Origin of the sequence: Rhizobium sp. CF122 (assembly GCF_000282035.1) — a bacterium.
Taxonomy (GTDB): domain Bacteria; phylum Pseudomonadota; class Alphaproteobacteria; order Rhizobiales; family Rhizobiaceae; genus Rhizobium.
On the sequence record NZ_AKKA01000078.1, the window covers coordinates 1 to 57,671 of the forward strand.

Consider the following 57,671-nt stretch of genomic DNA (forward strand, 5'->3'; position numbering starts at 1 on the left):
GTACATTGGCGGCGCCCGCCATTGCACAAGAGAACCCTAAGATTTCCTGGCGCATGACGTCGTCTTTCCCAAAGAGCCTCGATACGATCTATGGCGCGGCGGACGATATCTCCAAGCACCTTGCTGCAGCGACTGATGGTAACTTCACCATCCAGCCCTTTGCCGCAGGCGAAATCGTTCCGGGCCTGCAGGCGGCTGATGCCGTCAGCGCCGGCACGGTCGAGGCAGCGCATACCTGCTCCTACTATTTCGTCGGCAAGGATCCGACCTACGCGATCGGCACGGCAATCCCATTCGGTCTCAACGGACGCCTGACCAATGCCTGGTTCTACGAAGGCAACGGCAACAAGCTGATGAACGAGTTCTACGCCACGCAGGGCATTTACGGCCTGCCGGCGGGCAATACGGGCGCTCAGATGGGCGGCTGGTTCCGCAAGGAAATCAATACGCTTGACGATCTGAAGGGCGTCAAGATGCGTATCGCCGGTCTTGCCGGTCAGGTCATCAGCAAGGTTGGCGTCATTCCGCAGCAGATCGCCGGCGGCGACATCTATCCGGCCCTCGAAAAGGGCACGATCGACGCTTCCGAATTCGTCGGCCCCTACGACGATCTGAAGCTCGGTCTGCACAAGGTTGCGAAGTACTACTACTATCCCGGCTGGTGGGAAGGCGGTCCGACCGTTCACGCCTTCTTCAATCTGGAAAAGTGGAACAGCCTGCCGAAGCACTATCAGGCGGCGCTGACCGATGCCTGTGCCTTTGCCAACACCAACATGATGGCGAAATACGATGTGAAAAACCCGCCGGCGCTGAAGCAGCTGGTATCGGAAGGCGCGACGCTGCGGCCCTTCAGCCAGGACATCTTGGAAGCTTGCTTCCAGGCGGCCCTCGGCATCTATGCCGAGATTTCGGCATCCAACCCGTATTTCAAGAAGATCTACGAGGATCAGACCGCGTTCAAGCGCGATGCCTACCTCTGGGCGCAGCTGTCGGAATACACGTTCGACACGTTCATGATGATCCAGCAGCGGGCCGGCAAGATCTAAGCGCTGGCTCACGCCGAGACAAGAAAAAGCCCCGGATTTCGGTCCGGGGCTTTTTTGTTGTCAGTTGATCTTGGGTGGTTGGCTGAGATCGGTGGCCGGTGGCGCGGGAGTTGCCGGCGCGGGCGCCGGTGGCTGGCCGGGCAGGCCATTCAGCGGCGGCAAGGTCAGGCCGGGCATCTGTGGTGAAGCGCCGCCCGGTGTTCCCAGCGGTGGCAGCGACAAGCCGTTGCCGCCGAAGCCGGGCACCTCGATCTTGATCGAGTTCGGATCGATCTTCGGCCCTTTATCGAGCCAATAGGTTACCGATTGTGGCCAGAAAATCACGATCGCAACCAGGATCAGTTGCATGCAGACCCAGGGCAGGGCACCCATGTAGATATCCGAGGTCTTGACGCTGCGATCGGCGATGGAGCGCAAGTAGAAGAGCGCGAAGCCGAAGGGCGGATGCATGAAGCTCGTCTGCATGTTGACGCAAATCAGCACGCCGAACCAGATCAGGTCGATGCCGAGCGCCGAAGCAACCGGTGCCAGCATCGGGATGACGATGAAGGCGATCTCGAAGAAATCGAGGAAGAAGGCCAGCACGAAGATGAAGATGTTGACGAAGATCAGGAAGCCGACGGGACCGCCGGGGATACCCGACAGCATGTGCTCGATCCAGCGCGAGCCATCCATGCCCTGGAAGACGAGGCTGAAGCAGGTCGAGCCGATCAGGATCATCACCACCATCGAGGTGATGTGCATGGTGGAGCGCATCGCTTCCTGCATCAGCGGCCAGGTGAGACGGCGATGGATGGCGGCAAGCACCATGGCGCCGACGACGCCAAGCGCACCGGCTTCGGTGGGCGTCGCCAGTCCCATGAAGATCGTGCCGAGGACGAGGAAGATCAGCACGATCGACGGCACCATTCCCGACAGCACCTTCAGGAGCAGCCCCCAGGTGAAGTCGCCGCGCACTTCCTTCGGCAGCGGCGGCACGGTGGCGGGCTTCAAGATCGACAAGATCAGGATATAGCCCATGAAGATCGCGACCTGCAGGATCGACGGGCCGATAGCGCCGAGATACATGTCGCCGACCGATTTGCCGAGCTGGTCGGCAAGCACGACGAGCACGAGGGACGGCGGAATGACCTGGGTGATGGTGCCGGAGGCGGCGATAACGCCGGTGGCGAGCCGTGGGCTGTAGCCATAACGCAGCATGATCGGCAGCGAAATGACGCCCATGGTAATGACCGAGGCAGCAACGGTGCCGGTGATGGCACCGAGCACGGCGCCGACAAGGATCACCGCGTAGGCAAGGCCGCCCGGAATGCGGCCGAACAGCTTGCCGGTTCCCTCGAGCAGGTCCTCGGCAAGGCCGCAGCGCTCCAGGATGGCGCCCATGAAGGTGAAGAAGGGGATGGCGAGCAGCAGGTCGTTGGAGACGATGCCGAAGAAGCGCAGCGGCAGCGCTTGCAGGAAGGCTTCGCTGAAATGTCCGGTGGCGATGCCGATAATCCCGAAGAACAGGCCGACGGCAGCCAGCGAAAAGGCGACCGGAAAGCCGTAGAGCATGAAGAGGACCATGCCCACGAACATGGCCGGCGGAATGATGCCGAAATCAAACAATGGTGTTCCTCCCGGTCCGGCTTACTGCAGCGGCTTTTCGTATTTTGTATCGATCAGGATGTAGCCGGTGAGGGCAGCAATCCTCTTGATCAACTCCGAGATGCCCTGAAGGGATAGCAACCCGAAGCCGAGGAGGAGGATGAGCTTGACCGGCCAGCGGATCAGGCCGCCGGCATTGGCGGAGATCTCATGCTGCTGGTAGGAGGACAGGAAGAACGGCCAGCAGAGCCAGGTCAGGAAGATGCAGGCCGGGATCAGGAACACGATCAGGCCGATGATGTCGATCCAGATCTTCGTCTTGTCGGAGACTGCGCCATAGATCAGGTCCACACGCACGTGCTCGTTCATGCGCAGCGTATGAGCAGCGCCCAGCACGACGATGAAGGCGAAGAGATACCATTGGATCTCGAGCCAGCCGTTGGAGCTGTAGTTGAGAGAATAGCGGATCAGCGCGTTGGCGGCGCTGATCAGACAGCAGAACAGCACCATGTATTCGGATAGTTTGCCCATGAATTGGCTGACCGCATCGATCAACCGGCTGACGGTCAACAAAGCCGGCATGCCTTCCCCCCCTGTTATGTCGCGCGTTTTTATGCGCCTTTTATCTTTTCACCGGTTTAGACCACGGCTTTTCAAATTGAAAGATTAAAGGGGGCGTGTTGGAATATAGTCGTACAGACCCTCCCAGACGCGCGTGGCGTTAATAGTGAAGCGGCAAGACAACCTGTGGCTAGCCGCTAAGCCCGAAAACTTCTCTGAATGGCTGCATAAGTCCTTGCAAACGCTAAAATTCATCCCAGGGTTTTGAAAAATTCGACAAAATGTATCGATTACCCGAAATCAATTTTTAAAGGGTTGCGGGTAAGGTTTCGCCGCACAGGGAAAGTATGGATGAAGCCACATAACCCGAACAGGGTCCCTACCGACGTTTATCTGTCGTTTGTCAGCTCCCTCTTCGGGAATCGCATGACACTCGTCGCGGGCGTCGTCGTGCATGTGGTTGCCTTCCTCGCCGTTGCCCTGAAAACCAGTTCTCCATTCTATGTCGTCCTGTCGGTCGGTTTCCTTGCGGTTTTCGCTGGCCGGATGGTCACCTTCCGCATGTTCGACAAGGTCGACAAGCGGACGCTCTCGCGCGAGCAGATCGAACATTGGGAAACCGTCTACGTCATCGGTGCCGCGTCAACCGCGACGATCCTCGGCATCGGCAGCGGTTACGCGATCTTCATCCTGCAGGATCCGTTCGCCGAGCTCGCCTGCATCGCGGTCACCATGGCGTCGATGGTCTCCGTCGTCGGCCGAAACTATGGATCGCAAAAGGCGATCGACCTGCAGACGCTGGCCTGCTGTCTGCCGATGATCATCTGCAGCCTGATGGCGCTCGACTTCTATCGCGCGATCCTGTCGGCTTTCCTCATTCCGTTCGGCCTGACGACGCGGGCAATGGCCAACGGCGTGCGCGAGTTCCTCTATGAGAACGTCATTGCGCGTCGCGAGATCTCGATGATCGCCGACCGCTTCGACACGGCACTCAACAACATGCCGCATGGCCTGGTGATGGTCGATCCGGAAAACCGTATCCAGGTTATCAACCGCAAGGCCTGCGACCTTCTGAAGATCGGCGACCCTGAGCGGCTGAAGGAACGCGACCTCGGCGCGGTGCTGCGCTACGGCGCCCGCTACAGCTTTATGGATTCCACGCAGCCGGAGTTGATCCTGCGGCAGATGACGCATGTCGCCGAGGGCAAGCTTTCGCGCACGCTGATTCACTTTCCAGAGGATCTGTCGCTGGAGTTTTCGGCGAGCCGCCGCGCCGATGGCGGTGCCGTCTTGATTTTCGAAGACGTGTCGAGCCGCGTGAAGGCGGAGCAGAAGATCCTGCACATGGTTCGCTTCGATGCGCTGACCGGTCTGCCGAACCGCGAATACTTCAGCCATCTCGTGCAGGACTACCTGACCAAGCACCAGAAGAAGCGCGGCCCCGTCGCCTTCATGGTTCTCGATATCGACGAGTTCAAGCATGTTAACGATATGCGCGGGCACATCACCGGCGACCGGTTGCTGTGCGCCATCGCAAGCCGTATCGCCAAGCAGGCGGGCAAGGCCATCGTCGGCCGCTTGATGGGTGACCAGTTCATTCTCTTCTTCCCGCATGCGAAGGACATGGCCACGCTCGACGCGGAGATTCACCGCTTCCACGAGAGCATCCAGGGCAATTACGAGGCGGATGACGTCACCTTCCTCGTTTCGCTGAGTGCCGGCTTTGCGATCCTGGAAAGCGATGCCTTCGCGATGGAGGAGTGGAGCATCAAGGCTGATCTCGCCCTCTTCGAGAGCAAGTCGAAGCAGCGCGGTGGCATTGCCGGCTTCGAACGCGAGATGGACGGTCGCTATATCGAGCAGCAGAAGCTCAAGGCGGATCTGCGCGAAGCGATCGGAAACCAGGGTCTGAGCGTTGCCTACCAGCCGATGTTCAAAGCGGACGGAACGCGCATCGAATGTGCCGAGGCGCTGGCGCGCTGGGTGCATCCCGAGAAGGGCGCGATCCCACCGGATGTCTTCATTCGCCTTGCCGAAGAGATGGGCATCATCTCCGAGATCACCCGCTCTATCCTGATGAAGGCGTGCAAGGACTGCATGAACTGGCCGGATCATATCGCGGTTTCGGTCAACCTGTCGGCGCGCGATCTGCGTGACGCCGACATTCTTGCCGTGGTCGCGGAAGCGCTCGAGGCCTCGGGCCTCGAGCCAGCGCGACTGCATCTGGAGATCACCGAAAGCTGCCTGATCGACGAGCCGGCTGCGGTGCGCGCGATCCTCGCCGAACTGAGGGCACGCGGGATCACGATTGCGATCGACGACTTCGGCACCGGCTTCTCCAGCCTCAGCTATCTCGACACGCTGCCGCTCGACATCGTCAAGATCGACCGCTCGTTCCTGCGCAACATCGTCGAGGACGGGCGTCGGCTCAAGCTGCTGCGCGGCACCGTCAACCTGGCGCGCGAACTCGGTCTGAAGATCGTCACCGAAGGTGTCGAGACCACCGAGCAACTGGCCTTGCTCAACAAGTATCGCGCCACCGATCTCGTGCAGGGCTACGTTTTCTCGCCGGCAGTTCCGGCGCAGAACATCGCCATCCTCTCCCAAAGCCTCAGCCGCCGCACGGCGCCGCGTCGTCGCTCGAAAGTTGCATAAGCCCGCTCGCTTTTGCAGCCGAGGATGCATCGCGCAAACGCAGCGCCGTTAACCTTAACAATTCAAATATAATGCAAATTCTCGCACCGTTGTTGCTCTTCCGCTGGTTCCATATGATTAATGCTTCGTTAACAGGCGAACCGAGCAACTATGGCAGACAACCCTTTAAAGACGAGTGATTTCAGCAGCAAACTCCTCGAAATAATGAACCACGTCGAATACCGCCGCGTCGAAAGCGGCGAGGATATGGAAGAGGTGGAGCGCCTGCGCTACAAGGCCTACAAGGCCCGTGAAGTGCTTCCAGTCGCCGCCAAAAGCATGATCGACGAGGCCGACTTCGACAGTCAGGCCTATGTTTTCGGACTGTACTATTATGAACAGCTCGTCAGCACGATCCGCATCCATCACGTGACGCCGGACCATCGTGTCTCACAATCGGGCGGCATCTTTCCGGTGGAAATGGATGGGTTTCTGGATGCCGGACTGAGCCTGATCGATCCGGCGCGCTTCGCTGCGGATCCGGAACTCAGCACGGAAATGCCGTGGATTCCCTATCTTACGCTGCGTCCGAACATCGTCGCTGCCGCGCATTTTCGCGCGGACCGTGTGATGCAGCACGTGCGCCCGGCGCATGCGGCCTTCTACAAGCGTGTCTTCTATGCCGATACCGTCGTCGCGAGCCGCATGACCGAGACCTACGGTTTCGATCTGACGCTGATGGCGACCAATGTCATCGAGGTCGGCCGAAAGCTCCTGACGCGCTATCCCTTCTTCATCTCCAGCGCCAGCGAACAGCGCATGATGTTCTCGCGCACTCCCAATGACACGCTGCCGCCGCTCACCATCATCCCGACGGCACGTTTCATGGCTGAAGGCGATCTCGGAACCGATCTTCCGCTGTGATCCCATCCGCTTGAATTTGGCTGAGAATGCACGCCTGCCTGCGGCATTCTCATGCATTGCGCTTTATCAAAGCTTTGTGTAATCCCTCTGCAGGGAAATTCCCTCGCGGGATCGAGGGAATCACGGCAGTCGACCGGCCGCATTGCTTTATCGGCCGGGAAGTTTGAGGGAGACGATATTCATGGCTGAGCATCACACCGGACCTGCCGAAGTTGGCGCGCCGATGGATTACAAGGAACATGAGCAGACTTACAGCATGTTCCTTGCCGCAGCGAAGTACGGCACGCTGTTTCTTGTCGCGCTCCTGCTCGGCATGACCGCTGGCTTCTTCACCGGTGCTGGCTTCCTTGGCGGCCTCGTCGTCCTGCTGATCGTCTTTATCGCTGGCCTCGTTCTGCTGCGCTAAGCGCGGCGTGGGAGGGGCGCTTTTCCAGAGCTTTGACTGAATGTTCGGACTGAGCAGGGAGGACCTGCGGCAGGCTGGCTGACCCGGAGGAGGGGGCGGTTGGGCAATATTGTTTTTGTCGCCAAAGAAACCACGGGAGATGAGACGCGCGTCGCCGCGTCCGTCGAAACCGTAAAGAAGATGGTAGGGCTTGGGCTCGACGTCGTCGTCGAGGCCGGAGCGGGGACCAAGTCGAAAATTCCGGATGCGGAGTTCGAAGCGATCGGTGCACGGATCGGCTCCGTCGGTGCTGCGGCCACGGCCGATGTAGTGCTGAAAGTGCGCCGTCCCACGGACGAAGAGATCGGTGGCTACAAGAGCGGCGCGATCGTGATTGCGGTCATGGATCCCTACGGCAACGACGAAGCGATCGCCGCCATGGCCAAGGCCGGGCTCTCCAGCTTCGCCATGGAACTGATGCCGCGCATCACGCGCGCGCAGTCAATGGACGTTCTTTCCTCGCAGGCAAACTTGGCAGGCTACCAGGCAGTCATCGAAGCGGCGGCGGTGTATGATCGGGCCATGCCGATGATGATGACGGCCGCCGGCACCGTTCCGGCGGCCAAGGTCTTCGTCATGGGCGCCGGCGTTGCCGGGCTGCAGGCGATCGCCACGGCTCGTCGTCTCGGTGCTGCGGTCTCGGCGACCGACGTTCGCCCGGCGGCGAAGGAACAGGTTGCTTCCCTGGGTGCGAAATTCATCGCCGTCGAGGACGAAGAATTCAAGGCGGCCGAGACCGCTGGCGGCTACGCCAAGGAAATGTCCAAGGAATACCAGGCGAAGCAGGCGGTTCTTGTGGCCGATCACATCGCCAAGCAGGACATCGTCATCACCACGGCGCTGATCCCCGGACGCCCGGCACCGAAGCTGGTGTCGCGCGAGATGCTGAGGTCGATGAAGCCGGGTGCGGTTGCCGTCGACCTCGCCGTCGAGCGCGGCGGCAATATCGAAGGCGTCAAGCCGGGCAAGGTCGCAGACGTCGACGGCGTGCGCGTTATCGGCTTTGCAAACATGGCCGGCAGGATTGCCGCCAGTGCCTCTCAGCTTTACGCCAAGAACCTCGTCACCTTCCTCGAGACCATGGTCAACAAGGAAACGAAGACGATCGCCCTCAATCTCGAGGACGAACTGATCAAGGCGACGATGCTGACGCATGCGGGCAATGTCGCGCACCCGGCGTTCGGCGGCGCGAAGAAGGGGATAACTGATGGCCAGTGAAGCAATGGACAAGGCGCTGGAGCAGCTGAACCAGGCTGTGAACGCGGTGACGGCTGCTGCCGCTCATGCCCCCGAAGCGGCAAGTGCCGCAACCGGCGGCGCGATCGATCCCTTCGTGTTCCAGTTCGCGATCTTCGTGCTGGCGATCTTCGTCGGCTATTACGTCGTCTGGTCGGTGACGCCGGCGCTGCACACGCCGCTGATGGCTGTCACCAACGCGATCTCCTCGGTTATCGTCGTCGGTGCGCTTCTGGCGGTCGGCATTTCGACGAGTGGGCTTGCGACCGGCTTCGGCTTCATCGCGCTGGTCCTCGTCTCCGTGAACATCTTCGGCGGCTTCCTTGTCACCCAGCGCATGCTGGCGATGTACAAGAAGAAGGACAAGTGAGGACCGCATGACCAGTATCGCAGCCTTCCTCTATCTTGTTTCCGGGGTTCTCTTCATCCTGGCATTGCGCGGACTTTCTCATCCGGCCACCAGCCGCAAGGGCAATCTCTACGGCATGGTCGGCATGGGGATCGCCATCCTCACAACGCTGACGCTGGCAACGCCGTCCTTCGGCGGTTTCGTGCTGATCGTTCTCGGCCTTGCCATCGGCGGCGGTGCGGGCGCCTATATCGCCCGCGTCATTCCGATGACTTCGATGCCGCAGCTGGTCGCCGGCTTCCACTCGCTGGTCGGCCTTGCCGCCGTGCTGGTGGCGGCTTCCGCGCTCTACACGCCGTCATCCTTCGGCATCGGCAACATCGGTGAGATCCATACCGAGGCGCGGATCGAAATGGCGCTCGGTGTCGCGATTGGTGCGTTGACTTTCACCGGCTCGATCATCGCCTTCCTGAAGCTTGACGGGCGCATGTCCGGCAAGCCGATCCTCCTGCCTTTCCGGCATCTGATCAACGCCGCTCTCCTGGCGCTGATTGTGCTCTTCATCATCGGCCTGGCCGCGACGGAAAGCCATGTTGACTTCTGGGCGCTCGTCGCGCTGTCGCTGGCGCTCGGCGTGCTTTTGATCGTGCCGATCGGCGGCGCCGATATGCCTGTCGTCGTGTCGATGCTGAATTCCTATTCGGGATGGGCGGCGGCCGGTATCGGCTTCACGCTCGGCAACCTGGCGCTGATCATCACCGGTGCGCTCGTCGGCTCTTCCGGTGCGATTCTGTCCTACATCATGTGCAAGGGCATGAACCGCTCGTTCATTTCGGTCATCCTCGGAGGCTTTGGCGGCGAAACGGCTGCAGGCGGCGCGGACAATTCCGACAAAACGGTCAAGCTCGGCTCGGCGGAAGATGCCGCTTATCTAATGGCGAACGCCTCGAAGGTCATCATCGTTCCAGGTTATGGCATGGCGGTGGCGCAGGCGCAGCATGCACTTCGTGAAATGGCCGACAATCTGAAGAAGAACGGTGTCGAGGTGAAATACGCGATCCATCCGGTCGCCGGCCGCATGCCGGGCCACATGAACGTACTGCTGGCCGAAGCGAACGTGCCTTACGACGAGGTCTTCGAACTCGAGGATATCAATTCGGAATTCGCGCAGGCGGATGTCGCCTATGTCATCGGCGCTAACGACGTTACCAATCCGGCGGCGCGCGACGACAAGACCTCGCCGATCTACGGCATGCCGATCCTCGACGTCGACAAGGCCAAGACCTGCCTCTTCGTCAAGCGCTCGCTCGGCTCCGGCTATGCCGGCATCGACAATACGCTGTTCTATAAGGACGGCACGATGATGCTGCTCGGCGATGCCAAGAAGGTGACCGAGGAAATCAACAAGGCGATCGGCCACTGAGGCCTCGTCAGGTTGCTGATCACAGCGAGAGCCCGGCTTTCGATCCACGCCGTTGTTTTGCCCCGTAACCGGCAGAATGGTTGGTTCAATCGGACGGACGTTGTGGTCTTAGGCGACGCATCGCTCCACGGGAATAGAAAGGAGAGAGGCAGGGGCCTCTCTCCTCCCCGGTGCGACCTGCGATCAGGTGGCAGCCGGCGCCAGCGTCAGTTTCTCCACGCCGAGCGCGAGGTTCAGGCCTTCCTGGGCCTGCACGTTCAGTGGCTGGAGCATGAAGGATTGGTTTGTACCACCGGCAATCACCTTGGCACCCGCACCCGCGCCGAAGCTCGCATCTGCTCCGACGCCGTAATACTCACCGGCCAGCGCGTAGTCGGGAATATCGGTTCCGGTCTTGGCCAGAACCTGCCATATCATGACTGTCTTGCCGGTCTGGCCGACATCCAGGCCGAATTTCTGAATCGTTCCGGCATAGACGACCTTGGGTCCGCCTTCCGCCGGCGTGTAGGTGCAGAGCAGGTTCTTCTGCGAGGTGAAGATCAATCCCTGACCGCCCTCCGATCCGCAGACGAGCTGACCGAGCGCGATGTAATTTGCGGCACTTGACGGGTTTGCGATGGCGGCTACTGCGGCAGCCGCCGCGGCAATCATCGTTTCCCTGAACATGGTCTTCTCCTTTCGAGTAGCCTTTCCGAAACGAACGTTCGGCGGGATTGTTCCGTGGCCTATGCACGCTCCAAAGTGCGGCGAGGGGCCGTCAATGCCCAGTAAAAGCCTTCCGGCCGGAAGTCGATTTCGACGGTGCCACCAAAAGCGGCAGCGGCGTGGTTCTTGATGATCGTCGTACCAAAGCCTGAGTTCTCTGGCGCGCGCGCGGGCGGACCGTCACGCTCCTCCCATGCGAAACGAAGCATGGGTTCGCTACGCTCTTCGTCTCGCACGTTCCGCCAGCTCAGCAAAACACGGCCATGCGGCACGGAAAGGGCACCGTATTTCACCGAATTCGTTGCCAGCTCATGCAGAACGAGGCCGAGGTTTTGCACCACCTCGGGCCTCAGCGTGAAATCCTTGCCCGATATCTCGACCTGCTCGGCAGCCTGCGGAAAACTCTTGAAGTGGATGTCGATCACCCGCCGCAGCGATGCGCCTGCCCATTGCTCGCTGGTGAGCAGATCGATCGAGCGTGAAAGGCCTTCGAGGCGATCGACTACCGCTGCCTGGTATGCCTCGACACTGTCGGCGCGCTTGGCGACCTGGCGCATCATCGCCTGCACCAGGGTCAGCAGGTTCTTGGTGCGGTGCACGAGTTCGTTCATCACGAAGTGCAGGCGGTCCTCGGTCTGGCTCCGGTCGAAAGAGGCATTGGAGAGCGCGACCGCGACCTGGTTGGCCTCGATAACGCTGGTCTCGATCGGCGCCACGATGTGGCCTTCGCCCATGCGATTGGCCATGTCGGCGATCGCGCGGATCGTCGTGCGGACCTGGCGCGCTACCACATAGGCGGCCAGAATCGCGACAAGCATCAGCGCCAGGCCGCCGATGACCAGAAAGCGCCATGTCGTCAGTATCGACGCCTGCGCCGTGGCGACGGGTCCCCAGATCACGGCCTTCCAGGACCAGCCCGGAATCTGTGCATAGCCCAACATTGCCCTCGGCAGGACCTGCCTATCTTCGTAAACGCCGCTGGAATTGACCAGCGACGGCAGGATGCTCGGATTGAAAGGTTGGCCGAAGCCGATATTCGTGGCGCCGGCGGAGGCCACAACATGGCCGCCCTGATCGATGACCGCGGCGGACCAATCGTTCGGCAGGCCTTCCGTGGTGACGAGTCTCGCAAGGTCCCTGGCGTTCTGCGTGATGATCAACGCCCTGACCTTGCCGGTCTGCATCGGCATGGTGACGTTGTAGACGAATTCGCCGCTCGTTCGCCCCATGAACACATCGGAGGCTTCGATCCTGCCGGATTTGATAGCCGCTTCGACAGACGGGAGATTGCCAGCCTTGCCAAGAGGCTCGCCATAGTCCCGGCGGGTGTTCAGGAGCTGCTGCCCGTTTTCGTCGATGGCGATGACATACAGATTATCTGCCCGCAGGGATGTTTCGGTTCGCGCGTGGAAGGCAGCGAAGTCGTTGCTCTCCAGTTCCGGCGAATTCGACAGCAACCTTAAAGTTGTAGCCATGTCCTGAAGCTGGCGATCGATGGACCGGGCGAGAGCGGTGGCATCCTGCGCTGTTTCACGCTTCAAAATCGAGCGCTGGTTGTCTTCCAGCTGCGCCAACAGAAGTGCCACGAGGGCGAAAATCGGCAGAGCCGTCGCAAGCGCCATCGCGATCAGGTAAGTCCCGATCGACGCCTTCGGAAAGAAGCGGATGCGGCCTTTCATGAGCCTATACTGCGCTGGTTTACGCAGCCGAAAACGCCGGCGCGCCCGCCGCTTACGGGCATGAAAGCAAAAAACTGGATCACCGCAATTGCCCTCAACGCGCCCCCGGCTCTCCTGATAGCCTGCTATCGAAACGACTGCATGTTAGGGACAGGTGTTGCTCCTTGCAACACACTAAAACATGTCGCCTGGCAATTCGCAAATTTTTGTTCGATTTGTGGTTTCAGCCAAATCTTCCGAGGCGGAAGGAAGCGAGAGATGGATCCGCATCACCCGAAAGAATCTCGTTAGACGCGAGTAGACCGACGAGCGGCGCGAGCGTCACCCCGGAGTGCAGCACGGTAATATAAAGGCCGCTCTGGCCGCAATTGCCGATGATCGGGAAGCCGTCCTTGGGCGTCGGACGGTAGCCAACGGTGAAGAATTCCATGCTCAGCCGGTCGCTCTCCGTCAGGCTGTCCTTCATCTTCGCAAAGAGTGCCGAGGCCGTCGCGTCCTGGTCGGCGCCCGGATCGGTACCGCCGAAATCGGAGCCGGCGATGATGCGGCCGTCGGCCGTCTGGCGCATATGGAGGTCGGTCGCCATCACGAGGCCGTTCAGCCGCTTCTCGAATGGACGGGAGTGGATGATCAAGCCGGGCGGCGCCCCCAGGGGAAGTGTGACGCCGACGGAAGCAGCGAGAGGCGCACTGCCGGCGCCGGCCGCCAGGACAACATGGTCGGCGCCGATAATACCGGCCGATGATACGACCCCGGAAATCCGTTCGCCACTGCGAATAAATCCATCGACGGCAGCGTTAACGAACTTGGCCCCTTTGGCTTCCGCATCGGCGAGCAGCAGCCGCGCTGCCGCCACCGGCTCAACCGCGCCTTCCTCCGCGACCAAGAGAGCAGAATCGGGCAGCTGTTTCAGGTAAGGCTCGCGGGCCGCAATTGCTGCGCGGTCCAGCTGTTCGATGCCATAGCCCCACGACGCATGCTCGACGGCAAACGCCTCGAGCCGATCGGGCGGCAGGTCCCAGCAGATGCCGCCGCACCAGGACAGTGGCAATCCGGGGAGCTCGCGGGCCAAACGCTTCCATTCGGCCATGGAGCGGCGGCGAAAGTGAAAATAGAGTTCCGGGTTGCCCCAGCTCGCATTGATCCAGGCAAAGGAACTGGTGGTGGCTACACCGCCGATGTCCTCGGCAACGACAGTGACGGCGGCGCCCTCACGCGTCAGGTGCCAAGCGATGGAGGCACCGACAATGCCGGAACCGACGACGACCACATGCTGTTTGGCTGTCATCTTCGGTCTCCTGCTTATGCCTTAGCCGGTCGTCGCTGCGCCTACGCGGGCCAGGCCGTCCTTCGCCGGCTGGTACTTCGGATCGAGACCGATCGCATGACGGTAGGAGCGGGCCGCCTTGTCCTTTTCGCCGCGACGCTCATAAACCAGCGCCTGATTGGCCCAGGATTCGGCGACATTCCCATTGAGCTCGATCGCGTGATTGAAGTCGGCAAATGCGTTGTCGTCGTCATTCAGCGCGATGTAGGAGATGCCGCGACCGTTGTAGGGTTCCGGCGCGTTCGGCGAGAGCGAGATCGCCTTCGAAAAGTCGTCGATCGCCTTATCCTGCTGATTGCGCTTCTGATAGATCAGGCCGCGATTGTGATAGGCGCGGCCATCGGTCGTGCCGTTCTGGATCGCCTTGTTGAAATCGTTGAAGGCAGCATCGTCCTGGCCGGCGGTGCGGTAGACGTTGCCGCGGCCGATCAGCGCCACGTCGTAGTTCGGGTTGATCTGCAGCGCGGTGCTGTAGTCCTGAATCGCCTGCTGCTGCTGGCCCATGTTGCGGTAGACCAGCGCGCGGTTGGCGTAGGCCTGGTAGAAACGCGGGTTGAGCTGTAGCGCCGTATTGAAGTCGTTCAACGCTTGGCGGAAATCGCCGCCGCGGCCATAGGCTGAGCCGCGAACGTTGTAGCCTTCCGGATCCTTCGGATTGGCATTGATCACAGAGGTCAGCGAGGCGATGTTTTCCTGCGAGCCCTGCGCCTTATCGATGCGGATGATGGCATCGGACGTGTTGCTTGTCGTGCAGCCAGCAAGGCCTAGCGCGGTGACGATTGCGAAAACCGGTAGAACAGCGATTTTCGGCGAACGCAGAGAGCGGGTCTTGGTGATGTCAGCCATACGGGCTCGTTTTCCCCCAGTGCAGCCGGTCCGTTTCAAGGACGGGCTTCAGCAGCAATTAAAAAAGGCGGCGGCGAATAGATCGCCCCCGCCAACATGCATCTGAAAACGTCGAAATAACGACAGCTACGCTTAGCGTGCGACGAGACCTTCGCGCTGTGCCCGCTTGCGAGCCAGCTTGCGAACACGACGAACGGCTTCGGCCTTCTCGCGAGCGCGCTTCTGCGACGGCTTTTCGTAGTAGTCGCGCATCTTCATTTCGCGGAAAATACCTTCGCGCTGCATCTTCTTCTTAAGAGCGCGGAGAGCCTGATCGACATTGTTATCGCGGACAAGTACCTGCACGAGAATCACGTTCCTTTGGTTTGGTTGGTGCCGGCGTCGGCAAGGCGCCAGAGGCAAAAAACATACGGTTCGCGCGGCCGGAGCCTTGCGATTGAGGATGCGGATAGCAGAATGGCGGGTGGAAGTCCATATGCTCTCGCGGTTCTTGCCGCAAAAAACCGCCGCTTGTCCCCAGTGCCGCCCTTATTTGAGACCACACAAGGCGGCTATCCAGCATAGCTGGGTGTCCCTGACGCGTCGCGGATTGGCGTTGGCCGACCTGCCTGAACCTAAATAGCCCGCTTCCTTGCCTTGTTTATTCCGCAGTTTGCGTTATATGTAGGTCATCGACTGTTGGTTGTGACCTTTGTCAAAGAGCGCGAAGCTCCGTCAGATTTCCTCTCAAAATCGATCTTAGCCTTGTGAATAGACGCATGGCAGTAACGACCATTGAAAGGAGATCGTTATGAATTCAGGTACCGTTAAGTGGTTCAACAGCACCAAGGGCTTCGGCTTCATTCAGCCGGATGACGGAAGCACGGACGTTTTTGTTCATATTTCTGCCGTTGAACGTGCTGGTCTGGGCAATTTGTCCGATGGCCAGAAGATCACCTATGATCTGGTTCGCGACAAGAAGTCCGGCAAGAATTCTGCCGACAACCTGCGAGCAGCCTAATCTCATTCGGCCCGGCTGACCACGGATGTACTGGCAGCTGAGAGCCTGATGGCGAAGGTCGGGGTTAAACCCGGCCTTTTATGCTTTTTGACGATCAAGACAGTTCGGTGAGACCAAATGGCACGAATGCCAAGATACGCTGTCGGCGACAGTATCGTTCTGAAGGACGGTTTCGTTCGTACCGAAGAGGCGAGCAGGACCTGTAAGATTGCGGCGATTCTTCCGTCTGACGGCAGCCGCCCGCAGTATCGGGTTCGATTCGAGACCGAAAACTTCGATCGGCGCATTCTTGAGAGCGATATCGACGTGAACCAGTCGGCATCGCCGACGCGAAGAGTTGACGCGGCTGCTGATATCCAGGGCGGATCCTGGTTGAAAACTTCAAGCATTAGGGTGCGGAAGTAATTTCCACTCTGACCAACCGGCAAACGAGTTTGCCGCACGAAAGGAAAGAATTTGCAGGTTCTCGTTCGAGACAACAATGTCGACCAGGCGCTCCGTGTCCTGAAGAAGAAGATGCAGCGCGAAGGTCTGTTCCGCGAGTTCAAGGCGCGCAGCGCCTATGAAAAGCCATCCGAGAAGCGTGTCCGCGAAAAGGCCGAGGCAGTTCGCCGCCAGCGCAAGCTTGCGCGCAAGAAGCTTCAGCGCGAAGGTCTCCTTCCGGCCCCGAAGAAGGCAGTCCGTCCGGCCCGCTGAACTACCCATCGGGCAGGCTCCGTCTAGATAGAGAGAGCAGATGACTTCAAAAGACGAATTCTTCAATCCGGCCAAGCTCTCCCCGCGCGATAAGGCGGCTACCACCGATACGACAGCAAAAGCGATCATCACGGCAGAGGCCGCGGCTCGCGAAAAGAAGACGGAGAAGCTGAGGGCGCTGCGCTTGCAGCAAGAAGCCGAAGCGCCAACGCCCGCCGCGCCTGCCAAGAAGCGGCGGACTGCGCCCAAGTCGGCTCCATCCTCCTAGGAGCCTCGCGCCAGTGCGCGCGAGGGCTTTCTTAGCCTGATGGAATAGAGCCAGCCTCTCTGCCTGGTGGGCAGTCCACTCGGATCGTTTGAGGCAGGTGCGAAAGCGTCACTGCGCCGTGACCTGTTGGAGCGTTGGCACCATTTCCACGACGGGCGGGTTCCATTTTCCTGTCAGCGCTTCACTTTTCGGCCCGTAAAGGCGCATGTTCAGGTTGAACGGCCCTGCGGGTGCCAGTAGCGTTGTTGGCAACGCGAGCAAGCGTTGCGATTTTCCAGTCCATCAGCTTTTGAGCTTCGGCCGGAACATCTTTCAAAGCCTCGGCGATGTCGGGCGCGACCTTGCTTTTATCGAAGCTCTTGCCCGGCTCTATCCCGATCCGCTTCATCCGGCTTATGATCGGCTGGTCGGTGGCGTGCGGCGGATTGACCTTCAGCAGTTCCGTTGCCTAGGCGAAGAAGTCCTCTGCCGCCATCCCGTCGACTGTCTTCTTTGGCGGAGTTTTCATATCGATGTCAGGATCGATCGTGACCTTGGCCGGCTCGGCCGTCTTACCCCATTGCGACAGTGGCGTGACCGTGTAGCCAGCCTGGATCTTGTGAACGGCGTCGTAGTCGGACGGTCCATCCGTTTTCGTACGTCCGATGACCCAAACATAGGGTGTCGGTGCATCGATCCGTTGCGTTCCGGCGGGGAGCTCCTTACCTGTCCAGCCAGGGGGAACGACGGCAAAATCGGCTTTCGCGGTTCCCGTCGTACGCCAGCCAGGCGAGGCGAATACATCCGTCCACATATCCAGCATGGGCAACAGATAGTAGCGCCCGTTTGTATCGGGGGCCGAGACAATCATCGGTTCCTTCGTCATGTCCAGCCAGGCGACTGAGTAGAGCGTGTCGAAATTGGGCCGAACGACATCCCTGAATTCCGCAGTCGGAAACTGCGGGACGTTGGTGAACATGTTGGCCGGCCCTCGTCCCATTGTCTTGCCAGCCTCAACGTTGGTTGCTTGCTCGCGGGTGAGGTTCATGGTGACCAATGGATAAAGATAGAGATATGCATCGACGCCGATCGCTGCCGCTTCCTCCTTGGTCAGAGCGTCCTCGGCGGCGACAGCCGGACCGTTGAGGTATCCTCCGGACAAGAGCAGACCAACTGTAAGGGTGATGAAATGCGATTGCAGGACGAATCCTCCCAATGACCCCACAGCAGGCTCCGCAGCCGTGTTGGTCTGTTTCAATTGATGCCAGATCGGACACCGACCCACATGCGCCGACGTCTGGCTTATGAATATTGCCACTGCTGCGGACGCGGGACCCTCAACGCGCAAAAAGCGCTTGCGCAGCGCGTGAACTATGCGCTCAAAAATTGTAAGTGCAAACACTCTAAAATAAGAAGGATGGAGAGACCGGAAGCCGACGCAGGCCGGTCCGGCTTTTCCCGCTGGTGTTTACCCGCCGCGACGAGACTACGCGATCTCGTTCATTCTTGCTGTGTGTCAAAACAAAAGCCGCTTCGCGTCGCAAAAGAAACGTTGTGCCGCATTTGGATTTGCGATTTGTATGGCCGACGAGAAGGGACCTTTCCCCGAAGGAGATGAAGGCGGATGCGCAGATACTCGGTTTTTGCCGTGGCACGGGAGGCCTTGCGAGGCCACAAGGGCTGGGAGAAGCAATGGACTTCGCCGGAGCCGCGCGCCGAATACGACGTCATCATCATCGGCGGCGGTGGGCATGGTCTGGGTGCGGCCTATTATCTCGCCAAGGAGCACGGCATAACCAATGTCGCGGTCCTCGAAAAGGGCTGGCTCGGCGGCGGTAACACCGGTCGCAACACGACCATCATCCGCTCGAACTATCTCTACGAAGAGAGCATGCATATCTACGAGCATTCGATGAAGCTCTGGGAGAACCTGTCGCAGGATCTCAACTACAATGTCATGTATTCGCCGCGCGGCGTGATGATGCTGTCGCACAATGTGCATGACCAACAGTCCTTCAAGCGCCATATCCATGCCAATCGTCTCTATGGCATCGACAACGAGTGGCTGACGCCGGAGCAGGCCAAGGCCTATTGTCCGCCGCTCGATATCTCGGCCAGCGCCCGCTATCCGATCAATGGCGCTGCCCTGCAGCGCCGCGGCGGCACGGCGCGCCACGATGCGGTGGCCTGGGGCTATGCCCGTGCGGCGTCCGATCGCGGCGTCCACATCATCCAGAACTGCGAAGTGACCGGCATCCGCCGCGGCCCGGACGGGCGCGTCACGGGTGTCGAGACGAACCGCGGGTTCATCGGCGCCAAGAAGGTCGGCGTTTCGGCGGCCGGCCACACGACGACGGTCATGAGGATGGCCGACGTGCGCGTGCCGTTGCAATCGAGCCCGCTGCAGGCGCTGGTGTCCGAACCGCTGAAGCCGATCTTCCCTTGCGTGGTTATGTCCAACACCGTGCATGCCTATATCTCGCAGTCCGACAAGGGCGAACTCGTGATCGGCGCTGGCACCGACCAGTACAATTCCTACAGTCAGACCGGCGGCCTGCAGATCATCACGCATACGCTGGATGCGATCTGCGAGCTGTTCCCGATGTTCCGCCGCGTCAAGATGATGCGCCAGTGGGGCGGCATCGTCGACAACACGCCGGACCGTTCGGCGATCCAGTCGAAGACGCCGGTTCCGGGGCTCTACGTCAACTGCGGCTGGGGCACCGGCGGCTTCAAGGCGACGCCGGGTTCGGCCAATCTCTTCGCGCATCTGATCGCGCGCGACGAGGTGCACAAGTTCAATGCCGGCCTGACGCTGGACCGTTTCCGCACCGGCCGCCTGATCGACGAAGCCGCCGCTGCCGCTGTCGCCCACTGACACGAGGACACCATGCTTCTTATCTACTGCCCATACTGTCAGGAAGAGCGCTCCGAGCTCGAATTCCGCGGCGCCGGCGATGCCCATATCGCTCGCCCGACCGACATTGCTTCCATCTCCGACGAGGCGTTCGAGGAATATTTCTTCCTGCGCGACAACCCGAAGGGGCTGATCTTCGAACGCTGGCGCCACCAGCACGGATGCGGCCGCTTCTTCAACGCGGCGCGCGACACGATCAGCGACAAGTTCATCATGACCTATAAGGCAGGCGAGCCGAAGCCTGAGATCGGCGAAGCCGCCGTTCCACACGCTCCCGTCGAGACCTACGAAGCGCTCGAAGGAGAAGCACAATGAGCGGCACGAACCGTATTGCAGGCAAGGGCCGCCTGACCCCGGCCAGAACCGCGCGCTTTACCTTCGATGGCAAGAGCTATACGGCGCTGGAGGGCGATACCGTCGCCTCGGCGCTGATTGCCAACAACATCCATCTGGTCGGCCGCTCGTTCAAGTATCACCGCCCGCGCGGCATTCTCTCGGCCGGCGCCGAAGAGCCGAACGCGCTGATCGACGTTGCGCGCGACAGCGCCCGCAAGCAGCCGAACGTGCGTGCCACGGTGCAGGAAGTCTTCGACGGCATGATCGTGCAGTCGCAGAACCGTTTCCCATCGCTGTCCTTCGATATCGGCGGCATCAATAACCTGATGTCGCCCTTCTTCGCGGCTGGCTTCTACTACAAGACCTTCATGTGGCCGAAGGCGGCCTGGAAGCATGTCTACGAGCCGATGATCCGTCGCGCAGCCGGTCTCGGCGTTGCGCCGAAAGAAGCCGATCCCGATCACTACGCCAGCCGCTACGCGCATTGTGACGTGCTGGTCGTCGGTGCCGGCGTCGCCGGTCTTTCGGCAGCCCTTGCTGCGGCTCATGCCGGTGTCAAGGTCATCCTCTGTGACGAGCAGGCGGAAGCCGGCGGTGCGCTGCGTTTCGACAGCGGTGTCAAGATCGATGGTCTCGACGGTTATGAGTGGGCGCAGAAGACCGTTGCCAGCCTGAAGTCGATGGACAATGTGCAGGTTCTCACCCGCACCACTGCCTTCGGCTACTACAACCACAACTTCGTCGGTCTCGCCGAACGCGTCACCGATCATGTCGCGAACCCGGGCCGCCACCTGCCGCGTGAGCGTCTGTGGCAGCTGCGCGCCAAGCGTGTCATCCTCGCCAACGGCGCGATCGAGCGCCATATGGTGTTCCCGAACAACGACCGTCCGGGCATCATGCTGGCCTCGGCCGCGCGCATGTATCTCAACCAGTACGGCGTCGCCGTCGGCCAGAAGGTCGGGGTCTACACGGCGCACGACTCTGCCTACGAGGCCGCCTTCGACCTGAAGCGCGCCGGTGTCGAGATCGCCGCGATCGTCGATTGCCGGCACACGCCCGGTGCTGCCGTTCTGGCGGAAGCCCGCTCGCTCGGCATCGACGTGCTCGCCGGTCAATCGGTCGTCAACACCTCGGGCAAGCTGCGCATCTCGTCCATGACCGTTGCCCGCAACGGCGGCGGCTCTCCACGCAAGATCGCGGTCGATGCGCTGCTGGTCTCGGCCGGCTGGACGCCTTCGGTGCACCTGTTCTCGCAGTCGCGCGGCAAGGTGAAGTTTGAGCCGGAAACGCAGCGCTTCCTGCCCGGCACCTATGCGCAGGATTGCCTCTCCGTTGGCGCCTGCAACGGCACGGATGATCTGCAGCAGACGATCGAGGAATCGCTGGCCGCGGGTGAACTGATGGCCCAGGCGGTCGGCAAACCATCCGGCGGCAAGATCAGCATCACCGCCGAGCAGGCGCATCAGTGGACGGGCGGCATGATCGGCGCTGCCGAAGGGGCGGGTCCGGAGACCCGCACCAAGGCGTTCATCGATTTCCAGCACGACGTCTGTGCCAAGGATATCCGCCTTGCCGTGCGCGAAGGCATGCACTCGATCGAGCATATCAAGCGCTTCACCACGAACGGCATGGCGTCGGATCAGGGCAAGCTCTCCAACATGCATGGTCTGGCGATTGCCGCCGAAATGCTGGGCAAGGAGATCCCGCAGGTCGGTCTGACGACCTTCCGTGCGCCCTACACGCCGGTCACCTACGGTACGCTGATCGCGCATTCGCGCGGCGAGCTGTTCGACCCGGCGCGCAAGACGCCGTTGCACCCGTGGGAAGAAGCGCAGGGTGCGGTGTTCGAGGATGTCGGCAACTGGAAGCGCGCCTGGTTCTATCCGCGCGCCGGTGAGACGATGCATCAGGCGGTCGCCCGTGAATGCAAGACGGCGCGCGATGTCGCCGGCGTGTTCGATGCTTCGACGCTCGGCAAGATCGAAGTCGTCGGCCCCGACGCCGCCGAGTTCATGAACCTCATGTACACCAACGCCTGGGACACACTGAAGCCCGGCAAGTGCCGCTACGGCATCATGACCCGCGAAGACGGCTTCGTTTATGACGACGGCGTCGTCGGGCGTCTGGCTGACGATCGCTTCCATGTGACGACGACGACCGGCGGTGCGCCGCGCGTTCTCCACCACATGGAAGACTATCTGCAGACGGAATTCCCGCATCTCAAGGTATGGCTGACTTCGGTGACCGAACAATGGGCAGTCATTGCCGTGCAGGGGCCGAAGGCACGCGAAATCATCGCCCCGCTGGTCGAGGGCGTCGATATTTCCAACGAAGCCTTCCCGCATATGAGCGTTGCCGAGTGCACGGTCATGGGCGTGCCGGCGCGTCTGTTCCGCGTGTCGTTCACCGGCGAGGTCGGCTTCGAAATCAACGTGCCGGCCGATTACGGCCAATCGGTGCTGGAAGCGGTCTGGGCCAATGCAGAGCCGCTCGGCGCCTGCGTCTACGGTACCGAAACGATGCACGTTCTTCGCGCCGAGAAGGGCTATATCATCGTCGGGCAGGATACGGACGGTACCGTCACGCCTCACGATGCCGGTCTTTCCTGGGCGGTTTCCAAGAAGAAGACGGATTTCGTGGGCATTCGCGGGCTGAAGCGACCGGATTTGGTGAAGGAAGGCCGCAAGCAGCTCGTCGGTCTCCTCACCAAGGATCCGAATCTGGTGCTCGAAGAGGGTGCACAGATCGTCGCCAACCCGAACGAGCCGAAGCCGATGACGATGCTCGGCCATGTGACCTCGTCCTACTGGTCGGAAAATCTTGGGCGATCGATCGCCTTTGCGCTGGTCGCCGATGGCCGCAAACGGATGGGCGAAACGCTCTATGTGCCGATGCCCGACAAGACGATCGCCGTCGAGGTGACTGATATGGTGTTCTTTGACAAGGAAGGAGGCCGCATCAATGGCTGATATGGCAGTTCGCAAATCCGCTCTTTCCGGCCAGCATGGCGGCTCGGCCACGGTACGGCTGACGCCAGCCTCTGCGGCAAGCCGCGTGGCGCTTCGCGCGCCGGCCGAGTCGCTCAAAGCTCTTTCCTCCGCGCTTGGTGTCACGGTGCCGGCTTCCCCGAAAACCTCCGGTCGCAAGGGTGGTCGTGCTGCCCTCTGGCTCGGCCCGGATGAATGGCTTGTCATCGACGAATCCGGGGCAGACCTGATGGGTGCGCTCGCCAAGTCGGGCGTGCTGCATTCGGCCACCGACGTCTCGCACCGAAACGTCGCGGTTATCGTCTCCGGCCCCGGGGCGGAAGCGACGATCTCCGCGGGCTGCCCGCAGGATCTGTCGCTCGAGGTCTTCCCGGTCGGCGCCTGCTCACGCACGCTGTTTGGAAAGGCCGAGATCGTGCTCTTCCGCACCGAGGACGATACATTCCGAGTCGAATGCTGGCGTTCGTTTGCGGATTTCGTATTCGGCCTGCTGGCCGAGGGCGCCGAAGACGCGGCGCATTAAGCGCTGCTAACTTGCAATGCCCGATCGGGGATGGTGCTCTTGTGCCGTCCCCGATCGGCTTCAAGTTGTATGACGGCTGTCATTCGTGTCATCATCCACCGGGCGCGCGCGGTCCGTATCGAAGCGCCGTCGCAACGAGTGGGGGATGTCTTCGATGATGCTGCATCACGTTTCCATTGTCGCCATGGATCTCGACCGTTCCGTCGGCTTCTATCGCGATGTCTTCGGTCTCGAGCAAATCGAGAGGCCACCTTTCAGTAGTGTTGGAGCGTGGTTCGCCTGCGGGGCGCTGCAGGTCCACATCATTGTCAATCCGGCCGGAACCTTCCGGCGTGCGGCGACCATAGACACGACCGACGGACATTTCGCGTTCCGTACCGATGATTTCGAGGGATGTATCCGGGGGCTGATTGCGAAGGGTTTTCGCGAGGATGCTCCAGAGGGCGATCCCTGGCGGTTGCGTGTTAGGCGCAATGGCCCGGCGGGGTTTCCACAAGCCTATCTGCTCGATCCCGATCGCAACATCGTTGAAATCAACGGCGCGCCATAGCGACGCGTCAAACACCGCCCACCAAAGTCAAGAGCATAAGGTCTACGCGTCTTCCGGCCGGTCCTTGGGGTCGAACTGGATGATGGTGATCCACCGCGCGGTGAGCGCCGGTTTCTTCTCGTTCTCGATCTCGATTGTGACCTCATAGGTCGTCATCAGCATGCCGGCGCCGCGGAAGCGGGCTTCGGCGAGGACAAAGTGGCCGCGGATGCGTGCCCCCGATTTGACCGGCGAGAGGAAACGGACGTTCTCGAAGCCGTAATTGATGCCCATGGTCTGCTCACGGACCTTCGGCAGGCTGTTGTAGTTCATCGCCGAGAGTAGCGAGAGGGTAAGAAAGCCGTGGGCGATGGTGCTGCCGAAGGGACTTAATGCAGCGCGCTCCGGATCGACGTGGATGTACTGATGGTCGTTGGTCGCATGCGCAAACGCATCGATCATGGCCTGATCGACGACGATCCAGTCCGAGAGGCCGGTTTCAGTGCCGACCAACCCACGTACATCCGCGAGCGAAATTTCCTTGGCCATTGATTCCCCATGAGAAAGCGGCTGCGCAAGCCTTACAATGGGATTGTGACGATTGCGACAAGGAATTGCAGGCGGGAGCCCGTCAGATCAACTTTCGAGATAGAAAGAGACCGAGCGGCGCGGTACGATGGCAGAAGTTGCGGATTTCTCCGGCGCATCCGGGGCAAGAAGCCGCCATGAAGGCGGTCCGGGTAATGTAAAGATTTCCTCGCCGCCCGAGCGATTGAAGAGAACCGCCAGCCGCGTGGCCTTGTTGGTTTGGCCATCGCGCGTCGAAAGCACCATTCCGAGCGTGGAAAAGTTCGGCGTCTCCCACTCTTGCACGCTCATCGCCTGGCCGGAGGGCGAGATCCATTCGACATCGCCGTTGCCGTTGAGGAAGCCCATTTCCGAGAAGGCGGAGAAGCGCTTGCGCAGGCCGGAGATGAATGCGGTATGGGCGATAAGATCGTCGTCGAGCCCTGCCCAGTCGACCCAGGTGATCTCGTTGTCCTGGCAATAGGCATTGTTGTTGCCGCGCTGAGTGCGGCCGGCTTCGTCGCCTGCCGTCAGCATGATGCTGCCGCGGGTGGCAAAGAGCGTGGAGAGCAGCGCCTTCAGGTCGTCATGGCGCTTGCGAATAATATCGGGGTAGCGGGTTTCGCCCTCGACACCGTTGTTCCAGGTGTGGTTCTCGTTGTGGCCGTCGCGGTTTTGCTCACCGTTCGCCTCGTTATGCTTGCCGCTGTAGGATACGACATCCCTCAGCGTGAAGCCGTCATGGGCGGCGAGGAAGTTGACGCTGCGCGTCCCTGTCCCAGCGTTTCGGGAGAAAATATCGGAGGAGCCGGCAAGGGTGGTCGCGAGCGGGCCGGTCTTGTAGTCGTCGCCGCGCCAGTAGCACCTGACATCGTCGCGCACGCGGTCGTTCCATTCGAGGAATGGTGCCGGAAAATTGCCGAGCTGATAGCCGCCTGGGCCGATGTCCCAGGGCTCGGCGATCATTACGCGGTCCGCCAGCACATCATCGGCGAGCATCGCCGTCAACGTTTCGCCATGTGCCTCGAACCCGTTTACGGTGCGGCCAAGTACGGGGGCGAGGTCGAAGCGGAAACCGTCAATCCCTGCGCCGAGCACAAAGTGGCGTAGGCTGTCGATGATCAACTGCCTGATATAGGGATGATCGCAAGCGACGGTGTTGCCGGTTCCGGTATCGTTGACCAGTTCGCCCGGCCGACCGGGCAGGTGGCGATAGAAAGAGAGATTGTCGAGGCCGCGCAGCGACAGCGTCGTGCCGAAGCGGTCGCTTTCGCCGGTGTGGTTGAAGACGAGATCGAGGATGACGGCGATGCCTTCCGCATGGAGCGTCGCAACGGTGTCGCGTAGTTCCGCCATGCCGCCAGGGGCAAGCCGCGGATCGAGCGCCATGAAGGCAATGGGGTTGTAGCCCCAGCTGTTTCGCAGGCCGAGCGGCGGCAGATGCCGCTCGTCGATCCAGGCGGTGATCGGCATGAGCTCGACGGCGTCGACGCCGATGCGCTTGAGATGGGTAATCACCGAGGGATGTGCCAAAGCCGCGACCGTGCCGCGCTGGGCTTCGGGGACATCCGGATGCAGGATGGTGAAGGGCCGGACAGCGACTTCGTAGATGAAGCCGCCCGGCTTGAAGAGGGGCTTTGCCGGTCTCACCGTGATATCGCGGGTGACGACCGCCTTCGGCACGAGATGCTGTGTCTCGGCGCCGAAGGCGCCGAGCAGGGGATCGTGGTGGAAGGGGCGATCGAGTTCCTTGGCGTAGGGATCGACCAGCAGTTTCGACGGGTCGAACCAAAGGCCGCTGTCAGGCGCATAGACGCCATCGGCGCGGTAGCCATAGAGCGCGCCTTCCTTCAATCCGTCGACGAAGAGGCGATGGACATGGTCATCGCCGCGTTCCATCGGCAGGCGGGCCAGTTCCTTGTCGTCGTCGCTGAACAGGCACAACTCGATCTGTCCGGCATTGTGCGACCAGACGGCGAAATCAACGCCGGTCTCAAAGATGCTTGCCCCGCCTTGCCCGGATTTGTTCGCCGCCATGCTGCTCCGGTCAGGTGATCACGGAGGGAGCATCGCGGCCTGTGCGGCTGCGGATATCCGCAATGGTCTCGGCGGCGGCGATAAGATCGGCGAGCGCCTGCTGCGTTTCGATGTTGTGGCGGGTGGAATCCGGTTCGTACCGCTCGAGGTAGACGCGCAAGGTGGCGCCCGATGTTCCCGTTCCCGAGAGACGGAAGACAACGCGCGAGCCGCCTTCGAAGAGGATACGAATGCCCTGATGCTCGCTGACGGACTTGTCGACCGGGTCGTGATAGGCAAAGTCATCTGCCTTCTCGACTTTCAGTGGGCCGAAGGCTTGGCCCGGCAGGGAAGCAAGCTGGCTGCGCAGGTTGGCGATCAGGCCGTTTGCTGCGTCGGTATCAACGCCTTCATAGTCGTGGCGCGAATAGTAGTTGCGGCCATAGGTCTGCCAGTGCTGGGTGACAATGTCCTCGACGCTCTCGCCGCGGACGGCCAGAATGTTCAGCCACAGCAGAACCGCCCAGAGGCCGTCCTTCTCGCGCACGTGGTTGGAGCCGGTGCCGGCGCTTTCCTCGCCGCAGATCGTCGCCATCCCGGCATCGAGCAGGTTGCCGAAGAACTTCCAGCCGGTCGGCGTTTCGTACATGCCGATGCCACGGCGCTCGGCGACGCGATCAGCAGCACCAGACGTCGGCATGGAGCGGGCGATGCCGGCGAGACCGCCGGAATAGCCGGGCGCCAGATTGGCGTTGGCCGCGAGGATCGCAAGGCTATCGGACGGCGTCACGAAGATGCCGCGGCCGATGATGAGGTTGCGGTCGCCGTCGCCATCGGATGCTGCGCCGAAATCGGGCGCATCGTCGCCCATCATCTCGTCGTAGAGTTCCTTGCAGTGAACCGGGTTCGGGTCGGGATGGTGGCCACCGAAATCGGGCAGCGGCATGAAATTGCGAACCGAGCCGGACGGGGCGCCGAGGCGGTTTTCGAAGATTTCCTTCGCATAGGGGCCGGTGACGGCGCTCATCGCATCGAAAGCGATGCGGAAGCCAAGGCTGATGAGGTTGCGGATCGCGTGGAAGTCAAACAGCTCTTCCATGAGCGCCGTATAGTCTTCGACCGAATCGAGCACCGAGAGAATCATGCCACCGGGCAGCTCGTCCTTGCCGATGCGATCGAGGTTCACATCCGCGAAGTCGGCGATCTTGTAGGTGTCGATCACCTTGGTGCGCGCATAGATCGCGTCGGTGATCTTCTCCGGCGCCGGACCGCCGTTGCTGATATTGTACTTGATGCCGAAGTCTTCGGTGGGGCCGCCCGGGTTATGGCTGGCCGACAGAATGATGCCGCCGAAGGCCTTGTACTTGCGGATGATGTGCGAGGCTGCCGGGGTCGACAGGATGCCGCCCTTGCCGACGATCACCTTGCCGAAGCCATTGGCGGCGGCCATCTTGATCGCCTTCTGGATGACTTCCCGGTTGTAGTAGCGTCCGTCGCCGCCGATGACAAGGCACTTGCCCTGGAACCCTTCCAGCGAATCGAAGATCGACTGGATGAAATTCTCGGCATAGTTCGGCTGCTGGAATACCGGGACTTTCTTTCGCAGGCCCGACGTGCCCGGCTTCTGATCCTGGTAGGGCTTAGTGGATACGGATTTTATCATTTTCTCTCACTTGCCTTTGGGGGCGAGGCTTGAATAGAGGGCAGCGTAGCGCTCGGCGCTCTTTTCCCACGAGACATCCGATTTCATGCCCTGCTTTTGCAATTGGGTCCAGACTTTTTGATCGGCGTAGAGATGTAGCGCGCGGCGGATGGCCTGCAACAGGCCCGATGCCGTCACAGGCGAGAATTGTATCCCGGTTGCCACTTTCGCCGCAAGAGCGGCATGGTTGGCATCGATGACGGTATCGTTCAACCCGCCGGTGCGGGCGACGATCGGCACGCAGCCATAGCGCAGACCGTAAAGCTGCGTCAGGCCGCAGGGCTCGAAGCGCGAAGGAATGATAATGGCGTCGCAGCCAGCCTGCATAAGATGCGACATCGGCTCGTTGTAGCCGATGGAAACGCCGATCCGTCCGGGGTGACGGGCTGCGGCGGCGAGCAGCGAACCTTCCAGCGCCGCGTCTCCAGAACCCAGAATGGCGAGCTTTCCACCCATGTCGACGATCTGATCGGCTGTGGCGGCGATGACGTCCATGCCCTTTTGCCAGGTGAGGCGGCTGATGATGCAGAAGATCGGTGCATTGTCGTTGTGCAGTCCGAAGAACTCCGCGACCGAGGTGCGGTTTTCGACGCGGCTTTTCAGTGTGGTGCCGTTGTAATGCGTGTGGACAACAGGATCGGTCGACGGATTCCAGACGTCGGTATCGATGCCATTGACGATGCCGTGGAGCGAATCGATTCGGTTTGCGATGACACCCTGGAGGCCCATGCCGAACTCGGGGGTCAGGATCTCGCCTGCATAAGAAGGGCTGACGGTGGTGATGGCGTGGGCCGTCTGCAGGCCACCCTTTAGGAATCCGATATTGCCGTAGTATTCGATGCTTTCCGTTGCGAAGGCATGCGGCGGCAGGCGGAGGCCGGGGAAGACATCGGCGCCGAACTGACCCTGGAAGGCGATGTTGTGGATTGTCAACACGCTCGGCAATTCCGGCGTCGGGTTGTAGCGCATGTAGACTGAGGTCATCGCCGACTGCCAATCATGCGTATGCACGAGGTCGGGTCGCCAGCCCGGCATCAATCCCGCAGCAATCTCGGCGCCGGCAAGCGAAAGCGCTGCGAAGCGGCGCCAGTTGTCGGAGTAGTCCCTGCCCGTCGCATCGAGATAGGGACCGCCGGCGCGGTCGTAATAGGCGGGCGCATCGAGTACGAGGATATCGATCCCCTCGTGCTCCACTTCCAGGACCGTCGCGGGCTCGCCGAGCAAATCATCGAACTGAAGCCGGGCGACGGGATTGCGGATCGCCTTCATGACGGCAGGATAGCCGGGCATGAGGGTCTTGGTTTCGACGCCGAAACGCTTGAGGGCGATCGGCAGGGCGCCCGCCACGTCGGCGAGGCCCCCTGTCTTGATAAGTGGGAAGACTTCGGACGAAACCGAAAGAACTTTCATTGGTCACATACCCAGCTTGTCGATCATTGGCTGGGTGATGAGGCAAATTCCGCTTTCGGTTCGCCGGAAGCGCTTAGCATCGAGGTCCGGATCCTCGCCGACGATGAGGCCCTCCGGAATGACGACGCCGTGGTCGATCACGACATTCCGGAGCTGGGCGTGCCGGCCGATCTTGACGCTCGGGAGAACCACCGCACCTTCGAGCTTGGAATAGGAGTTGGCGCGCACGCCGGTGAAGAGGAGGCTCTTGTTCAGCGTTGCGCCCGAGATGATGCAGTCGCCGGCCACGACGGACGAGGTCGCCGAGCCACGGCGGTCCTCGTCGTCATGCACGAATTTTGCCGGCGGCGAGATTTCTGCGTAGGTCCAGATCGGCCAGGACTTGTCGTAGATATCCAGTTCCGGAACGATCGCGGTGAGGTCAATGTTGGCCTGCCAATAGGCATCGATCGTCCCAACGTCGCGCCAATAGGGCTCATGCTCGAAATCGGAGCGGACGCAGGATTGCGCGAAGCGATGGGCCACGGCCTTACCGTTCTTGACGATGTATGGGATGATGTCCTTGCCGAAATCCTTGCTGGAGTTCGGGTCGGCCGCGTCGCGGCGCAGCGCATCGATCAGGAACTTCGTGTGGAACACGTAGATGCCCATCGAGGCCAGCGCGAATTCCGGATTGTCGGGAATACCCGGCGGGTCGGCAGGCTTTTCGATGAAGTCGATAATCCTGTCGTTCTGGTCAACATGCATAACGCCGAAGCCGACGGCTTCCATGCGCGGCACTTCCAGGCAACCGATGGTGACATCGGCGCCGGAATCGACGTGCTGCTGTAGCATCCACTCGTAGTCCATCTTGTAGACGTGGTCGCCAGCGAGGATGACCATGTATTCCGGGCCGTAGGGCTCGATGATATCGATGTTCTGGTAGACCGCGTCGGCCGTGCCTTCATACCATTGCGTCTCGGAGACGCGTTGGGAGGCCGGCAGGATGTCGAAGCTTTCGTTTCGCTCGGGGCGGAAGAAGTTCCAGCCGCGCTGCATATGGCGGATCAGCGAGTGCGCCTTGTACTGGGTGGCGACGCCGATGCGGCGGATGCCCGAGTTCAGGGCGTTCGACAAGGCGAAATCGATAATGCGCGTCTTGCCGCCGAAATAGACTGCCGGCTTGGCGCGACGATCGGTGAGTTCCTTCAGGCGGCTTCCCCGACCGCCGGCAAGAACATAGGCCATTGCGTCGCGGGCAAGTGGCTGAACACGTTTTTCTACCATTTTTATCCTCCCACCAGTCTTCAGTTCTCAGGTTCAAGCATGATTGTCGCCAGAGGCGGCAAGGTGATCGACGCGGCGATGTTGCCGCCGGCGTTGACGGCCTGAACGCGGCCGCCATTGCCCTTGCCGCTGCCGCCGTAGATGTCGGCATCGGTATTCAATATCTCGCGCCACCGTCCCTCGAACGGGAGGCGGACTGTATAGTTCTCGCGGTAAACCGGCGTCAGGTTGCAGATGACGGCGACCGGCTTTTCGCCCGGTGCCTTGCGGATCCAGGCGAAGACGGAGTTCTCGTGGTCGTCGGCGATCAGCCACTCGAAGCCATCGCCCTCGCAATCGCGGGCATGCAGCGCCGGCTTGCTGCGATAGGTAAGGTTGAGGTCGCGCACCAGCCGGCGCATGCCCTCGTGCATGCGGTACTGCAGCAGGTTCCAGTCGAGCGACTTCGCCTCGCTCCACTCGGCCCATTGCGCGAATTCCTGGCCCATGAAGAGCAGCTTCTTGCCTGGATAGCCCCACATGAAGGCGTAGTAGGCCCGCAGATTGGCGAACTTCTGCCAGTCGTCGCCCGGCATCTTGGCGATCAGCGAGCCCTTTCCGTGTACCACCTCGTCATGGGAGAGCGGCAGCACGAAGTTTTCCGAATAGGCGTAGAGCAGGCCGAAGGTCAGTTCGTTGTGATGGTGCTTGCGGTGGATAGGCTCGCGGCTCATGTAGGAGAGCGTGTCGTGCATGAAGCCCATGTTCCACTTGAAGCCGAAGCCGAGGCCGCCTTCGTGCACCGGCTGCGACACTTTCGGCCAGGACGTCGACTCCTCGGCGATGGTCATAACGCCGGGATGCTCGGCGTAGATGCGGGTGTTCATGTTCTGCAGGAAGCGGACGGCCTCCAGATTCTCGTTGCCGCCGTACTCATTCGGGATCCATTCGCCGTGCTTGCGGGAATAGTCGAGGTAGAGCATCGAGGCGACGGCATCGACGCGCAGGCCGTCGAGATGGAACTTCTCGGCCCAGTAGAGTGCATTGTTGACGAGGTAGGAGATGACTTCGGTGCGGCCGAAATTGTAGATCGCGGTGTTCCAATCGGGATGGAAGCCCTTGCGCGGGTCTTCGTGCTCGTAGAGCGCCGTGCCGTCGAACCAGCCGAGGCCGTGTTCGTCGGTCGGGAAATGGGCGGGCACCCAATCGAGGATGACGCCAATGCCGACCTTGTGGCAGCCGTTGACGAAGCGCGCGAAACCCTCAGGCTCGCCGAAGCGGGCGGTCGGGGCATAGAGCCCGGTCGTCTGGTATCCCCAGGACGGATCATAGGGGTGCTCGGTGATCGGCAGGAACTCGATGTGAGTGAAGCCCATGTCGACGCAGTAGGGGATCAGCCGGGATGCCAACTCGTCCCAGGAGAGAAACGTGCCGTCATCACGCCGCTGCCAGGAGCCGGCATGAACCTCGTAGATTGAAATCGGCTGACGACGCTTGTCGGTCTCGCTCCAGTGCTTCAGATGCGCTTCGTCGTCCCATTCCTGCAGCAGTTCGGACGCCGCGACCGAGGCCGTCTTCGGGCGCAACTCGCTGCGACGGGCAAACGGATCGGCCTTCAGCGGCAGAAGAACGCCGTCGTGGCCGCGGATCTCGAATTTGTAGGCGACGTCCGTCGGAACATCAGGGGCGAAGATCTCCCAGATACCGGCGCCGGAGCGGAAACGCATAACATGGCGGCGGCCGTCCCAGCCGTTGAAATCACCGACGACGGAGACACGCTGGGCATTCGGCGCCCAGACCGCGAAATGGATGCCCTGTGCGCCCTCGTGCTTGATCCAGTGCGCGCCCATCTTGTCGAAGAGGCGCAGGTGGGAGCCCTCCCGCACGTAATAATCATCCATCGGTCCAAGGACTGGTCCGAAGCTGTAGGGGTCGGTCACAGCCCACTCGGCGTCCCCGCGCCGCGCGCGGTAACGCACCGGCTGCAGCTTCGTCACCGAAACCTGTCCGGCGAAAAAGCCGTCCGGATGCTGCCGACTCAGTTCCCCGATGGCGCTGCCATCGAGCGCCATCGCCGTCACCTCTTCGGCACCCGGAATGAAGCAGCGGGCGACATATCCATCGCCCGATTTGTGAACGCCGAGAACGGCGAACGGGTTGGAATGCGACCCTGCGAGGATTGCCGCTATCTCGTCTGCCGAAATCTCCCAGGGAAGTCTGACTTCAAGGGTGGCTTTCGGCGTTTTCATCCGGCTCTCCAGATTTCCTTGGCATATTGGCGTATCGTTCGGTCGGACGAGAACCAGCCCATCCGCGCCGTGTTGCAGATTGCCTTCGAACTCCATGCCGATGGATCGGTCCAGAGTTGGTCGACGTCGCGCTGGGCCTGGGCATAGGCATCGAAATCGGCAGCAACCATGAACCAGTCATGCGCATAAATGCCCTCGATCAGCGCCGCGTATCGGTTTCGGTCGTCATGCGAGAAGACGCCCGAACTGATCGCCGACAATGCCTGAGACAGCTCACGCGACGCCTCGATGATGGCGCGGGGATTGTGGCCATCGGCACGGGCGGCGGCGACTTCGTCGGCACGCAGACCGAAGATGATGATGTTGTCCTCGCCGACGTGATCGCGCATCTCGACATTGGCGCCGTCGAGCGTTCCGATGGTCAGCGCGCCGTTGAGGGCGAACTTCATGTTGCCGGTGCCGGATGCTTCCATGCCGGCCGTCGAGATCTGCTCGGACAGGTCGGCGGCGGGCACCATGACCTCGGCCAGAGAGACGTTGTAGTTCGGTACGAACACGACCTTCAGCAGGCCGCGGACGGCCGGGTCGTTGTTGATCGTGCGGGCGACGTCGTTGATCAGTTTGATGATCAGCTTGGCGTTATGATAGCTCGGTGCCGCCTTGCCGGCGAAGAGTTTGACGCGCGGGACCCAGTCCAGCTCGGGGTGCGAGCGAATCTGATCGTAGAGCGCGACGGCCTCGATGATGTTGAGCAGCTGGCGCTTGTATTCGTGGATGCGCTTGATCTGAATATCGAACATCGCCGACGGATCGAGCTTGATGCCCATGCGGCTGGCGACAAGATTGGACAAGGCGACTTTGTTGGCACGCTTAACCGCCGCAAACTTTTCCTGGAAGCTTGCATCGTTCGCGAACTTGTCGAGGGGCTTCAGCTTTTCGGCATCATCAAGGAAGTCGTCACCGATCGCCTCCCGGATCAGCGAGGTCAGGCCGGGGTTGCACTGCTGCAACCAGCGGCGCGGCGTAATGCCGTTCGTCTTGTTGTTGATGCGGTCGGGATAGAGCTTGTGCAGGTCGGCAAAGACCGTAACCTTCATCAGGTCGGTGTGCAGCGCCGAAACGCCGTTGATCGAATGGGCGCCGACGAAGGCGAGATTGCCCATGCGCACGCGGCGCTCGCCGCTTTCCTCGATCAGGGAAATCGAGCGGATCTCCGTCTCGGAGAAAGTCTTGGTCTTGCGCGCCTCGACCAGCACCTTGGCGTTGATCGCGTAGATGATCTGCATGTGGCGCGGCAGCAGGCGCTCGAAGAGCGGAATCGGCCAGCTTTCCAGCGCTTCGGGAAGAAGCGTGTGGTTGGTGTAGCCGATCGTGCCGCGGGTAATGTCCCAGGCCTGGTCGAAGTCGAGGCCGTGAACATCGCACAGCAGGCGCATCAGTTCGGCGACGGAAACGGCCGGATGTGTATCGTTGAGCTGGATCGCCACCTTGTCGGGCAGCGAGGTGAAGTCGTCATACTGCTGCAGGTGACGGCGCAAAATGTCCTGCAGCGATGCGGAGGAGAAGAAGAACTCCTGGCGCAGGCGCAGCTCCTGACCGGCCGGCGTCGCATCGGCCGGATAAAGAACGCGAGTCAGGCTTTCCGCCTTGTTGCTTTCGCGCAGCGCGCCGATGTGATCCCCGGCGTTGAAGGCATCGAGCAGGATCGGGTCGATCGGCTGGGCAGACCAGAGGCGCAGCGTGTTGACGCGCTTGCCGCGCCAGCCAACGACAGGCGTGTCGAAGGCCGCGGCAATGACGCGCTCGGCCGGTTTCCACACATAGCGCGGCTCGCCCTCGGGGTTGCCGACGACATCCACCGTGCCGCCGAAGCCGATTTCGTAAGCGCTTTCGCGACGCTCGAACTCCCAGGGATTGCCGTGCGCCAGCCAGCTCTCCGGCAGTTCCACCTGCCAGCCGTCGGCAAGCTGCTGGCGGAAGAGGCCGTGTACGTAGCGGATGCCGTAGCCATAGGCAGGCACCTCGACGGTCGCCATGCTTTCCATGAAACAGGCGGCCAGACGGCCGAGGCCACCGTTACCGAGGGCTGCATCTGGCTCGAGGCCCGCAATGACGGAAACATCGACGCCGAGCGAGGCGAGCGCGTCACGAACCTGTTCCATGAGGCCGAGGTTCGAGATCGCATCGCGCATCAGGCGGCCGATGAGGAATTCGAGCGAGAGGTAGTAAACGCGCTTGTCGCCGGTCGCATAGACCTTGCGGGTCGATTCCATCCACTTGTCGATGATGCGGTCACGCACGACGAGGATGGTGGCAGTCAGCCAGTCATGAGGCTTGGCGACCTTCGCATCCTTGCCGATGCGGTAGGTCAGGCGCTCGATGATTTCTTCGGCGAGAATTTCAGGCTTGGAACTGCGGGGGGCGGGGGAAGGGATGGTCGGCTTCGAAACGGTGTTCATCGTCAGTCCTCGCCAATTCTGTTTGGTTTCAGTGCGTTATGTCAATTTCAATCGGTTTACCGCGCACTAAAGACGCAGTTTATGCATCGTTACAACGCACTTGCAACAAGGGAATTACCCAAACGAAAAAATTGACGAGGCTCGACGCTCCTTTGCGGAAAGAGCTTGATTTCAATCGGTTTTCCAATTTTGATACGCGCGTTTCGAAACGAAAAGCCGCTCCGGTTGGTTCCGGAGCGGCTTATTTGTTGGGAAAACTGCGCGAAGAGATCAGTTGATCAAGCGTGTTGTCTGATTGGAGGTCTTTGCGCCGATCTCCTTGAAGGCGGAGAGAAGATCGGACATGCTTTCTGCCTTGAAGTAGTGATTGTCGTCTGTCGCGCAATACTTCAGCAGCGCCTGGCCATTCTCAGGCGCCATGAAGGCGACCGTGTAGATTTCGATATCCTTGCTCTTGGCGGTATTGCACGTGTCCTTGGTCAGGGTGTCATACGAACGACCACCCGATGGATCGTTGTTGTTGTCACCGTCCGTCATGAAGACGATATATTTCTTGGGCGTCTGCTGAGTCTTGGCCTGGTGCAGCGCGGTTTCGTTGTCATTTCCGGCGTTGTTCAGGGCGGTCAAAGACGTGTAGGCCTTGTTCATAGCCCCGCTGGAATTCGTGCCGTTGGCTGCGACCAGTGCGTTGACGTAGGTGGTTACACCACTGGTTCCCCAGGCGAGCGCGGTTTCCGCATAGGTTTTGATGTCATAGGCGACGGCACCCGTGCGGGAGTAGATGTGGGTCGGGTCCGCCTTGTCCAGTTCTGCCGTCAGATTGCCGACCGCAAGCTTCAATGCTTCAATTTTAGTGTAATAGCCTGTGCAGGTCTTATTGTTGTTCCTGCCGCAGGTATAGCTGTAGGTGGTCGTCGTCGGCTCGCCCATCGACCCCGATTTATCGAGTGCGAGAAAGATCGAGACGGAACCCTGCTTTTCGGAGTAACCGCTCGCCGTTTCGCTTGCCGCGCCGATATTGGTGGTCTTGAAGCCGATGACCTGTGCCAGGCCGCTCAGATCCATGCTGTAGGAAGATGAGACGCTCACGCTGTAGCTTGCGCCACCGCTGGAGGTCGTCTTGGTCGCCGTGGCAGTGGTGGCATTCCTCAGTGCGGTCGTGTCGCCAATGAAGTTTGCCATCTGACCGGCAACGAAATCCTTCGCGAAGGCCGAGGCGGTCGTTGTGTCGATCTTTCCGTCAGCAAGGGCGGAGGCGGTGGCAAGCGCCGCAGCGTCGGAGGCTTCCTGCAGCTGATGCTTCGCCATTGCAGCGTTGGTGATGTCAACGGCGAGCGCGCCCGCGCCTATTGTGACCGGCAGCAGAACTGCGCTTATGATCCCGAAATTGCCATACCGGTCGTTCCGCAGCCGAGACAGGCTCGACTTCAGCGCTTGAAAGGTGCTCATCATGTTCACCTGAGTTAGTGCCCCAATATGCTTAACTCATGCGCCTCAATTCTTGAGTTCACCTTTATCAGGTCGTTAAGATTCTAACGGAATGTCACTTTCTTGTGCGCAGCCTCGGTGAAAACGCCTTCCCTGAGGGATGTGCAGCGCCAATACAGCTATCGGATGTCAATCAACTGAGCGGGATCACATCTACTGCCTGGACGGCGCGTTGGCCGCCGTAGCTCTTCAGGACGCCGATGACAGGCGCGACGTCGGCGTAGTCGCGGCCATAGGCGACGACGATGTGGTCGGTGCCGGCTGGGATGTTGTTCGTCGGGTCGAGCTCGATCCAACCGATCGTTTCGCCGCACCAGACCCTGACCCAGGCGTGCATGGCGTCGGCGCCCTCCAGCCGCTCCTTGCCGGGCGGCGGAATGGTGCGTAGGAAGCCCGAGACATAGCCAGCCGGGATGCCGAGGCTGCGGAGCGCAAGGATCATCACATGGACGAAGTCCTGGCAGACGCCGCTCTTCAACTGGAAGGCCTCGAGCGGGGTCGTATCGACGGTCGTGGCTTCGGCGTCGTAGGTGAAATCCTGATGAATTTTGGCGCAAAGTGCCGTGGCGATCTGCAGCACCGTCAGTGACGGTTCGGCGCAGGCCTTCGCATATTCCGAGATCGCGCGCGTTTCCGGCAGGCGGGGACTGTTGCCGAGAAAGTGGTGCGGGGAATCGGGCTTCAGCGACCAGACGCCCGCGACTTCATCCGGCAGCTTCGCAAGCACCGGCGAAAAATCTACCGAGATCGAATGGCTCTCCACCTGGACGCGGGCCTGCATCCGAATGTCCAGCTTCTCGTGCGGCGCGCGCAGCATGAAGGAGGTTGCCGGGTGCTCGAAGAAATCGACGAAGTGCGCCTGCTCGTCCGGCGTTGGCGAGACCTTGATCGAGCCGGCAATCAGCCGCTGACGGTTTGGCAGCGACAACGGCATCAGCCGCATGATGTGGCGCGCGCCGGAAGCCGGCGTGTCGTAGATGTAGCCCATGTGCAGGGAGAGGTCGTAGAGCACGCGCGTCACCCGAGATATGTGCGGGCAAGAAGGTCGGACAGCAGTTCCAGCTCGCGTTCGAGGCGACGATAGACATCGACACTCATCGTCTCGGGCGTCATGACGGCAAGGCCGGAGTGCAGACGCATCGCTTCGCGGTAGAACGGCGACATCTGGCCGTTGACCAGTGCGTTCGGCAGTTGTTCGACCTCGCGGTGGATCTCATTCATCTGGAAGAGGATCGAACGCGGGTTGAGCGGATCGAGCGCGAGCAGATCGGTCACAGTCAGGCGGGCGGTGTTGACGTTATAGCGACGGCGATGGGTCATGACGCTGTCGCCGATCTCGAGCAGCATGTCGAGAGCGCCGTCCGGGGCGTCCGGCCCCGACATGTGGCCGAGCAGGCGCGTCATGTGCAGGCCGCGCTCGATATGGCGGCCGAGCGAGAGGAAGCGCCAGCCGGTGAAGCGATACATGTTTTCGTGCACGAGACCTGCGAAGCCGGCGAGCTTGCGCAGCAGGATCGTCATCGCATGGCTGGCGTCGTCGCCGGGCGAGATCGTCTCGTGGAACCGTCGCGCGGTCTTGGCGAGATCGGTGAGCGCCAGCCAGCCGTCCGGCGAGAAGCGGTCGCGGATATTGCTGGCGGAATAGACGGCGCTGTCGATGTTGCGCAGCAGTGTGTTTGGCACCGCGTCTTCGGTGTCGATGTCGACGGCCGCCAGATAGGCAGTCACGTCGGCCAGCAGCGGCTGGCTCGGATCGGCGGCTTCCGCAAAGCGGGCGTGCCAGGCGCGTAGGATGCGCAACGCGCCTTCCGCGCGTTCGATGTAGCGGCCGAGCCAGAACAGGTTGTCGGCGGCGCGGCTCGGCAAACTGCCCGGCATGTTGCGGGTGAAGCTGCCTTCCGCCGGCAGCAGCGTATGGCGTTCAACCGGCTTGTCGCTAACGATCCACACGTCAGCGGCCGCACCGCCCGATTGCATGGCGATGGCTGAAACGTCGTCGCTGCCGCCGATGCGGGCAAAACCGCCCGGCATGATCTGCCAGCCATTGGCCGTGCGGGCGGCAAAGACGCGCAAGGACATCGGCCGCGGCGTCAGCTTGCCGCCGATCCAGGCTGGTGTCGTCGACAGCGTCACGACTTCCTGCCCGACGAGTTTTGCGCCGTCGGAATTCAACCAATCGCCGATCGAGTCCTTGGCGGTAGCGCGCAAGCTCGAGCCGAGCACGGATTCGCCGCTGTCGTCGAAGAAGGGTGCGCGCGAATAGGCGGGGCCGATCACCATTTTCTCGATGTTCTCGGCCACATGCTCGCGCTCATCTTTCTGACCGCACCACCAGGTCGCAATCGACGGGAGTTTCAGTTCTTCGCCAAACAGCCGGCGACAGATCGTCGGCATGAAGGCCAGCAGCGCGCGTGTTTCGATGATGCCGCTGCCGAGCGCATTGACGATTGTCACGCTTTCGGCGCGCAGCGCCTCGACGAGGCCGGGCGTACCGATATGCGAATTCTGGTTCAGTTCGAGCGGGTCGGCATAGGCTGAATCAAGGCGGCGCCATAGCACAGTGATCGGCTTGAGCCCCGAAACGGTGCGGACCATGACCTTGCCGTTGACGACGGTCAGGTCTTCGCCTTCGAGCAGCATGAAGCCGAGATAGCGGGCGATATAGGCGTGCTCGTAGTAGGTTTCGTTGGCGGGGCCGGGCGTCAGGACGGCGATACGGTCGTCGCCGCTGTGCTTCATGCCCTGCAACGAATCGCGGAACGCGCCGAAGAAGGAGGCCAGCCGGTGGACGGGCGTTTCCGCGTAGATGTCGGAGAAGGCGCGGGTCGTCGCGACGCGGTTTTCCAGCGCAAAGCCGGCGCCTGAGGGAGCCTGGGTGCGGTCGGCCAGCACCCACCAGTTGCCGTCAGGGCCGCGGCCGATCTCGAAGGCGCAGAAATGCAGATAATGGCCGCCAGCTGGAGTGACGCCAACGAGCGGACGCTGGTACTCCGGATTGGCGGCGATGAGTGCTGGCGGCAGGACGCCGTCCTCGACGAGCCGATTCTGGCCGTAGATGTCGGCAACGATCGCCTCAAGCAGGTCGGCGCGCTGAACGAGGCCGGCGGATACTGCCTCCCATTCGCGCGCATCGATCAGGACAGGCACATGCGAGAGGGGCCAGGAGCGCTCGGCGCTGCCGGTGCTGCCATAGGCGCGGTAAAAGACACCGGCATCCCGCAGGTAACGGTCGGCCCGGGTGAAGCGCTCGGTCAGATCCTTTTCGGGCATGCCGCTCAGATGCGCGAAGAAACGTTGCCAGACGGGCCGGATGGCGCCGTTTGTGTCGACCATTTCGTCGGCGACGCCAGGCAGAGGGGCATAACCGAGTACCGCATCGTTTCCGGTGCGGCTGCGTGGCTCTTCCCTCAGTTCTGCCGTCGGTTTTTTGCCCATTTTGCCCTAACGTCTAGATTCCCACCGGTCGCCGAAGATCCAGCGTCAGCGGGAATTCCGGTGAAGCTGTCTCGGCACGCGGAATGAATGCACCTGCCGTATGCCCCCACGGCTCGAATCGCGCCAGACGCCTTGCTTCCGCTTCGTTACCATTGACCGGGAAGGTGTCATAGTTACGCCCGCCCGGATGGGCAACATGATAGATGCAGCCGCCGATCGAACGCTTCGACCATGTATCATAAATGTCGAAGGTCAGCGGTGTGTTGACCGGCAAAAGCGGATGCAATCCCGACGCTGGCTGCCAGGCCTTGAAGCGGACGCCGGCGACCGAGACACCCGCGCTGCCGGTCGGCGTCAGCGGCACGGTCCGGCCGTTGCAGGTAACGGTGTAGCGGGAGGCATTGCTGGTCTCGAGGCGCACTTGAAGCCGCTCGACGGAGCTGTCGACATAGCGCACGGTGCCGCCGATTGCGCCTTCCTCGCCCATCACATTCCACGGTTCCAGCGCCTGGCGCAGCTCCAGTTTCGAGCCCTCGTATTCGACCTCGCCGCAGAAGGGGAAGCGGAATTCGAGCTGCGCCTTGAACCATTCCGGGCTGACGTCGAAGCCGTTCTGCTTGAGATCGCCGAGCACGTCGAGGAAATCGGCCCAGACGAAGTGCGGCAGCATGAAGCGGTCGTGCAGCGTCGTGCCCCAGCGGACGAAGCGGCCGTCGGCGGGGTTTTGCCAGAAGCGGGCGATGAGCGCGCGCACCAGCAATTGCTGGGCAAGCGACATGCGGGCATTCGGCGGCATTTCGAAGCCGCGGAACTCGACGAGGCCGAGGCGGCCGGTTGGGCCATCGGGGGAAAACAGCTTGTCGATGCAGATTTCGGCGCGGTGGGTGTTGCCGGTGACGTCGATCAGCGTGTTGCGGAACAGCCGGTCGGTGATCCACGGCAGCGGCGTCGGGCCGCGCCCGGGCGCGGGGATCTGGGCAAGCGCCGTTTCCAGCTCGTAGAGGCTGTCGTGGCGGGCTTCGTCGATGCGCGGCGCCTGGCTGGTCGGGCCGATGAACATGCCAGAGAACATGTAGGAGAGCGAGGGGTGGCGCTGCCAGTGCAGCACCAGGCTCTTCAGAAGATCGGGGCGGCGCAGGAAGGGGCTGTCGCCGGGATTGGCGCCGCCGACGACCACGTGGTTGCCGCCGCCGGTGCCGGTGTGGCGGCCGTCGATCATGAACTTGTCGGCGCCGAGGCGGCTTTGCCGGGCTTCCTCGTAGATCGCCGTGGTGATGTCGACGCAATCCTGCCAGTTGGAGGCGGGATGGATGTTGACCTCGATGACACCGGGATCGGGGGCGACGCGGATGACATTGATGCGCTCGTCCTGCGGTGGCGAATAGCCTTCGATGTGGACGGGCAGGCCGAGTTCGGCCGCTGCGTTTTCGGCGGCGGCAATCAGCTCGAGGTAGTCCTCGATGCGCTCGACCGGCGGCATGAACACGCAGAGCCTGCCGTCGCGCGGTTCCACCGAGATCGCGGTGCGCACGGCGCCGCCGATTTCGCCGATCGTCTGCTCGACGCGGTTCTGGCTGCTGTCATCGGTCTGACGGGACGCTTCCGGCATGGCGCGGCCGCTGGGCACGAAGACTTCGGGCAGCGGCTGGCGCGGGATAGAGGGATCGGCGGGATGGATATAGGGAAAGCGGGCCGGTGGCACATAGGGCAGGGTGCCGAGCGGCAGGCGGTAGCCGACGGGGCTGTCGCCGGGTACGAGGAAGATCTTGCCGCGGCGGGTCTTCCATTTCTCGCTGACCCAGCGCCTGCCCGAAGCCCTGGCGTTCCATGCCTGGACGGGCAAGATATAGCCGGTCGGCGTCGTCAGGCCGCGCTCGAAGACGCGGGCGATGCGGCTGCGCTCTTCCGGGTCCTTCAGCTTGGAATTGGACGGATCGACGTTTTCGGGCAGGCTGCCTTCCTTGATGATCCATTCGGCCGGATCCTCGTAGGCGGGCAGCACCATATCGGTCTCGATCGCCAGTTCCCTGGCGATGGCGTTGAGCAGGTTCGAGGCGTCCTCGGCCTTGGCGCCGGTCTCCTTGCCTTCGCCGGCGATCAGATCCGGGTTCTGCCAGATCGGCCTGCCGTCCTTGCGCCAGTAGAGCGAGAAGGTCCAGCGCGGCAGGCTTTCGCCGGGGTACCACTTGCCCTGGCCGTAATGCAGGAAGCCGCCGGGGGCGAAGCGCTCGCGCAGCTTGCGGATCAGCATGTCGGCCTTGTCGCGCTTGGTCGGGCCGACGGCGGCGGTGTTCCATTCCTCGGATTCAAAGTCGTCGATGGAGACGAAGGTTGGCTCACCGCCCATCGTCAGCCGTACGTCCTCGGCTTCGAGGATGCGGTCGACCTTGGCGCCAAGTTCGTTAAGCTCGTGCCAGCTGTCGTCGGAAAAGGGCTTGGTGATACGCGGATGCTCGGCAACGCGCGCGACCTTCATGTCGAAGGCGAACTCGGTGTTGGCCTCGCCGTAGAGCGCGCCGGAGATCGGCGCGGCGTTGCGGTAGTGCGGGGTGGCGGCCAGCGGAATGTGGCTTTCGCCGGTCAGAAGACCCGAAGTCGGGTCGAGGCCAACCCACCCGGCGCCGGGGAGATAGACCTCGCACCAGGCATGCAGGTCGGTGAAGTCGACTTCGGTGCCCGAAGGGCCATCGAGCGCCTTCAGGTCGGGCGTCAGCTGGATGAGATAACCCGAGACGAAGCGGGCGGCGAGGCCGAGATTGCGCAGGATTTCGACCAGCAGCCAGCTGGAATCGCGGCAGGAGCCGAGCGCCAGCTTCAGCGTTTCCTCCGGGGTCTGGACACCCGGTTCCATGCGGATGACGTATTCGATGTCGTTCTTAAGCCGCGCATTGAGGCCGACGATGAAATCCGTGGTGCGAACCGGTGTGCGGTCGATGCCGGCGAGATAGGCGGCCAGCGCCGGCTCCACCGGCTGCGGCTGCATGTAGATCTTCAGGTCGTCCCTGATGTCTTCGGGATAGGAGAAGGGCCACATCTCGGCGCTCTCCTCGATGAAGAAATCGAAGGGATTGTAGACCGTCATGTCGGCGACGAGATCGACCTCGATCTTGAACTCAGTGACCGGGTCGGGGAAGACGTAGCGGGCGAGATAGTTGCCGTAGGGATCCTGCTGCAGGTTGACGAAATGATTGGACGGCGAGACCTTCAGCGCATGGCTGATGACCCGCGTTTTCGAATGCGAGGCGGGCTTGAGCCGGATGATCTGAGGCCCGAGGCGGACCGGCTTGTCGTATTTGTAATGCGTCAGATGATAGATGCTGGCTTTGATCGACATGTATTGCCTTGTCCGCTGCCGTATCGTTGACGGCATTTGCTATTCCCTGATGGCAGTGTGTGCAATGCAGCGAAAGAATGCAAGTCGGTAAGGCAAAGCCGGCTAACCCTTTAGGCAGCCTTCGCAAAATTCACTGAGGCTTTGAGGCCCTTTCCGTTCGCGCCGGGCTCCAGCGTCAGCGCCGCATTGAAGAGGCCCGCGATCTCCTCGACGATCGGCAGTCCGAGCCCGGCGCCCGGCGCGCCGGAATCGCTGCCACGCGAAAAACGCTGCCGGACGGCGGCAAGCTTATCGGACGGAATGCCGGGGCCATTGTCCTCGACGTCGAGGCAGACGGTGTCATCCGTCTCGGATATCCGGACGGTCACCTCTGCGCCCTTGCCTGCATAGGCGATGGCGTTTCCAGCAAGGTTGCGTAGCAGTTCGCCGATCAGCAAAGGCTCGGCACGGACGAGCGCAGGGCGGTCACCTTCGAAGCCGAGGTCGATGCCGGCCTCGGCGGCGGCCGGGATGAGCTCCCCGGTGATTTCCTGAGCGATGGCCGTCAGGTCGATCGAGGACGCGGTCAGCGCCTCCTTGGCCGTTGCGGCATCGATCTTCGCCATCAGCAGCAATTGCGCGAGGATTCGTTCGGCATGAGCAACGGCCTGATCGCCCTTCAAGGCCGATCCTTGTGCTTCGACCAATGTGCCGGCACGGGCCGATAGCGCGAGCTGCGTGCGGATGATCGCAAGCGGGGTACGCAACTGGTGGCTGGCGTTGCCGGTGAAGTTGCGAAGCGCATCGAGCGCCGATTCCAGGCGCACCATGAAGCCGTTGACCGTATCGACCAGCGGCTGCACCTCGCTTGGAACCGATTGTTCGATCGGGTGGAGATCGTCGGGGCTGCGCTCGCCAATCGCGTCGCGCAGCTTGTAAAGCGGACGCAGCGCGACGGTGACCGAGATCCAGACGATGACGGCAGCCCCTGCGATCATCAAGGAGAGGCGGAGCGCCGAGCGGAAGAGGATGGCGCGGGCAAGCTGACGGCGGGCAATCGTGGTTTCGGCGACGGTAACGGCGAAGGGCACGGAGCGGATACCTGTCGAGGCCGAGCGCTTGAGCGTTGCGACACGGATCGGCTCGCCACGGAACGTATCATCAGCAAAGGCGGCGGTGTCACCCACGGTTTCGGCAAGGACCGGAAGCGCCTGGTAGCCGGTGATGAATTTTCCGGGCGGCCCGTCGACGCGGTAGAAGACGCGGTCCTGTGCTGCCGAGGTCAGCATCTCCAGCGCGACATAGGGGATATCGACCTCGAGCGTGCCATCTTCCGCGACGACCACGCGTTCGGCGATGGCGAGTGCCGAGCCGGCTAGCACCCGGTCCGATACGATGTTGGAGGTCTGCACGGCCTCGCGGTAGGTGTCCGCAAGCGCGACCATGCCGATGATGGCGGTCGAGATCAGCAGCCAGAACAAGAGCCTTCGTCTTAGCGAATAAGCTGTTGTCATGGGGCCTCGGGCAGCTTGTCGAGATAGTAGCCGATACCGCGTGCCGTCTTCACGGTGAGGCCATAGGGCGACAGCCGCTTCCTCAAACGGCTGACATATTGCTCGATCGCATTGGCCGAGATGTCGTCGTCGAAGGCGGTCAGCGACTGGATGATCGCTTCCTTGGCAACGACCTTTCCTGCGCGCATGAAGAGGATTTCAAGAAGGCCAAGCTCGCGGGCGGGAATGTCCAGCGGTGTCGAGCCGGCGGAGAAGGCGCGCGAATTGAGATCGAGCGAGAGGCCGCCGAAGCTGACGGTCGCCGAATGCAGACCGGCCTGGCGGCGCAGCAGAACGCGAACGCGGGCTTCGAATTCCGAGATGTCGAAGGGCTTGATGAGGTAATCGTCGGCGCCGAGATCAAGGCCCTTGACCCGTTCTTCCGGTGCGCCCCGCGCCGTCAGGATGAGAACGGCCGACCGGTTCTGCCGGGCGCGCATGGCGCGCAGCACCTCCAGGCCGTCCATCTCGGGCAGGTTCAGGTCGAGCACGACGAGATCGAAATTCTCGGCCGCCGTGACAGCGTTAGCAGAGGCACCGTCATGCACGACGTCGACGGCATGGCCGGTGCCGCGCAGGATGGCCGAAAGCCCGTCGGCCAGCGCGATATTGTCCTCCACCAGTAGAATGCGCACGGATGTTCCCTTGATTTTTGAAAAGGATACAGGGTGGGTGCGAAGATGTCATAGCGATTTTTCGGTTTTGGTGGGGGCGCCAAATGGGGCTGACGCGCTGGCTTGCTGGATCGTGGCCGCTCGTGCATTGTCGTGCAATGAGGAGCGTTCTTTTCCTGTTGCTGTGTCTCTGTCCCGGCTTTGCGGCTGCGGACGAGGTGTTCTATCCCGCGCGCTCCGGCAATGCGGAGGCTCCGACGCTTGTCGTCTATTCATCGCTCGACGAGCCTCTGGCGCAGCCGATGATCCATGGGTTCCAGGGGGCGAACCCTGATGTGGCGGTCAGGTACGAAGACATGCTAACGGGGGAAATCTACGACCGCATCGTGCGCGAGACGGATTCCGGCAAGCGTACGGCGGATTTCGCCTTCTCGTCGGCAATGGACCTGCAGGTGAAGCTCTCCAACGACGGCTATGCGCAGGTGAGCAACCTGCCGATGAGCGCCCGCTGGCCGAAATGGGCCAATTGGCGCAATACCGCTTACGCGCTGACCTTCGAGCCGGCGGTGTTCGTCTATCACAAGCCGAGCTTCGCCAGTGAGTCGCCGCCGAGTTCGCGCGCCGAATTCGTCGATTACCTCAAGCGCAAGGGCGATGCGGTGCACGGCCGGATCGGCACCTATGACATCGAGCGCTCCGGCGTCGGTTTCCTGTTCATGGCGCGCGACCAGGAGCAGTTCGGGGATATCTGGTCGGTGATCGGTGCCATGGGGGCGGCCGGCGTCAAGCTCTATTCAACGAGCTCGGCCATTCTTGAGCGCGTCTCAGACGGTCGTTTCGTTCTAGGTTACAACATTCTCGGCTCCTACGCCGCTGATTGGGCGAAGCGTCACCCTAATGTCGGGATCGTTTTGCCAAAGGACTATACCGTCGTGATGTCGCGTATCGGCCTTGTCCCGCAGGCGGCTGGTGAGCCCGAGCTGGGACGTCGCTACCTATCCTTCTTCATGTCGAAGGAGGGGCAGACGATCATGGCGCGGGAATTGCAGATCCCGGCCGTCAGTCCCGAGGTCGCGGGGGAAAATACCGCCAATACGATGCAGGAACTCTTGGGCGCACAATTACGGCCCGTTCCCGTCAGCCCTGGATTGATGGTCTATCTGGATCAGGTGAAGCGCGCGCGACTGATCGCGCACTGGAACGAAGTGCTGCGCACGCAATAGGGAGTTCCTCGCGGAATGGGCTACCGGAACAGGCAGGGCCGCTGGGCGTTGGCCAGCAATTCCTGCTTGGTCGCGAAGGATCCGAAAAGCGCGAGGAGACGCTTCTCCTCTTCCTTGTCCAACCGGTGACGGCGCGCGAAATCGCGCACGCTCCACACCTGTCGTAAGCCCTCATTTTCGATTTGCTTGGTATCGATGTGAGAACTCATGGCCCAATCCTCCTAGGCCTGCTTAACGCCTGGGCCGCGGACAAGTTCCATCGCGGCCGAATTCTGCGATGTCGCCCGGCCAGGACCAATTGCGGCAAAAAAGTGTCGCTATGGGGTGGATACTTGGCCGGTGTCAGCTAAATGACAGCTTGTTGTGGTCCGTTTTGCAGAACTTCAGCTCCGTGGAGGCGGAGAGGTGAAGTTTCGGGAGGAGCTTGCCGGCCATATCGGACCTTGAAGTCCGTCTGCGGTGTCCTTCCCGATTCCATCGAGAACAACGCGCGGTTCCTCAGCCGCGCCCACGGAGGACATACTCGTGAAGCATACTTTCCTTGCAACCATTTTTGCAGCTGCGATCGCGTTGCCGGCCCATGCGGCCGACTACACCATCATCGCCCCGGCCGCCCCCGGCGGCGGTTGGGATCAGACCGCCCGTTCGCTCCAGACCGTCATGCAGAAGGAAGGCATCTCAGGCAACGTTCAGGTTCAGAACGTTCCTGGCGCCGGCGGCACCATCGGTCTCGCCCAGTTCACCGGCCAGAACAACGGCAACCCGAACGCACTGATCGTTGGCGGCTACGTCATGGTCGGCGCGATACTGACCAACAAGTCGCCAGTCACCCTCAAGGACGTCACGCCGATTGCCCGCCTCACCGGCGAATACGAGGCGATCGTCGTCCCGGCTGCGTCCGACATCAAAACGATGGCCGATCTCGTTGCCAAGCTGAAGCAGGATCCGGGCTCGGTTTCCTGGGGCGGTGGTTCGGCAGGCGGCACCGACCATATCGCAGTCGGTCTGATCGCCAAGGCTGCCGGCGTCGACCCGACGAAGATCAACTATGTCGCCTTCTCCGGCGGTGGTGAAGCTTTGGCTGCTATTCTCGGTGGGCAGGTTACCGCGGGCATTTCCGGCTACGGAGAATTCGAATCGCAGGTGAAGGCTGGGCAGCTCCGGCTTCTGGCTGTTTCCAGTGACAAGCGCATCGAGGGCGTCGACGCGCCGACGCTGAAGGAGTCGGGCCTTGACGTCGCTGTCCAGAACTGGCGCATGGTTGCTGCAGCACCTGGTCTTTCGGCCGAGCAGACGGCTGCGATCACCGCCGATTTCGACAAGCTTTCGAAGTCCGCCGGTTGGCAGGAAATCCTGAAGACCAAGGGCTGGGCTGATACCTACCTCGCCGGCGATGCTTTCAAGGCACAGCTCGACAAGGACGTTTCGGCAACCGAAACCATCCTCAAAGAGATCGGACTTGTTCAATGAGCAGGGGTAACGAACCCTTGGCAACGAAGCGCCGCCCCGACTGGGCGGCGCTGGTCATCGCCATCTGTCTTTTCGTCGTCGCCGCCGTCATGCTTTGGGATGCCTCGCACATGCGCGCCATCGCCCAGTATGACCGTATCGGTCCGGCAACCGCACCCAAGGTCGTGGCCTTCGGGCTGATCGGTCTCGGCATCTGGACCGTTTTCGAAGCCTGGCGCAACGAGTTTCCGGAGCGGGAGCATCAGGAAGTCGCTCCTGTCATCTGGATTGTCGCCGGCCTTGCCGCGCAGATGCTGCTTCTCAAGACAGCAGGCTTTTCGATCGCAACCGGCATTCTCTTTGCGTTCACGGCGGCCGGCTTCGGACGTCGCAAACTTTGGATCTCGATCCCTGCGGGCATCGCCTTCAGCTTCGTCGTCTGGGTGATCTTCGCGAAGCTTTTGCAGCTGACCCTGCCTGCCGGGCCGTTCGAACGAATCTTTTTCTAGGATTGGATGCGATGAGCACCTTCGAATTCCTCTTCCAGGGCATCCTGGTCGCCATGCAGCCGATGAACCTGCTCTATGCGCTCGTCGGCGTTACGCTCGGCACTGCGGTTGGCGTGCTGCCGGGCATCGGCCCGGCGCTGACCGTCGCGCTTCTTCTTCCTGTCACCTACAAGCTCGACCCGGCCGGTTCGCTGATCATGTTCGCCGGCATCTACTACGGCGGCATGTATGGTGGGTCGACGACGTCCATCCTTCTCAATACACCTGGAGAAAGCGCCTCGATCGTCACCGCGCTCGAGGGCAACAAGATGGCGCGGGCCGGACGCGGTGGGCCGGCGCTCGCGACAGCCGCGATCGGCTCGTTCGTCGCGGGACTGATCGCAACGCTCGGCCTTGCTTTCATCGCTCCCTACATCGTCAAGCTTGCGCTGATTTTCGGACCGCGCGAGTATTTCGCCCTCATGGTTCTCGCCTTCGTGACCGTCTCCTCGGCTTTCGGGGATTCGGCTCTGCGGGGCCTGACGTCGCTCTTCATCGGCTTTGCGCTTGCCATGGTCGGCATCGACCAACAAACAGGACAGGCGCGTCTTACGTTTGGCGTTCCCGATCTGCTCGACGGCGTCGAGGTGACGACGCTTGCGGTCGCGATGTTTGCGATCGGCGAGACGCTTTATATCGCTGCCCAGGGCAATCGTGGTGAGGAGAAGGTCGAGGCTGTCAGGGGCTCGCTGTGGATGACGCGGCAGGATTGGGGACGCTCGTGGAAGGCTTGGCTACGCGGCACGTTGATCGGCTTCCCGATCGGCGCGATGCCGGCCGGCGGTGCCGAGATCGGTACGTTCCTCTCTTATGCTACGGAAAAGCGCCTCGCGAAGAACCCGGAAGAGTTCGGCAAGGGAGCCATCGAAGGCGTTGCCGGTCCCGAGGCTGCGAACAATGCGTCGGCGGCCGGAACGCTGGTGCCGCTGCTGACGCTCGGCCTGCCGACCACGGCGACGGCGGCGATCATGCTCGCCGGTTTCCAGCAATACGGTTTGCAGCCGGGTCCGCTGCTGTTTGCGAACAACCCGCAAATCGTCTGGGGTCTAATTGCCAGCCTTCTGATCGCCAATGCGATGCTGCTGGTGCTCAATCTGCCGCTGATCGGTCTCTGGGTTCGCCTGCTGACGATCCCGAAGCCATGGCTCTATGCCGGCATCCTGCTGTTTGCGACGCTCGGCACGATCGGCGCCAACCCATCGGTGTTCGAGCTCGGCATGCTGCTCGCCTTTGGCGTCCTCGGCTACATCATGCGGCTCTTCGGCTATCCGATTGCGCCTGCTGTCGTCGGCCTGATCCTTGGCCCGCTGGCCGAGCAGCAGCTGCGCCGCGCGCTCGCCATCAGCCAGGGCGATGTGACGACGTTGGTGATGTCGCCGATTGCCGCCGGATTGCTGATCGTTGCCGCGGCAGCCTTCATCATCCCGCTGATCTTGCGGTTGCGCGGACGCGGCGAAGTTCTGTCCCAGCTTGCGGCAAACGAGGACTAAAAGAAAAAGACTGCCCGAACCCCTCAATTGCGGCCGGCGATGGAAACATCGCCGGCCTTTTCGTCTGGTGACAAGGGAGACAGGTCCTGCCTGGTTTGAGGAGCAGCTCTTTCTTCAAGCCAGCGAAGCCCGCTGATCGCGTGTTCTTGCATAGCAGGGCTGAATTTCCGTCGCTTGTGGGGCGGCCTGCGCCTCGCCACATCCGAGCTGTCAATCATAAAGCAAAGCGAGAAAGAAAATGTCCTTCCGTAAGTCCGTTCGCGATGGTTTCCTTGGCCGCGCCTTTGCGGTGATCGGTGCCGCAAATGCCGTGAGCGCCAGCATCGAAGCTGGCCGTCGCCCGAAGGCCCGCGACCTGCGCGAACTCGGCATCGACCCGAGCATGTTCGGCAGAATCAACCACTAAACTTATCTGCGCTTCGGCGTGGTTTTGGCGGTCCGCGATCGCCAGATACAAAACAGCCCGCAACCGGATGGGTCGCGGGCTTTATTTTTTGTCCTGATGAAGCCGCACCATCGGGTGCGGCCTAGCGGATTCAGGCGTGCAGTTCCTTGTGCGCCTGCGCGCGCTCCTCTGCCTGCTCCTTTCTGTTGTAGCGGATGGAGGACCACAGCGAGATGCCGATCAGGGCCGCGCCGCCAAGGCCGGTGATGACCTCGGGAATATGGAACATCGTCTGGATGTACATGATCACAGAGAGGATCAGGATCGCGTAGAAGGCACCATGCTCGAGGTAGCGGTATTCGGCAAGTGTTCCCTTTTCGACGAGCATGATCGTCATCGAGCGCACGTACATGGCGCCGATGCCGAGGCCGATGGCGATGACGAAGAGGTTCTGCGTCAGCGCGAAGGCGCCGATAACGCCGTCGAAGGAGAAGCTGGCATCCAGCACTTCGAGATAGATGAAGGCACCGAGACCACCCTTGGCGGCGGCGCTCATCGTCTGCTGCGAGGCATCGAGCAGACCGCCGATCACCTCGACCGCCAGGAAGGTCAGAAGGCCATAGATGGCGCAATGCACGAAGGTCGTGGCTTCTTCTTCGCCGAGGAACGACGAGAACACGAGAACCAGCGCCAGAACGAAGGCGATCTCGATACCCTTGATCGTTGCCGAGCGGGCCATGAGCTTTTCAAGCCCGGCGATCCAGTGGACGTCCTTCTCATGGTTGAAGAAGTAGTTGAGGCCGACCATCATCAGGAAGGTGCCACCGAAGGCGGCGATCGGCAGGTGCGCGTCGTTCATGATGCGGGCGTATTCCGCAGGCTCCCGCGCAGCGAGCACCAGGGCTTCCCATGGACCGATCTTGGCGGCGATCGCGACGATTGCCAGCGGAAAGATAATACGCATGCCGAAGACGGCGATGACGATGCCCCAGGTGAGGAAGCGATGCTGCCAGACCGGCGTCATTTCCTTCAGCTTGTTGGCGTTGACAATGGCATTGTCGAAGGAGAGCGAAATCTCCAGCACGGCGAGCACCGTGCAGATGAAGAAGACGGTCGCCATGCCGCCGATGGTGCCGGTCGCTTGCCAGCCAAGGGCTGCCCCCAGGATCAGGCCGAGGCCGGTGAAAATGAAGGCCCAGGTGAAATAGCTGAGCGCTGACTTTTGCGGGGAACTGTTGTTCATGGCCGCACCTCGCAGCCGCGACTGATGTCGAACAGAAAATATGTGCTTGAAAAACGCGACATACCACAAAAGGCATGCGCGTGAGGCATGGTGAGCTTTTTCATCGATGAAAAATCCGCCGGCTAAAGCTGCAGGCGGTACCGACATCACGAGAGCGCCGTAAAAACTCTCGCCAGAGGGGCCCGGCACCAGGTTGACCCATCGGCCGATGTCCGAGGCCGTGGGATAAGGCGAAGGTAGTGAACTTCTCGCGCCAGTCAAGATCGGCGCGATGCGCTTTGTTTTTCTTTGGAACCATCCGACATGGCGGTCGTTAGTCCCTAGTTCACCAGTGTTATGCGCAATGAAAAAGGAGGCCGACGATGCACCCCTCGACCCACACTCCCGACAAACGCACGGAGAAATCCGACCGAATGAAGCGGGCGCGCCCCAACCGAATGCAGAAGGCGCAAGTGCTGCCTCCACATCAGGTCGACCTGACGCTGCCACACGGCGTTTTCGATGACGTTCACGTTCCCGCACACGTAACCGGCGGCGATCTTTCGAAGGGTGGGCCGAAGCCGGCTGTGGAGGACGATTCCACGGTTGCAAAGCCGACCCGCTGACGTAATTGTTAATTGCAACCCTGACATTTTTACTCGCGACAACCAGTGAGAAAAGATGAAAACAACTTCGGTGCCGCACGACATTTACATGAAGCACGAGATCGAATGGTAAGCGCTTCGCGCGGCCGCTGATATTCAGATCGATCTGGAAAGAATCGAGATCATGAATTCGCTGGGCTCTCGTTGGGATCCGCCGACGCGCTTGAGGCCGGACACGGCGTCCCCGGCGGTGTAGCTTTAATGCCTTTTGCCCGCGGTTTTCGTCGGGCGCTCCGGAGCATCCTGGATCGTCACTCTGATGATCGGGATCGCTCGAACCGCGGTTCTACTTCCTGCAAGATGAACGGCCCGTAAGTCGCAGCAACGGTGGCTAGGACCGCGACCGGCCAATAGCGGAGTGCAAGCTTGCGCCGGAAAGCCACATGCTGGCCCGGATGGGCGCAGCTCCGACTGAGGGAAAATGTCAGCACATCCGCTGCTCCTCGTCTTCCATACGAAAATGAAGAACTGCCAACCTTTCGGAAAGGATTGCCCGGCGATAATCCGTGCGTTCACGGGAATCGGATAGATGGCAAAGACTGCGACCCGCCGCCGCAAATCATCGGCACGATCGAAGGGAAGGGGAGGCGGAAGCGCTCTTCCCTGGACAATCATCGGCGTCATCGCCGTTGGTGGCATTGCGACTTACGACAACTGGAAGAGCGTGAAGCCGATGCTCGCCACGCATGCGCCGGCCTCCCTCGTCTCCCGGCCGGCCTTGGTCGCGCGGAGCGAACCTGCACGCGATTCCAGCCCAAAGCAGACCGCCTCGATCACCGCGGCGGCACGCATCATGCCGCCTGCCGCTGTGCCTATTCCGGCCAAGGCACCTGCCGTGCCGGAAAAAGCGATCCCGGCCTCCATCTCGCCCGCGCAGGCGCAGACCGGCAAGGCCGCGTTCGGTTATTGCGGGCAGGGAGAGCACATCAACTGCGTCGCTGATGGAGGCACGTTCTGGTACAAGGGCGAGAAGATCGCCATTGCCGACGTCGTGAGCCCTGGCATTGAGACGGCCCGTTGTGACAACGAGAAGCGCCTGGGCTTCTCTGCCAAGCTGCGGCTCCTGAACATCCTGAACTCCGGATCCTTCTCGATGAACCCGGCCGGGCAGCCGGGCAAGGCCGGCGCGCCGCATGTCGTGTCGCGCGACGGCCGGTCGATCGGCGTGCAGATGATCAACGAGGGCTTGGCCCGCAAACCCGGCGCGAATGGCGCCTGGTGCGCCTGAGCCTGGCCCGTAGCCGCAAACGGTGGCCTACTTCTGCTTCGGCGCCTTGCCATTGGTGCGGAAGCTGCCCGCAAAGGCCGTGTCCTTGCTTTCGGCCGTGCATTCGATGGCAACCGGCTTGCCGCCGTAGGGGTTGCCCATCGTGCAGGTGCCGGCAACTTTCACCTGACCCGTCATCTTCTGGCCGACGCCCGTCACCACAAGATTGAGTGGCATGCGGGCGTTGCCGTTGGAGGCGGGCTTGATGGCCGTGCCATCGCCTTGAAAGCCCAGCATCTTGCCGCCCGAGGTGAAGATGAAGGTGACTTGGCCATTCACAAGCGTCACGCTCGCAAGTTCGGCTTCGCAACCCTTCGTCGCGTCGACCTTGCCGACGACGAGCTTGGCGCACTTGCCGGCGAGCGTCAGGGCACCGGGCGCGCCGGGGAAATTCTGCGATGCCGCGTCCGCTGTCGTGGTCAGTGTCGCGGCGATGAGCGAAGCGGCGGCCAAAGTTGCCAGTCTCATGTCTTTACCTCGTAGTTCTTGTCTCAGCAGTGCTGTTTGTCGGCAGCGACTTGCCATTGTTCTGTGTTCGAAATTGGTCGATAGGCCCGACTTTCAATTCTGGCAATCGGCAAAGAAAACCCGAACGAGAACGCCGGATGATCTCCCGGTGTACTTCGCGCTCTATACGGACGTCCTCTGCATGCGGATGGCGCTTGGGCAAAGCGATCGCGAGCGATAGCTGCACGCTCGTCTGCCAGCGAGACTGCCAGTCTAGCTAAGATTGAGGGGCTGCCGATTTGTCGGCTCGCGGAAAGCGAGTATAGTCTTTATTCCGCCATGCACATTCGGGGGAGCGAAATGGGCGCTGCTTCTCGCATTGCCGCCAATGCTGCGATCTTAGCTGCTACGCTGGTACTGCCATCGGCCGCGTTCTGCGCAGCGGCACTGAACGTCGATGCGCGCTCTTCAACCTGTAGCCAGATCTCGCAGATCATCCGCCAGAACAAGAAGGTATTCGTCCGCTCCGGATTCGGCGGCAGCAGCTTTCGCTATCCGCCTGCCAAATGCGGCTGGGGCTATGCGCGCACCACGGCTAGTTTCCGGGATGCGGCGGGCAAACAATGCGTCCTTGACTACGCCTGCGCTTACGACAGCGGATCGTTTTACAACAACCCGTAGCGTGGCGGGAGGCCGGCGCAAAGGTTGAGACGTCCATCCGTTTCTTTCCGCTCGTGGGCGCTGCACGCAGTCAATGCCCGAGCTGCACCGGAACGAAAAAGGGCTTAGCGGTTTCCCGCTAAGCCCTTGAATTCGAATGGTGGGCGTGACAAGGATCGAACTTGTGACCCCTACGATGTCAACGTAGTGCTCTCCCGCTGAGCTACACGCCCATCCGATGGCGGCGCATAGACCACAAACCCTTTTTGCCGTCAATAGGCTTTTTTCGGTTTTGTGACATACGCTGCCGGAAGCCTTACGCGGCAAGCATTTTGTTCACTTCCTCGACGAGGTCGCGCAGGTGGAAAGGCTTGGAAAGAACCTTTGCGTCCTTCGGTGCCTTCGAATCAGGGTTCAGTGCGACAGCCGCGAATCCGGTGATGAACATCACCTTCAGGTCCGGATCGAGCTCGGTCGCGCGGCGCGCCAGTTCGATTCCGTCCATCTCGGGCATGACGATATCGGTCAGGAGCAGCGAGAAGGGTTCTTCGCGAAGCCTGTCATAGGCGCTGGCGCCGTTGTCGTAGGAGAGGACCTTGTAGCCCGCCTTTTCAAGCGCCTTCACAAGGAAGCGGCGCATGTCGTTGTCGTCTTCTGCAAGAAGTATCTTCTGAGTCATTATCCAGACCGCTTATCAGTAATTTATGCGTGGGCTCCAGCCATTTACACTAGAGTTCGGCCAGTAAACAACCAATGAAGAGGTCATCCAAGGCGTCATCCCCATGAGATAGTATGGACTTGCCGTGCGGCAACTGGCAACATGGGCGAAGCAGTGGCCTCCTGGCAGGGTAAAGAGGGAAAAAGGGTGCAGGAAATCCCCGAATACGCACTTTTCGAGGTCCGGGAGCCTTTGTCGCACACCATTCCATTTGTTTACAACTCGCCGCATAGCGGGCGCATCTATCCTCCCGAATTCATCGCTCAGTCCCGGCTCGAGGGCGTTTCGATACGTCGTTCCGAGGACCACTACGTCGATGAACTGTTCGGCGATGCGAGCGCGCTCGGCGCGCCGTTCCTGCTTGCCAACTTTCCGCGCGCCTATCTGGATGTGAACCGCGAGCCCTACGAGCTCGATCCGCGTATGTTCGACGGTCTGCTGCCGCCTTACGCGAACATCAATTCGCTGCGTGTCGCAGGCGGGCTCGGCACCATTCCGCGCATCGTTGCCGAGAACATGGAAATCTATGCGCGTCGGCTGTCGGTGCAGGAAGGGCTCGATCGCATCGAGGCCGTCTATAAGCCGTATCATGCGGCGCTGCGGCGGTTGATCGCCCGCACGCATGTCCAGTTCGGCTTTGGTGTGCTGATCGATTGCCACTCCATGCCGGGCAATGTCCGTGTCGCCGGCACAAATGCGCGGCCGGATTTCATCATCGGCGATCGCTATGGCACCAGCGCTTCGGCGGAACTGTCGCGCGCGGCCGTCGCCATCTTCGAAGAAATGGGCTTCACGGCGATCCGCAACAAGCCCTATGCCGGCGGCTTCATCACCGAGCATTACGGCCGCCCGTCACGCGGGCTGCATGCTCTGCAGATCGAAGTGAACCGGTCGATCTATGTCGACGAAATTACGCTGGAAAAGCGGGCCGACTTCGCTTCGGTTGCCGGAGCGATCACCGCCTTCATGCGCCAGTTGGCGGTCTATGTGGCGCAGTTCGCGACAGACTCTGCCCTGGCTGCCGAGTAAGCCTTCAAGACTGTCAAAAAAAGACCGCCTTACGGCGGTCCAAGTCTAGGGAGGAAACACCCAAGGAGGGTATTTACAGTCAGAAGACTGTGAGCAAACGCTACTATTGCGGTGCACAATTGTCAATCAGAATTTTGCGGTGCAAAAATATTGTGCAGCCGGCTAAATGCTGCCGCTCTCGTTTGCAACCGGCCGCAATTCCGCTATGAAAAGCGCCACTCGCGCGCCACCGATGGATTTCACCATGCTTCCTGATCGCTCGTTCTTCAACCGCCTTGCGGAGGCCGCCAAGGCCGAAACGCTGCCGCGTTTCCGTTCCGGGCTTGACGTGACCAACAAGCTGTCGAGCGGCTTTGACCCGGTCACCGAGGGCGACAGGGCTGCGGAAGTCGCCATTCGCTCGCTGATCGAGAAACACTTTCCAGATCATGGCATTCTTGGTGAAGAGCACGGCAATGTCGGCCTCGACCGCGAATATGTGTGGGTTATCGACCCGATCGATGGTACGCGCGCCTTTATT

At 61.3% G+C, this 57,671-nt stretch carries 49 protein-coding genes, 1 tRNA gene and 1 pseudogene (1 of these 51 running past the window's edge); 25 read left to right on the forward strand and 26 right to left on the reverse strand.

What is annotated here, in order from left to right:
- Nucleotides 1–5: 5 nt before the first annotated feature.
- On the forward strand, nucleotides 6–1,046 hold the full coding sequence (locus tag PMI09_RS18450; protein WP_081499093.1) for a TRAP transporter substrate-binding protein: 1,041 nt from the start codon (nucleotides 6–8) through the stop codon (nucleotides 1,044–1,046).
- Nucleotides 1,047–1,106: 60 nt separating this feature from the next.
- Here PMI09_RS18450 and PMI09_RS18455 read toward each other — a convergent pair whose 3' ends face one another.
- Together PMI09_RS18455 and PMI09_RS18460 are read right to left on the reverse strand one after the other, a co-directional pair.
- Nucleotides 1,107–2,654 (reverse strand): TRAP transporter large permease, encoded by a 1,548-nt coding sequence (locus tag PMI09_RS18455; protein ID WP_007797659.1) that lies wholly within the window; start codon nucleotides 2,652–2,654, stop codon nucleotides 1,107–1,109.
- 21 nt (nucleotides 2,655–2,675) lie between these two features.
- Nucleotides 2,676–3,215 (reverse strand): TRAP transporter small permease subunit, encoded by a 540-nt coding sequence (locus PMI09_RS18460; protein ID WP_007797661.1) that lies wholly within the window; start codon nucleotides 3,213–3,215, stop codon nucleotides 2,676–2,678.
- 330 nt (nucleotides 3,216–3,545) lie between these two features.
- Here PMI09_RS18460 and PMI09_RS18465 point away from each other — a divergent pair, with 330 nt between their 5' ends.
- The 6 genes from PMI09_RS18465 (at nucleotide 3,546) to PMI09_RS18490 (ending at nucleotide 10,205) form a co-directional block, all read left to right on the forward strand.
- Nucleotides 3,546–5,849 carry a putative bifunctional diguanylate cyclase/phosphodiesterase gene (locus PMI09_RS18465; protein WP_007797663.1) on the forward strand — a complete coding sequence of 768 codons (2,304 nt, stop codon included), beginning with the start codon at nucleotides 3,546–3,548 and terminating at the stop codon, nucleotides 5,847–5,849.
- Between the two features lie 150 nt (nucleotides 5,850–5,999).
- Nucleotides 6,000–6,752 (forward strand): N-acyl amino acid synthase FeeM domain-containing protein, encoded by a 753-nt coding sequence (locus PMI09_RS18470; protein ID WP_007797667.1) that lies wholly within the window; start codon nucleotides 6,000–6,002, stop codon nucleotides 6,750–6,752.
- A gap of 181 nt (nucleotides 6,753–6,933) precedes the next feature.
- The gene (locus tag PMI09_RS18475; protein WP_007797669.1) at nucleotides 6,934–7,158 is read left to right on the forward strand and encodes an aa3-type cytochrome c oxidase subunit IV; all 225 of its coding nucleotides are present in this window, start codon (nucleotides 6,934–6,936) and stop codon (nucleotides 7,156–7,158) included.
- Nucleotides 7,159–7,257: 99 nt separating this feature from the next.
- Entirely contained in the window at nucleotides 7,258–8,415 is a 1,158-nt protein-coding gene (locus tag PMI09_RS18480) for a Re/Si-specific NAD(P)(+) transhydrogenase subunit alpha (protein ID WP_007797672.1), read from the forward strand.
- The gene (locus PMI09_RS18485; protein WP_007797674.1) at nucleotides 8,405–8,803 is read left to right on the forward strand and encodes a proton-translocating transhydrogenase family protein; all 399 of its coding nucleotides are present in this window, start codon (nucleotides 8,405–8,407) and stop codon (nucleotides 8,801–8,803) included. Before PMI09_RS18480 ends, PMI09_RS18485 begins: the two co-directional genes overlap by 11 nt.
- Nucleotides 8,804–8,810: 7 nt before the next feature.
- On the forward strand, nucleotides 8,811–10,205 hold the full coding sequence (locus tag PMI09_RS18490; RefSeq protein WP_007797677.1) for an NAD(P)(+) transhydrogenase (Re/Si-specific) subunit beta: 1,395 nt from the start codon (nucleotides 8,811–8,813) through the stop codon (nucleotides 10,203–10,205).
- Between the two features lie 183 nt (nucleotides 10,206–10,388).
- Here the strand turns inward: PMI09_RS18490 and PMI09_RS18495 are convergent, their stop codons facing one another.
- The 5 genes from PMI09_RS18495 to rpsU (PMI09_RS18515) form a co-directional block, all read right to left on the reverse strand.
- Nucleotides 10,389–10,871, reverse strand: coding sequence for a DUF992 domain-containing protein (locus PMI09_RS18495; protein ID WP_007797679.1), 483 nt, complete (start codon nucleotides 10,869–10,871; stop codon nucleotides 10,389–10,391).
- A gap of 59 nt (nucleotides 10,872–10,930) precedes the next feature.
- Nucleotides 10,931–12,589, reverse strand: coding sequence for a sensor histidine kinase (locus PMI09_RS18500; protein ID WP_007797681.1), 1,659 nt, complete (start codon nucleotides 12,587–12,589; stop codon nucleotides 10,931–10,933).
- Between the two features lie 223 nt (nucleotides 12,590–12,812).
- Entirely contained in the window at nucleotides 12,813–13,877 is a 1,065-nt protein-coding gene (locus PMI09_RS18505; RefSeq protein ID WP_007797683.1) for an NAD(P)/FAD-dependent oxidoreductase, read from the reverse strand.
- A 21-nt stretch (nucleotides 13,878–13,898) separates the two neighbouring features.
- Nucleotides 13,899–14,762 (reverse strand): tetratricopeptide repeat protein, encoded by an 864-nt coding sequence (locus PMI09_RS18510; RefSeq protein WP_007797686.1) that lies wholly within the window; start codon nucleotides 14,760–14,762, stop codon nucleotides 13,899–13,901.
- A gap of 132 nt (nucleotides 14,763–14,894) precedes the next feature.
- Nucleotides 14,895–15,107, reverse strand: a complete 213-nt coding sequence (gene rpsU / locus PMI09_RS18515; protein ID WP_003585885.1) for a 30S ribosomal protein S21 — start codon at nucleotides 15,105–15,107, stop codon at nucleotides 14,895–14,897.
- 445 nt (nucleotides 15,108–15,552) lie between these two features.
- On the opposite strand from rpsU (PMI09_RS18515), the gene PMI09_RS18520 reads away from it, so the two are divergent.
- The 3 genes from PMI09_RS18520 (at nucleotide 15,553) to PMI09_RS18535 (ending at nucleotide 16,726) form a co-directional block, all read left to right on the forward strand.
- Nucleotides 15,553–15,762: a cold-shock protein gene (locus PMI09_RS18520; RefSeq protein ID WP_007797690.1), complete on the forward strand. Its 210-nt coding sequence runs from the start codon at nucleotides 15,553–15,555 to the stop codon at nucleotides 15,760–15,762.
- 456 nt (nucleotides 15,763–16,218) lie between these two features.
- On the forward strand, nucleotides 16,219–16,458 hold the full coding sequence (rpsU, locus tag PMI09_RS18530) for a 30S ribosomal protein S21 (RefSeq protein ID WP_007527643.1): 240 nt from the start codon (nucleotides 16,219–16,221) through the stop codon (nucleotides 16,456–16,458).
- A gap of 40 nt (nucleotides 16,459–16,498) precedes the next feature.
- Nucleotides 16,499–16,726, forward strand: coding sequence for a hypothetical protein (locus tag PMI09_RS18535; RefSeq protein ID WP_007797695.1), 228 nt, complete (start codon nucleotides 16,499–16,501; stop codon nucleotides 16,724–16,726).
- Between the two features lie 244 nt (nucleotides 16,727–16,970).
- Here PMI09_RS18535 and PMI09_RS18540 read toward each other — a convergent pair.
- Nucleotides 16,971–17,873: pseudogene (locus PMI09_RS18540) on the reverse strand (DUF1254 domain-containing protein); the annotation flags it as partial.
- A gap of 456 nt (nucleotides 17,874–18,329) precedes the next feature.
- Here PMI09_RS18540 and PMI09_RS18545 point away from each other — a divergent pair.
- The 5 genes from PMI09_RS18545 (at nucleotide 18,330) to PMI09_RS18565 (ending at nucleotide 24,018) form a co-directional block, all read left to right on the forward strand.
- Nucleotides 18,330–19,583 carry a sarcosine oxidase subunit beta family protein gene (locus PMI09_RS18545; protein WP_007797701.1) on the forward strand — a complete coding sequence of 418 codons (1,254 nt, stop codon included), beginning with the start codon at nucleotides 18,330–18,332 and terminating at the stop codon, nucleotides 19,581–19,583.
- A 12-nt stretch (nucleotides 19,584–19,595) separates the two neighbouring features.
- Nucleotides 19,596–19,937: a sarcosine oxidase subunit delta gene (locus PMI09_RS18550; RefSeq protein ID WP_007797704.1), complete on the forward strand. Its 342-nt coding sequence runs from the start codon at nucleotides 19,596–19,598 to the stop codon at nucleotides 19,935–19,937.
- Nucleotides 19,934–22,927, forward strand: coding sequence for a sarcosine oxidase subunit alpha (locus PMI09_RS18555; protein ID WP_007797709.1), 2,994 nt, complete (start codon nucleotides 19,934–19,936; stop codon nucleotides 22,925–22,927). Before PMI09_RS18550 ends, PMI09_RS18555 begins: the two co-directional genes overlap by 4 nt.
- On the forward strand, nucleotides 22,920–23,468 hold the full coding sequence (locus PMI09_RS18560; RefSeq protein WP_007797712.1) for a sarcosine oxidase subunit gamma: 549 nt from the start codon (nucleotides 22,920–22,922) through the stop codon (nucleotides 23,466–23,468). The genes PMI09_RS18555 and PMI09_RS18560 overlap by 8 nt, the downstream gene beginning before the upstream one ends.
- Before the next feature lie 154 nt (nucleotides 23,469–23,622).
- Nucleotides 23,623–24,018: a VOC family protein gene (locus PMI09_RS18565; RefSeq protein WP_007797715.1), complete on the forward strand. Its 396-nt coding sequence runs from the start codon at nucleotides 23,623–23,625 to the stop codon at nucleotides 24,016–24,018.
- Between the two features lie 42 nt (nucleotides 24,019–24,060).
- Here PMI09_RS18565 and PMI09_RS18570 read toward each other — a convergent pair whose 3' ends face one another.
- The 13 genes from PMI09_RS18570 to PMI09_RS18630 form a co-directional block, all read right to left on the reverse strand.
- Nucleotides 24,061–24,546, reverse strand: a complete 486-nt coding sequence (locus PMI09_RS18570) for a MaoC family dehydratase (RefSeq protein ID WP_007797719.1) — start codon at nucleotides 24,544–24,546, stop codon at nucleotides 24,061–24,063.
- An 87-nt stretch (nucleotides 24,547–24,633) separates the two neighbouring features.
- Nucleotides 24,634–26,601, reverse strand: coding sequence for a glycogen debranching protein GlgX (gene glgX, locus PMI09_RS18575; RefSeq protein ID WP_007797723.1), 1,968 nt, complete (start codon nucleotides 26,599–26,601; stop codon nucleotides 24,634–24,636).
- A 10-nt stretch (nucleotides 26,602–26,611) separates the two neighbouring features.
- A complete protein-coding gene (locus tag PMI09_RS30960) occupies nucleotides 26,612–28,243 on the reverse strand; it encodes an alpha-D-glucose phosphate-specific phosphoglucomutase (RefSeq protein WP_007797725.1) in 1,632 nt (543 codons plus the stop codon).
- Nucleotides 28,244–28,249: 6 nt separating this feature from the next.
- Nucleotides 28,250–29,692 (reverse strand): glycogen synthase GlgA, encoded by a 1,443-nt coding sequence (gene glgA / locus PMI09_RS30965; RefSeq protein WP_007797728.1) that lies wholly within the window; start codon nucleotides 29,690–29,692, stop codon nucleotides 28,250–28,252.
- 3 nt (nucleotides 29,693–29,695) lie between these two features.
- Entirely contained in the window at nucleotides 29,696–30,958 is a 1,263-nt protein-coding gene (gene glgC, locus PMI09_RS18590; protein WP_007797730.1) for a glucose-1-phosphate adenylyltransferase, read from the reverse strand.
- A gap of 20 nt (nucleotides 30,959–30,978) precedes the next feature.
- On the reverse strand, nucleotides 30,979–33,186 hold the full coding sequence (glgB, locus tag PMI09_RS18595; protein WP_007797732.1) for a 1,4-alpha-glucan branching protein GlgB: 2,208 nt from the start codon (nucleotides 33,184–33,186) through the stop codon (nucleotides 30,979–30,981).
- Nucleotides 33,183–35,645, reverse strand: coding sequence for a glycogen/starch/alpha-glucan phosphorylase (locus PMI09_RS18600; protein ID WP_007797735.1), 2,463 nt, complete (start codon nucleotides 35,643–35,645; stop codon nucleotides 33,183–33,185). The genes glgB and PMI09_RS18600 overlap by 4 nt, the downstream gene beginning before the upstream one ends.
- Nucleotides 35,646–35,915: 270 nt before the next feature.
- Nucleotides 35,916–37,094 (reverse strand): vWA domain-containing protein, encoded by a 1,179-nt coding sequence (locus tag PMI09_RS18605; RefSeq protein WP_037083502.1) that lies wholly within the window; start codon nucleotides 37,092–37,094, stop codon nucleotides 35,916–35,918.
- A gap of 172 nt (nucleotides 37,095–37,266) precedes the next feature.
- Nucleotides 37,267–38,154: a transglutaminase family protein gene (locus tag PMI09_RS18610; RefSeq protein WP_007797741.1), complete on the reverse strand. Its 888-nt coding sequence runs from the start codon at nucleotides 38,152–38,154 to the stop codon at nucleotides 37,267–37,269.
- A complete protein-coding gene (locus tag PMI09_RS18615; RefSeq protein WP_007797744.1) occupies nucleotides 38,151–40,568 on the reverse strand; it encodes a circularly permuted type 2 ATP-grasp protein in 2,418 nt (805 codons plus the stop codon). The genes PMI09_RS18610 and PMI09_RS18615 overlap by 4 nt, the downstream gene beginning before the upstream one ends.
- Nucleotides 40,569–40,581: 13 nt before the next feature.
- Nucleotides 40,582–43,902 (reverse strand): transglutaminase family protein, encoded by a 3,321-nt coding sequence (locus PMI09_RS18620; protein ID WP_007797747.1) that lies wholly within the window; start codon nucleotides 43,900–43,902, stop codon nucleotides 40,582–40,584.
- 110 nt (nucleotides 43,903–44,012) lie between these two features.
- Entirely contained in the window at nucleotides 44,013–45,395 is a 1,383-nt protein-coding gene (locus PMI09_RS18625) for a sensor histidine kinase (RefSeq protein WP_007797749.1), read from the reverse strand.
- Nucleotides 45,392–46,069, reverse strand: coding sequence for a response regulator (locus PMI09_RS18630; protein WP_007797751.1), 678 nt, complete (start codon nucleotides 46,067–46,069; stop codon nucleotides 45,392–45,394). The genes PMI09_RS18625 and PMI09_RS18630 overlap by 4 nt, the downstream gene beginning before the upstream one ends.
- A gap of 137 nt (nucleotides 46,070–46,206) precedes the next feature.
- Here PMI09_RS18630 and PMI09_RS18635 point away from each other — a divergent pair, with 137 nt between their 5' ends.
- Entirely contained in the window at nucleotides 46,207–47,271 is a 1,065-nt protein-coding gene (locus tag PMI09_RS18635; protein WP_037083523.1) for an ABC transporter substrate-binding protein, read from the forward strand.
- 20 nt (nucleotides 47,272–47,291) lie between these two features.
- Here the strand turns inward: PMI09_RS18635 and PMI09_RS18640 are convergent, their stop codons facing one another.
- Nucleotides 47,292–47,480, reverse strand: coding sequence for a hypothetical protein (locus PMI09_RS18640; RefSeq protein ID WP_007797757.1), 189 nt, complete (start codon nucleotides 47,478–47,480; stop codon nucleotides 47,292–47,294).
- A 316-nt stretch (nucleotides 47,481–47,796) separates the two neighbouring features.
- Here PMI09_RS18640 and PMI09_RS18645 point away from each other — a divergent pair, with 316 nt between their 5' ends.
- From PMI09_RS18645 to PMI09_RS31765, 4 genes are all read left to right on the forward strand, one after another.
- Nucleotides 47,797–48,741, forward strand: coding sequence for a Bug family tripartite tricarboxylate transporter substrate binding protein (locus tag PMI09_RS18645; RefSeq protein ID WP_007797763.1), 945 nt, complete (start codon nucleotides 47,797–47,799; stop codon nucleotides 48,739–48,741).
- Entirely contained in the window at nucleotides 48,738–49,229 is a 492-nt protein-coding gene (locus PMI09_RS18650) for a tripartite tricarboxylate transporter TctB family protein (RefSeq protein WP_007797765.1), read from the forward strand. Before PMI09_RS18645 ends, PMI09_RS18650 begins: the two co-directional genes overlap by 4 nt.
- Nucleotides 49,230–49,240: 11 nt before the next feature.
- Nucleotides 49,241–50,758: a tripartite tricarboxylate transporter permease gene (locus PMI09_RS18655; protein WP_007797767.1), complete on the forward strand. Its 1,518-nt coding sequence runs from the start codon at nucleotides 49,241–49,243 to the stop codon at nucleotides 50,756–50,758.
- 238 nt (nucleotides 50,759–50,996) lie between these two features.
- Nucleotides 50,997–51,164, forward strand: coding sequence for a hypothetical protein (locus PMI09_RS31765; RefSeq protein ID WP_007797771.1), 168 nt, complete (start codon nucleotides 50,997–50,999; stop codon nucleotides 51,162–51,164).
- 130 nt (nucleotides 51,165–51,294) lie between these two features.
- Here PMI09_RS31765 and PMI09_RS18660 read toward each other — a convergent pair whose 3' ends face one another.
- Complete coding sequence (locus tag PMI09_RS18660; protein WP_007797775.1) at nucleotides 51,295–52,386, reverse strand: DUF475 domain-containing protein; 1,092 nt, start codon at nucleotides 52,384–52,386, stop codon at nucleotides 51,295–51,297.
- A gap of 362 nt (nucleotides 52,387–52,748) precedes the next feature.
- Here PMI09_RS18660 and PMI09_RS18665 point away from each other — a divergent pair, with 362 nt between their 5' ends.
- Together PMI09_RS18665 and PMI09_RS18670 are read left to right on the forward strand one after the other, a co-directional pair.
- Entirely contained in the window at nucleotides 52,749–52,991 is a 243-nt protein-coding gene (locus PMI09_RS18665) for a hypothetical protein (protein WP_007797778.1), read from the forward strand.
- A 568-nt stretch (nucleotides 52,992–53,559) separates the two neighbouring features.
- Nucleotides 53,560–54,258, forward strand: coding sequence for a hypothetical protein (locus tag PMI09_RS18670; protein WP_007797781.1), 699 nt, complete (start codon nucleotides 53,560–53,562; stop codon nucleotides 54,256–54,258).
- A 27-nt stretch (nucleotides 54,259–54,285) separates the two neighbouring features.
- On the opposite strand, the gene PMI09_RS18675 is transcribed toward PMI09_RS18670, so the two are convergent.
- On the reverse strand, nucleotides 54,286–54,765 hold the full coding sequence (locus PMI09_RS18675) for a hypothetical protein (protein WP_007797784.1): 480 nt from the start codon (nucleotides 54,763–54,765) through the stop codon (nucleotides 54,286–54,288).
- A 339-nt stretch (nucleotides 54,766–55,104) separates the two neighbouring features.
- On the opposite strand from PMI09_RS18675, the gene PMI09_RS18680 reads away from it, so the two are divergent.
- Nucleotides 55,105–55,425, forward strand: coding sequence for a hypothetical protein (locus PMI09_RS18680; RefSeq protein ID WP_007797788.1), 321 nt, complete (start codon nucleotides 55,105–55,107; stop codon nucleotides 55,423–55,425).
- Nucleotides 55,426–55,562: 137 nt separating this feature from the next.
- Here PMI09_RS18680 and PMI09_RS18685 read toward each other — a convergent pair.
- Nucleotides 55,563–55,637: transfer RNA gene (locus PMI09_RS18685), tRNA-Val, on the reverse strand.
- Nucleotides 55,638–55,720: 83 nt separating this feature from the next.
- A complete protein-coding gene (cpdR1, locus tag PMI09_RS18690; RefSeq protein ID WP_007527565.1) occupies nucleotides 55,721–56,083 on the reverse strand; it encodes a response regulator CpdR1 in 363 nt (120 codons plus the stop codon).
- 186 nt (nucleotides 56,084–56,269) lie between these two features.
- On the opposite strand from cpdR1, the gene PMI09_RS18695 reads away from it, so the two are divergent.
- Both PMI09_RS18695 and hisN read left to right on the forward strand, forming a co-directional pair.
- The gene (locus PMI09_RS18695) at nucleotides 56,270–57,151 is read left to right on the forward strand and encodes an N-formylglutamate amidohydrolase (protein ID WP_037083505.1); all 882 of its coding nucleotides are present in this window, start codon (nucleotides 56,270–56,272) and stop codon (nucleotides 57,149–57,151) included.
- Nucleotides 57,152–57,395: 244 nt separating this feature from the next.
- Nucleotides 57,396–57,671 carry the 5' portion of a histidinol-phosphatase gene (gene hisN, locus PMI09_RS18700; RefSeq protein WP_037083526.1) on the forward strand. Its footprint extends 498 nt past the window's final position, so 276 of the gene's 774 nt are visible here — the first part of the coding sequence; its start codon is at nucleotides 57,396–57,398; its stop codon lies beyond the right edge, outside the window.

Coding starts and splice junctions, on each gene's coding strand:
- PMI09_RS18570 (WP_007797719.1), bottom strand. CDS start 24,546: ATGGCCAAGGAAATTTCGCTCGCGGATGTACGTGGGTTGGTCGGCACT.
- PMI09_RS18620 (WP_007797747.1), bottom strand. CDS start 43,902: ATGTCGATCAAAGCCAGCATCTATCATCTGACGCATTACAAATACGAC.
- PMI09_RS18550 (WP_007797704.1), top strand. CDS start 19,596: ATGCTTCTTATCTACTGCCCATACTGTCAGGAAGAGCGCTCCGAGCTC.
- glgC (WP_007797730.1), bottom strand. CDS start 30,958: ATGGTAGAAAAACGTGTTCAGCCACTTGCCCGCGACGCAATGGCCTAT.
- PMI09_RS18615 (WP_007797744.1), bottom strand. CDS start 40,568: ATGGGCAAAAAACCGACGGCAGAACTGAGGGAAGAGCCACGCAGCCGC.
- PMI09_RS18545 (WP_007797701.1), top strand. CDS start 18,330: ATGCGCAGATACTCGGTTTTTGCCGTGGCACGGGAGGCCTTGCGAGGC.
- PMI09_RS18470 (WP_007797667.1), top strand. CDS start 6,000: ATGGCAGACAACCCTTTAAAGACGAGTGATTTCAGCAGCAAACTCCTC.
- glgX (WP_007797723.1), bottom strand. CDS start 26,601: ATGGCGGCGAACAAATCCGGGCAAGGCGGGGCAAGCATCTTTGAGACC.
- PMI09_RS18655 (WP_007797767.1), top strand. CDS start 49,241: ATGAGCACCTTCGAATTCCTCTTCCAGGGCATCCTGGTCGCCATGCAG.
- PMI09_RS18660 (WP_007797775.1), bottom strand. CDS start 52,386: ATGAACAACAGTTCCCCGCAAAAGTCAGCGCTCAGCTATTTCACCTGG.
- PMI09_RS18650 (WP_007797765.1), top strand. CDS start 48,738: ATGAGCAGGGGTAACGAACCCTTGGCAACGAAGCGCCGCCCCGACTGG.
- PMI09_RS18460 (WP_007797661.1), bottom strand. CDS start 3,215: ATGCCGGCTTTGTTGACCGTCAGCCGGTTGATCGATGCGGTCAGCCAA.
- PMI09_RS18635 (WP_037083523.1), top strand. CDS start 46,207: ATGAGGAGCGTTCTTTTCCTGTTGCTGTGTCTCTGTCCCGGCTTTGCG.
- glgB (WP_007797732.1), bottom strand. CDS start 33,186: ATGAAAACGCCGAAAGCCACCCTTGAAGTCAGACTTCCCTGGGAGATT.
- PMI09_RS18670 (WP_007797781.1), top strand. CDS start 53,560: ATGGCAAAGACTGCGACCCGCCGCCGCAAATCATCGGCACGATCGAAG.
- PMI09_RS18560 (WP_007797712.1), top strand. CDS start 22,920: ATGGCTGATATGGCAGTTCGCAAATCCGCTCTTTCCGGCCAGCATGGC.
- PMI09_RS18555 (WP_007797709.1), top strand. CDS start 19,934: ATGAGCGGCACGAACCGTATTGCAGGCAAGGGCCGCCTGACCCCGGCC.
- glgA (WP_007797728.1), bottom strand. CDS start 29,692: ATGAAAGTTCTTTCGGTTTCGTCCGAAGTCTTCCCACTTATCAAGACA.
- PMI09_RS18505 (WP_007797683.1), bottom strand. CDS start 13,877: ATGACAGCCAAACAGCATGTGGTCGTCGTCGGTTCCGGCATTGTCGGT.
- PMI09_RS18675 (WP_007797784.1), bottom strand. CDS start 54,765: ATGAGACTGGCAACTTTGGCCGCCGCTTCGCTCATCGCCGCGACACTG.
- PMI09_RS18485 (WP_007797674.1), top strand. CDS start 8,405: ATGGCCAGTGAAGCAATGGACAAGGCGCTGGAGCAGCTGAACCAGGCT.
- PMI09_RS18680 (WP_007797788.1), top strand. CDS start 55,105: ATGGGCGCTGCTTCTCGCATTGCCGCCAATGCTGCGATCTTAGCTGCT.
- PMI09_RS18490 (WP_007797677.1), top strand. CDS start 8,811: ATGACCAGTATCGCAGCCTTCCTCTATCTTGTTTCCGGGGTTCTCTTC.
- PMI09_RS18600 (WP_007797735.1), bottom strand. CDS start 35,645: ATGAACACCGTTTCGAAGCCGACCATCCCTTCCCCCGCCCCCCGCAGT.
- PMI09_RS18500 (WP_007797681.1), bottom strand. CDS start 12,589: ATGAAAGGCCGCATCCGCTTCTTTCCGAAGGCGTCGATCGGGACTTAC.
- PMI09_RS18640 (WP_007797757.1), bottom strand. CDS start 47,480: ATGAGTTCTCACATCGATACCAAGCAAATCGAAAATGAGGGCTTACGA.
- PMI09_RS18535 (WP_007797695.1), top strand. CDS start 16,499: ATGACTTCAAAAGACGAATTCTTCAATCCGGCCAAGCTCTCCCCGCGC.
- PMI09_RS18465 (WP_007797663.1), top strand. CDS start 3,546: ATGAAGCCACATAACCCGAACAGGGTCCCTACCGACGTTTATCTGTCG.
- PMI09_RS18495 (WP_007797679.1), bottom strand. CDS start 10,871: ATGTTCAGGGAAACGATGATTGCCGCGGCGGCTGCCGCAGTAGCCGCC.
- PMI09_RS18625 (WP_007797749.1), bottom strand. CDS start 45,395: ATGACAACAGCTTATTCGCTAAGACGAAGGCTCTTGTTCTGGCTGCTG.
- PMI09_RS18475 (WP_007797669.1), top strand. CDS start 6,934: ATGGCTGAGCATCACACCGGACCTGCCGAAGTTGGCGCGCCGATGGAT.
- PMI09_RS31765 (WP_007797771.1), top strand. CDS start 50,997: ATGTCCTTCCGTAAGTCCGTTCGCGATGGTTTCCTTGGCCGCGCCTTT.
- PMI09_RS18565 (WP_007797715.1), top strand. CDS start 23,623: ATGATGCTGCATCACGTTTCCATTGTCGCCATGGATCTCGACCGTTCC.
- PMI09_RS18665 (WP_007797778.1), top strand. CDS start 52,749: ATGCACCCCTCGACCCACACTCCCGACAAACGCACGGAGAAATCCGAC.
- PMI09_RS18510 (WP_007797686.1), bottom strand. CDS start 14,762: ATGGCTGACATCACCAAGACCCGCTCTCTGCGTTCGCCGAAAATCGCT.
- cpdR1 (WP_007527565.1), bottom strand. CDS start 56,083: ATGACTCAGAAGATACTTCTTGCAGAAGACGACAACGACATGCGCCGC.
- PMI09_RS18520 (WP_007797690.1), top strand. CDS start 15,553: ATGAATTCAGGTACCGTTAAGTGGTTCAACAGCACCAAGGGCTTCGGC.
- PMI09_RS30960 (WP_007797725.1), bottom strand. CDS start 28,243: ATGATAAAATCCGTATCCACTAAGCCCTACCAGGATCAGAAGCCGGGC.
- PMI09_RS18605 (WP_037083502.1), bottom strand. CDS start 37,094: ATGAGCACCTTTCAAGCGCTGAAGTCGAGCCTGTCTCGGCTGCGGAAC.